At 64.2% G+C, this 57,671-nt stretch carries 51 protein-coding genes and 1 riboswitch (2 of these 52 only partly in view); of the genes, 24 read left to right on the top strand and 27 right to left on the bottom strand.

The window, feature by feature from the left end:
• From LB524_RS03485 to LB524_RS03475, 3 genes are all read right to left on the bottom strand, one after another.
• Positions 1–672, bottom strand: the 5' portion of a protein-coding gene (locus LB524_RS03485) for a glutamine synthetase family protein (protein ID WP_140661517.1). Its footprint begins 684 nt before the window's first position; only the first 672 of its 1,356 coding nucleotides appear in the window; it begins with the start codon at positions 670–672; its stop codon lies beyond the left edge, outside the window.
• A gap of 242 nt (positions 673–914) precedes the next feature.
• Positions 915–1,613, bottom strand: a complete 699-nt coding sequence (locus LB524_RS03480) for a GntR family transcriptional regulator (protein WP_140661516.1) — start codon at positions 1,611–1,613, stop codon at positions 915–917.
• Between the two features lie 185 nt (positions 1,614–1,798).
• Positions 1,799–3,859, bottom strand: coding sequence for a N,N-dimethylformamidase beta subunit family domain-containing protein (locus tag LB524_RS03475; RefSeq protein ID WP_224523707.1), 2,061 nt, complete (start codon positions 3,857–3,859; stop codon positions 1,799–1,801).
• Between the two features lie 455 nt (positions 3,860–4,314).
• On the opposite strand from LB524_RS03475, the gene ftsZ reads away from it, so the two are divergent.
• Positions 4,315–5,352, top strand: a complete 1,038-nt coding sequence (ftsZ, locus tag LB524_RS03470) for a cell division protein FtsZ (protein WP_224523703.1) — start codon at positions 4,315–4,317, stop codon at positions 5,350–5,352.
• 75 nt (positions 5,353–5,427) lie between these two features.
• Here the strand turns inward: ftsZ and LB524_RS03465 are convergent, their stop codons facing one another.
• A complete protein-coding gene (locus tag LB524_RS03465; RefSeq protein WP_140617414.1) occupies positions 5,428–6,153 on the bottom strand; it encodes an MgtC/SapB family protein in 726 nt (241 codons plus the stop codon).
• Positions 6,154–6,417: 264 nt separating this feature from the next.
• Between LB524_RS03465 and LB524_RS03460 the strand changes: the two genes are divergently transcribed.
• The 10 genes from LB524_RS03460 to LB524_RS03415 all read left to right on the top strand — a co-directional run bounded on the left by LB524_RS03460 (position 6,418) and on the right by LB524_RS03415 (position 18,231).
• Positions 6,418–7,392: a sugar-binding transcriptional regulator gene (locus LB524_RS03460; protein WP_015318970.1), complete on the top strand. Its 975-nt coding sequence runs from the start codon at positions 6,418–6,420 to the stop codon at positions 7,390–7,392.
• Positions 7,393–7,437: 45 nt separating this feature from the next.
• A complete protein-coding gene (locus LB524_RS03455) occupies positions 7,438–8,883 on the top strand; it encodes an ABC transporter substrate-binding protein (protein WP_224523699.1) in 1,446 nt (481 codons plus the stop codon).
• A gap of 157 nt (positions 8,884–9,040) precedes the next feature.
• Complete coding sequence (locus tag LB524_RS03450) at positions 9,041–9,964, top strand: carbohydrate ABC transporter permease (RefSeq protein ID WP_224523697.1); 924 nt, start codon at positions 9,041–9,043, stop codon at positions 9,962–9,964.
• Between the two features lie 9 nt (positions 9,965–9,973).
• A complete protein-coding gene (locus LB524_RS03445; protein WP_140715182.1) occupies positions 9,974–10,831 on the top strand; it encodes a carbohydrate ABC transporter permease in 858 nt (285 codons plus the stop codon).
• 2 nt (positions 10,832–10,833) lie between these two features.
• Entirely contained in the window at positions 10,834–11,952 is a 1,119-nt protein-coding gene (locus tag LB524_RS03440; protein WP_224523694.1) for an ABC transporter ATP-binding protein, read from the top strand.
• Positions 11,949–13,073: an ABC transporter ATP-binding protein gene (locus LB524_RS03435; protein ID WP_224523692.1), complete on the top strand. Its 1,125-nt coding sequence runs from the start codon at positions 11,949–11,951 to the stop codon at positions 13,071–13,073. Before LB524_RS03440 ends, LB524_RS03435 begins: the two co-directional genes overlap by 4 nt.
• Positions 13,073–14,626, top strand: coding sequence for an FGGY-family carbohydrate kinase (locus LB524_RS03430; protein ID WP_224524018.1), 1,554 nt, complete (start codon positions 13,073–13,075; stop codon positions 14,624–14,626). Before LB524_RS03435 ends, LB524_RS03430 begins: the two co-directional genes overlap by 1 nt.
• A 10-nt stretch (positions 14,627–14,636) precedes the next feature.
• Positions 14,637–15,677: a 2-hydroxyacid dehydrogenase gene (locus LB524_RS03425; protein ID WP_181177807.1), complete on the top strand. Its 1,041-nt coding sequence runs from the start codon at positions 14,637–14,639 to the stop codon at positions 15,675–15,677.
• Between the two features lie 46 nt (positions 15,678–15,723).
• Complete coding sequence (locus LB524_RS03420; RefSeq protein WP_140617409.1) at positions 15,724–17,241, top strand: glycerol-3-phosphate dehydrogenase; 1,518 nt, start codon at positions 15,724–15,726, stop codon at positions 17,239–17,241.
• Between the two features lie 48 nt (positions 17,242–17,289).
• On the top strand, positions 17,290–18,231 hold the full coding sequence (locus LB524_RS03415; RefSeq protein WP_224523689.1) for a sugar phosphate isomerase/epimerase family protein: 942 nt from the start codon (positions 17,290–17,292) through the stop codon (positions 18,229–18,231).
• 54 nt (positions 18,232–18,285) lie between these two features.
• Here the strand turns inward: LB524_RS03415 and fba are convergent, their stop codons facing one another.
• Positions 18,286–19,350, bottom strand: coding sequence for a class II fructose-bisphosphate aldolase (gene fba, locus LB524_RS03410; RefSeq protein WP_224523686.1), 1,065 nt, complete (start codon positions 19,348–19,350; stop codon positions 18,286–18,288).
• Positions 19,351–19,621: 271 nt separating this feature from the next.
• Between fba and LB524_RS03405 the strand changes: the two genes are divergently transcribed.
• The 3 genes from LB524_RS03405 to LB524_RS03395 are packed head-to-tail and all read left to right on the top strand — an operon-like array spanning position 19,622 to position 21,653.
• On the top strand, positions 19,622–20,392 hold the full coding sequence (locus LB524_RS03405) for a DeoR/GlpR family DNA-binding transcription regulator (RefSeq protein ID WP_224523683.1): 771 nt from the start codon (positions 19,622–19,624) through the stop codon (positions 20,390–20,392).
• A 36-nt stretch (positions 20,393–20,428) separates the two neighbouring features.
• Positions 20,429–21,187: a triose-phosphate isomerase gene (locus tag LB524_RS03400; protein WP_224523680.1), complete on the top strand. Its 759-nt coding sequence runs from the start codon at positions 20,429–20,431 to the stop codon at positions 21,185–21,187.
• Between the two features lie 25 nt (positions 21,188–21,212).
• Complete coding sequence (locus LB524_RS03395) at positions 21,213–21,653, top strand: RpiB/LacA/LacB family sugar-phosphate isomerase (RefSeq protein ID WP_015318957.1); 441 nt, start codon at positions 21,213–21,215, stop codon at positions 21,651–21,653.
• Here LB524_RS03395 and dhaL read toward each other — a convergent pair.
• The 4 genes from dhaL to LB524_RS03375 form a co-directional block, all read right to left on the bottom strand.
• Positions 21,650–22,285, bottom strand: a complete 636-nt coding sequence (gene dhaL, locus LB524_RS03390; protein ID WP_140617403.1) for a dihydroxyacetone kinase subunit DhaL — start codon at positions 22,283–22,285, stop codon at positions 21,650–21,652. The genes LB524_RS03395 and dhaL overlap by 4 nt on opposite strands.
• A 10-nt stretch (positions 22,286–22,295) precedes the next feature.
• Complete coding sequence (locus LB524_RS03385) at positions 22,296–23,303, bottom strand: dihydroxyacetone kinase subunit DhaK (RefSeq protein ID WP_140715172.1); 1,008 nt, start codon at positions 23,301–23,303, stop codon at positions 22,296–22,298.
• A 75-nt stretch (positions 23,304–23,378) separates the two neighbouring features.
• Positions 23,379–23,852 (bottom strand): 6,7-dimethyl-8-ribityllumazine synthase, encoded by a 474-nt coding sequence (locus LB524_RS03380; RefSeq protein ID WP_140715170.1) that lies wholly within the window; start codon positions 23,850–23,852, stop codon positions 23,379–23,381.
• A gap of 77 nt (positions 23,853–23,929) precedes the next feature.
• Positions 23,930–24,074, bottom strand: a riboswitch (FMN riboswitch).
• A gap of 101 nt (positions 24,075–24,175) precedes the next feature.
• A complete protein-coding gene (locus LB524_RS03375; RefSeq protein WP_224523677.1) occupies positions 24,176–25,351 on the bottom strand; it encodes an MFS transporter in 1,176 nt (391 codons plus the stop codon).
• A 48-nt stretch (positions 25,352–25,399) separates the two neighbouring features.
• Between LB524_RS03375 and LB524_RS03370 the strand changes: the two genes are divergently transcribed.
• Entirely contained in the window at positions 25,400–25,939 is a 540-nt protein-coding gene (locus LB524_RS03370; RefSeq protein WP_015318952.1) for an Lrp/AsnC family transcriptional regulator, read from the top strand.
• A 17-nt stretch (positions 25,940–25,956) separates the two neighbouring features.
• Here LB524_RS03370 and LB524_RS03365 read toward each other — a convergent pair whose 3' ends face one another.
• Together LB524_RS03365 and oiaX are read right to left on the bottom strand one after the other, a co-directional pair.
• Positions 25,957–27,285, bottom strand: a complete 1,329-nt coding sequence (locus LB524_RS03365) for a four-carbon acid sugar kinase family protein (protein ID WP_224523656.1) — start codon at positions 27,283–27,285, stop codon at positions 25,957–25,959.
• 2 nt (positions 27,286–27,287) lie between these two features.
• Positions 27,288–28,538 carry a 3-oxo-isoapionate-4-phosphate decarboxylase OiaX gene (gene oiaX / locus LB524_RS03360; RefSeq protein WP_224523654.1) on the bottom strand — a complete coding sequence of 417 codons (1,251 nt, stop codon included), beginning with the start codon at positions 28,536–28,538 and terminating at the stop codon, positions 27,288–27,290.
• A gap of 212 nt (positions 28,539–28,750) precedes the next feature.
• On the opposite strand from oiaX, the gene LB524_RS03355 reads away from it, so the two are divergent.
• Positions 28,751–29,464, top strand: a complete 714-nt coding sequence (locus LB524_RS03355) for a transcriptional regulator NanR (RefSeq protein WP_140617398.1) — start codon at positions 28,751–28,753, stop codon at positions 29,462–29,464.
• Here the strand turns inward: LB524_RS03355 and LB524_RS03350 are convergent.
• The 10 genes from LB524_RS03350 to LB524_RS03305 form a co-directional block, all read right to left on the bottom strand.
• Positions 29,440–31,299: a hypothetical protein gene (locus LB524_RS03350; protein WP_224523652.1), complete on the bottom strand. Its 1,860-nt coding sequence runs from the start codon at positions 31,297–31,299 to the stop codon at positions 29,440–29,442. The two genes, LB524_RS03355 and LB524_RS03350, sit on opposite strands and share 25 nt — an antisense overlap.
• Complete coding sequence (locus LB524_RS03345) at positions 31,296–32,330, bottom strand: Gfo/Idh/MocA family protein (protein WP_224523650.1); 1,035 nt, start codon at positions 32,328–32,330, stop codon at positions 31,296–31,298. Before LB524_RS03345 ends, LB524_RS03350 begins: the two co-directional genes overlap by 4 nt.
• A 2-nt stretch (positions 32,331–32,332) precedes the next feature.
• Positions 32,333–33,397: an ABC transporter permease gene (locus LB524_RS03340; RefSeq protein ID WP_140661496.1), complete on the bottom strand. Its 1,065-nt coding sequence runs from the start codon at positions 33,395–33,397 to the stop codon at positions 32,333–32,335.
• Positions 33,397–34,938, bottom strand: coding sequence for a sugar ABC transporter ATP-binding protein (locus LB524_RS03335; RefSeq protein ID WP_224523647.1), 1,542 nt, complete (start codon positions 34,936–34,938; stop codon positions 33,397–33,399). The genes LB524_RS03340 and LB524_RS03335 overlap by 1 nt, the downstream gene beginning before the upstream one ends.
• Entirely contained in the window at positions 34,935–35,597 is a 663-nt protein-coding gene (locus LB524_RS03330) for a DUF2291 family protein (protein ID WP_224523644.1), read from the bottom strand. Before LB524_RS03330 ends, LB524_RS03335 begins: the two co-directional genes overlap by 4 nt.
• 138 nt (positions 35,598–35,735) lie before the next feature.
• Positions 35,736–36,677: a D-ribose ABC transporter substrate-binding protein gene (locus LB524_RS03325; RefSeq protein ID WP_015318943.1), complete on the bottom strand. Its 942-nt coding sequence runs from the start codon at positions 36,675–36,677 to the stop codon at positions 35,736–35,738.
• A 271-nt stretch (positions 36,678–36,948) separates the two neighbouring features.
• Positions 36,949–37,776, bottom strand: a complete 828-nt coding sequence (locus LB524_RS03320) for a phosphogluconate dehydrogenase C-terminal domain-containing protein (RefSeq protein WP_015318942.1) — start codon at positions 37,774–37,776, stop codon at positions 36,949–36,951.
• A 95-nt stretch (positions 37,777–37,871) separates the two neighbouring features.
• Positions 37,872–38,879, bottom strand: a complete 1,008-nt coding sequence (locus LB524_RS03315; RefSeq protein WP_140617393.1) for an ABC transporter permease — start codon at positions 38,877–38,879, stop codon at positions 37,872–37,874.
• A complete protein-coding gene (locus LB524_RS03310) occupies positions 38,876–41,353 on the bottom strand; it encodes an ATP-binding cassette domain-containing protein (protein WP_140617392.1) in 2,478 nt (825 codons plus the stop codon). The genes LB524_RS03315 and LB524_RS03310 overlap by 4 nt, the downstream gene beginning before the upstream one ends.
• A 72-nt stretch (positions 41,354–41,425) precedes the next feature.
• Positions 41,426–42,448, bottom strand: coding sequence for an ABC transporter substrate-binding protein (locus tag LB524_RS03305; protein ID WP_140617391.1), 1,023 nt, complete (start codon positions 42,446–42,448; stop codon positions 41,426–41,428).
• A gap of 353 nt (positions 42,449–42,801) precedes the next feature.
• On the opposite strand from LB524_RS03305, the gene nanR reads away from it, so the two are divergent.
• The 4 genes from nanR to LB524_RS03285 all read left to right on the top strand — a co-directional run bounded on the left by nanR (position 42,802) and on the right by LB524_RS03285 (position 46,623).
• Positions 42,802–43,518 (top strand): transcriptional regulator NanR, encoded by a 717-nt coding sequence (nanR, locus tag LB524_RS03300; protein ID WP_263486471.1) that lies wholly within the window; start codon positions 42,802–42,804, stop codon positions 43,516–43,518.
• A gap of 71 nt (positions 43,519–43,589) precedes the next feature.
• The gene (locus tag LB524_RS03295) at positions 43,590–44,885 is read left to right on the top strand and encodes a ribulose-bisphosphate carboxylase large subunit family protein (protein WP_224523637.1); all 1,296 of its coding nucleotides are present in this window, start codon (positions 43,590–43,592) and stop codon (positions 44,883–44,885) included.
• Between the two features lie 46 nt (positions 44,886–44,931).
• Complete coding sequence (locus tag LB524_RS03290) at positions 44,932–45,777, top strand: phosphogluconate dehydrogenase C-terminal domain-containing protein (RefSeq protein WP_015318936.1); 846 nt, start codon at positions 44,932–44,934, stop codon at positions 45,775–45,777.
• Between the two features lie 18 nt (positions 45,778–45,795).
• A complete protein-coding gene (locus tag LB524_RS03285; protein ID WP_224523635.1) occupies positions 45,796–46,623 on the top strand; it encodes a sugar phosphate isomerase/epimerase family protein in 828 nt (275 codons plus the stop codon).
• An 11-nt stretch (positions 46,624–46,634) separates the two neighbouring features.
• On the opposite strand, the gene mtnA is transcribed toward LB524_RS03285, so the two are convergent.
• Both mtnA and mtnK read right to left on the bottom strand, forming a co-directional pair.
• Positions 46,635–47,729, bottom strand: coding sequence for an S-methyl-5-thioribose-1-phosphate isomerase (gene mtnA, locus LB524_RS03280; RefSeq protein WP_224523633.1), 1,095 nt, complete (start codon positions 47,727–47,729; stop codon positions 46,635–46,637).
• Positions 47,726–49,000: an S-methyl-5-thioribose kinase gene (mtnK, locus tag LB524_RS03275; RefSeq protein ID WP_140617386.1), complete on the bottom strand. Its 1,275-nt coding sequence runs from the start codon at positions 48,998–49,000 to the stop codon at positions 47,726–47,728. The genes mtnA and mtnK overlap by 4 nt, the downstream gene beginning before the upstream one ends.
• Before the next feature lie 136 nt (positions 49,001–49,136).
• On the opposite strand from mtnK, the gene LB524_RS03270 reads away from it, so the two are divergent.
• The 3 genes from LB524_RS03270 to LB524_RS03260 all read left to right on the top strand — a co-directional run bounded on the left by LB524_RS03270 (position 49,137) and on the right by LB524_RS03260 (position 52,824).
• Positions 49,137–50,648 carry a sugar ABC transporter ATP-binding protein gene (locus LB524_RS03270; RefSeq protein WP_224524016.1) on the top strand — a complete coding sequence of 504 codons (1,512 nt, stop codon included), beginning with the start codon at positions 49,137–49,139 and terminating at the stop codon, positions 50,646–50,648.
• An 82-nt stretch (positions 50,649–50,730) separates the two neighbouring features.
• Positions 50,731–51,726 carry an ABC transporter permease gene (locus LB524_RS03265; protein WP_140715142.1) on the top strand — a complete coding sequence of 332 codons (996 nt, stop codon included), beginning with the start codon at positions 50,731–50,733 and terminating at the stop codon, positions 51,724–51,726.
• A gap of 48 nt (positions 51,727–51,774) precedes the next feature.
• Positions 51,775–52,824: a substrate-binding domain-containing protein gene (locus LB524_RS03260; protein ID WP_015318930.1), complete on the top strand. Its 1,050-nt coding sequence runs from the start codon at positions 51,775–51,777 to the stop codon at positions 52,822–52,824.
• A gap of 69 nt (positions 52,825–52,893) precedes the next feature.
• Here LB524_RS03260 and LB524_RS03255 read toward each other — a convergent pair whose 3' ends face one another.
• The 4 genes from LB524_RS03255 to LB524_RS03240 form a co-directional block, all read right to left on the bottom strand.
• Positions 52,894–53,142, bottom strand: a complete 249-nt coding sequence (locus LB524_RS03255; RefSeq protein ID WP_041163513.1) for a type II toxin-antitoxin system RelE/ParE family toxin — start codon at positions 53,140–53,142, stop codon at positions 52,894–52,896.
• A 33-nt stretch (positions 53,143–53,175) separates the two neighbouring features.
• On the bottom strand, positions 53,176–53,436 hold the full coding sequence (locus tag LB524_RS03250; protein ID WP_181171256.1) for a type II toxin-antitoxin system ParD family antitoxin: 261 nt from the start codon (positions 53,434–53,436) through the stop codon (positions 53,176–53,178).
• Between the two features lie 109 nt (positions 53,437–53,545).
• Positions 53,546–55,600, bottom strand: a complete 2,055-nt coding sequence (locus LB524_RS03245; RefSeq protein ID WP_015318928.1) for a bifunctional aldolase/short-chain dehydrogenase — start codon at positions 55,598–55,600, stop codon at positions 53,546–53,548.
• Between the two features lie 86 nt (positions 55,601–55,686).
• Positions 55,687–56,652 carry a sugar-binding transcriptional regulator gene (locus LB524_RS03240; protein ID WP_015318927.1) on the bottom strand — a complete coding sequence of 322 codons (966 nt, stop codon included), beginning with the start codon at positions 56,650–56,652 and terminating at the stop codon, positions 55,687–55,689.
• Between the two features lie 203 nt (positions 56,653–56,855).
• On the opposite strand from LB524_RS03240, the gene LB524_RS03235 reads away from it, so the two are divergent.
• A protein-coding gene (locus LB524_RS03235; RefSeq protein ID WP_015318926.1) for an acyl-CoA synthetase crosses the window boundary here: on the top strand, positions 56,856–57,671 show its beginning. It continues 825 nt past the right edge of the window; the window shows 816 of its 1,641 coding nt (coding positions 1–816); it begins with the start codon at positions 56,856–56,858; its stop codon lies off the right edge, out of view.

Below are 57,671 nucleotides of genomic sequence, written 5' to 3'. Positions count from 1 at the left end.
GGCCGCCCGCAAGGCGTCGGCGACATGGTTCAGGTTGATCTCGAACTGGCCGACGCCGTTTTCGGCGATTGCCGTGTCGACGGGAATGCCTTGCGCCCGGCAGGCTTCATAGATGTCGTGGATGAAGGCTTCGAAATCGTCGATCTCGTCGATCGACAGCGCCGCGTCGGAATCGAGACGCCGCCCGGTGACCGGTGAGACCGGTCCGACCGGCCGCTGCGATTGCGGATCGACCAGGTAGAATTCGAGTTCGGTCGCCGCGACAGGCGTCAGGCCGAGCGCCTTGTAGCGACCGAGGATGCGAGCCAGTGCCCGCCGGGGGTCGCCGAGATAGGGCGCTCCGCTCTCATCGGCGAGCCAGAGCGGGACGAGCGCCGTCGGATGCGCCGTCCATTCCACCGGCAGAATGCCGCGACCCGTCCATTGGCAAAGGCCATCGGCATCGCCGGTCGAGAAGACCAGGCTGTTGCCTTCGATGTCCTCGCCCCAGACATCGAGCCCGATTAGCGAGTAGGGCATGCGCAGCTTGCCCTCCAGTGCCTTGCGGGCCTGCTCGACGGGGATGCGTTTTCCCCGCATGATGCCGTTGAGGTCGCACACCGCGGCCCTCAGGCTCTGGATGTCGCTTCGGCTTTCAAGCCAGTTCAAAACGTCCGCAATTGCATCGCTCAATTTCAAACCTCTGGTTCCCTGCGGTGTCGCGTCTGAGGCGAGCACCCTATTTTTACGACAAAGCGGCTGATGAGTTCATGAAGGCATCTCCGACATCGGTCGGAAAAGTTTCCTTCATTTTTTCAAGTCATTAGCCGGTATGTCGGGAGGCATTTCAGGAACCAATTGCGCGATCTGCGATCGCAACATAGCGACAAGGCAAGGGAAAGCCAAGCGGCATCTGGGGTCCAGGAGACACCGGCCTAGCTCCTCGCTTCCGGGAATCTGACCTGCCGCAGGATGTGGGCAGCACCCTCGTCGATGTCGCGAACGATGGCCGCCCGCGCTCGCGCACCGTCCTGCGCCTCGATCGCGGCAACGACTTCCTCGTGATAGTCGATATCCAGGATGGAGGAGAGGTCGTCCTCGAATCCCACGGCGAGGTTTCTGAGAAACGGGCCGACCTGCATCCACACCGTCTCGATCAGGAAGATCATCTGCTCGTTGCCGCAATGGCGATAGATCGAGAACTTAAAATCGTGGTTCTTCCTGAGATAGTCGCCGATATCGCCTTTGCGGGCCGTCAGGGTCAGTTCTGTGCAATGGCGTCGGATCGCCCGCAGATTGTTGCCGTTGATCAGTTTCGTCGCAAGCTCGGTCGCCGGGCCTTCGAGCAGTGTGCGCACGGCGGTCAATTGCGAGAACCGCTCGGCCGAGATCACCGGCACCTCGACGCTGCCATTCGGCATCGGGCTCAGTGCCCGCAATGCCTGCAGCCGCATGAAGGCACTGCGCACCGGCATGTCGCTGGTGCCGAGTTCCCTAGCGAGCCTGCGCGAGGTCAGCTTCTGACCGGGCAGGAATTGGCCCGACATCAGGGCTCGCACAAGCTCCAGATAGACCTTCTCGTGCAAGGGCACGGTGTCGACGGCGGTCAAACCGAAATGTGTTCTGCCGGCCATTGGCGGGGCGCACCTTCATCCGTTCTGAAAATGACCTGACGACACGCGCCGCGGACAAAGCTTAGGCCCGGCACGGCGGGAACACCCAAGCCGCCGATTGATCAGGCATGATAGACGCTTCGATCGTTGCGCGGCAAGCCAACCGCCGGAGCCGGCGCGGTGCGGCGGGCTGCCTTCCTTTCCGGCTATCGATCCGGAGCCGGCCCGCTCTTTTCCTGCGCCAGATGCGTCAGCAAATTCCTGGTGATCCGGCCGACGTCGTTCATGGCATCGCCCGCGGGCAAGGCGCCGCACCAGGCGACCGAACTCGCGCAGAAGATCAGACCGCCCGAGGGCAGATGGCGCAGCGTCATCTCCGCGCAGCGGCGCTCGTCGCGCTCTCTGTCACCTCCTTCGTACCAGCGCGTCGCGTCATGGACGAAGCTGTCCGGGAATCCGGTCGCGCGGGCAATGACCATGGTGTCGGGGGATGTGCCCAGATGCGGGTCGGTGGCATCGACCTCGTAGCCGGCGGCGCCTCCAAGCACGATGCCCTCGTCGCCGAAGGTCTCGCTGGTGACGCCGTCGAACAACCACGCGGCCGAGGGCTGACGGCTTTCCGGCGTACGCGTGAAAGGCCGCGCGCCATCGAAACCCATCAGCGAGATGGCGACGCCGGTCAGCGAGAACTCGCCGCGCCCGCTGGCGCGCAGGTAGCCTCCCGGCTGGTTGGTAATCGACAGTGACTGTTCGGCGATGGGGCCGTCCCAGGTCCGGCCCGCCTCGAGCGGCGAGCGGCGCAATTCCATCAGATCGTCCTGGAACGCCACCTTACCGGCAAAGCCATTGCCGCCGAGATAGGCGATGCTGCCGCCCGCCGCCGCGAATTGGCGCAGCGCATGCTCCATCTCGACCGACATGTATTCGGGATGGCTGCCGGTGATGACCGCCTGATACTCCTGCAGGCCGGCAAGACCCAGTTCGTGCAGGTCGCGGTCGGTGATTAGATCGAAGGCGATATCATTGTTGTGGCAGAAGCGTAGAAAATGCAGGTCGACCGGCAGATTGTGCGGGCAGCCGCAGAGCGGATACTTGTAGTCGTCACGCAGCGTCGCCTTGGGCTTCCTGGTGGAACAGATCGACACGCCGCTGAGGTCGCTGTGATAGTCGTAGAGCGACTTCAGATTGTTATCGATCGCGAAGCGATGGCCGCGATCTTCGCACATCCATTCGTAGAGATGCGCCGGCAGGAATTCGTCCGCGTAAGCGAGATAGGTGGCCGTCGGCACCAGGAACAACAACGGCGCCCGGCGCTCCGACGAAGTGATGAAGAAGACGATACGCTCCGATCCTTCATCGTGACCGACCTCGAAGGCATAGACCCCGGCGGGCGCCTCGGCGGGAACCTGCAATTGGTATGAGGCCGGCCACTGCAACGCCTCCATGTCGTCGTCGTGGCAATGCACGGCGTCGTAATGCGACGGCACCAGCCGGGGGTCGAAACTCGACCCGTCCCAGCGGCGCGAGGTCATGCAGAAGGCGGGCTGGTTGACCGTTTCCAGGAAGAGGACGCGATCGGTGCCTGTCGAGGCGAGCGGGCCTCTCGGCAGCAGGGTCGGAAACGTCCAGGCGATACGGCCAGCCGCGGTTTGCAGCGAGATCGTCGAGAATTTCGCGTTGAGCGACCTGACATCGTTTGCCGTGCTGGTGCCGAAGACCATGTCACCGGTCAGGAGCCGCCACGGCAGGTCGAATCGACGATCCAGGCGAAACGGCGACAGGAGATCGTCCGAATCGATCCGCAGCACGGTCGCGCCGTCGTTCGACGAAATCTCGACCTTGAGCCAGGTGTTTGCCGGCAAGACCACGTCGCTATCGGGCGAGTTGCCGTCGTCGCCTGATATCAGCCGCCCGTCCTGCAAGCCGAGGCGCAGGTTTCCGCTTTCGAACAGCACGCGGGCGCCATCGTTGCGGGTCAAGTATACTTCGAAGGCGACGCCTTCGATCTCGGTGGCCTTGGCAAGTTCCGCCGCCGCGACCCTGAGGAAGGATCCGTGATCGAAATCGCGACGGGACACGGCATTTCCCGTCGGCTCGACGCGCCAGCCCATCGGCTCGGCCGCTTGCGTGTCGAGCCGCACGACGTGCACGTCGCGTACCGGCCGCGACGACGAGACATGGAGGGCGACTGGTGTTCCTGCCGCTGTATGCCAAGGAACGGTATAGCCTGAGACGGCCATGGCGCCGTGGTCGACGGGGCGTTTCATCGCCGCAAAAATCCGCGTCGCGATCCCGGCTGTCGCACTCTCCCCGGCTGTCGCACTCTCATTGATGGCAAACTGGACAATTCTTTCATACCTTTGGGTCTGGAGGGCGCATATATCCCCTCGGCCTTGCTTGCTGATGAAGTCCGTAGAAATCTCGCTCAGCCATCGATGGCCTCGGCAAATGCGAGTTCTAGGCATCCGTCGCAGGCATCCGCTTGGTGCCTGATCCACGACGACATTATCGCGATCGTCCGAAACCGGACAGTCGTTCTCGAAGGTCGGCCTCTTCATCACAAAACTTGACCTTCACGCACTTGCACGTCCGGCCGCTCTCTGGCTTTTTGGGGTACCCATCCGAACGGACTGATTCGCGTCATGCCGCTCGATTGCAATGTCTTGCAGGCAGTCTGCTTGTGGGTCGTGAAGCGCACGCAATTGGCGAAGGAGAAGCAGGCATGGCCGAGTTCAAGAAGCCGGAAATCTCCGAGATGAGACCCAAGATCACCGTGATCGGCGTCGGCGGCGGCGGCGGCAACGCGATCAACAACATGATCGTGGAACAGCTTCAGGGAACCGAGTTCATTGCCGCCAACACCGATGCCCAGGCGCTGACCATGTCGAAGGCGACGCGGCTGATCCAGCTTGGCGCGCACGTCACGGAAGGCCTTGGCGCCGGCTCGTTGCCCGAGATCGGCCGTGCCGCGGCCGAAGAATCGCTCGACGAGATCATGGATCATCTGGCCGGCACCCACATGTGTTTCGTCACTGCCGGCATGGGCGGCGGCACCGGAACCGGTGCGGCCCCGATCATCGCCCAGGCGGCGCGCAAGGCCGGCATCCTGACGGTCGGCGTCGTCACCAAGCCGTTCACCTTCGAGGGCAGGCGCCGCATGCAGATGGCGGAAGAGGGCATCGAGCGGCTGCGCGAGGCCGCCGACACCGTGATCGTGATTCCCAACCAGAACCTGTTCCGGATCGCCGATGCCAAGACCACTTTTGCCGATGCCTTCGTCATCGCCGACAGGGTGCTTTATTCCGGCGTCAGCTGCATCACCGACCTCATCGTCAAGGAAGGCCTGATCAATCTCGACTTCGCCGACGTCAAATCGGTGATGCGCGGCATGGGCCGCGCCATGATGGGAACCGGCGAGGCTTCGGGCGACGGCCGGGCGATGAAGGCGGCGGAAGCCGCGATCGCCAATCCGCTGCTCGACGAAATGTCGATGAAGGGCGCCAAGGGCGTGCTGGTGTCGATTTCGGGCGGCCGGGACATGACCCTGTTCGAGGTCGACGAGGCGGCCACGCGCATCCGTGAAGAGGTCTATGAGGACGCCGACATCATCGTCGGCGCCATCTTCGACAAGAGCATGGAAGGCCGCTTCAGGGTCTCGGTGGTGGCGACGGGCCTCGATCGTTCGCTCAGCGAGGGTGATGCCGATGCCGGCATGGCACATGGCCATTCCGTGCCGTCCGCCGCACGGATCTTGCAGTAACCTTTCTCTTCGATTGACCTCCCGGGCAGGCGACCCGCGGTATCTGCCGCTTCCCCGGGGCGGAAAAATTGCTCTTCAGGACGCCTTCTCGCCGATGAACTCGAATCGCTCGATCTCGCATTCGCGCGCGACCAGCGCCAGGATTTCCGTCGAGGGTTCGGCGGCGTCGGACTGCCTCCATTCGAGATTGAACGAGTACACGAAGCGGTCGCGGCTGGGATCATGCTCGATCTTGGCAAGGCGCGCGCCGTAGCCGAGCGGCCGCACCATCTCCGGAAGGTCAGGTGGGGATTCTTTTGCCCAGGAAACCGACAGGATCGCATGGTGATCGCGCGGCAACTTGAGGTCGACCCATTTCAACACCTGAAGTGTCAGTAGCGTCAGCACGGTCGCAATTGCCGCAAGACCAAACTGGCCGCCGCCAACGGCAAGTCCGATCATCGTCATGATCCACATGGTGGCCGCGGTGGTGATTCCAGTCACGAGATCGCCGCGCCGAAGGATGGCGCCGCCGCCGATGAAGCCGACGCCGGTCAGCACGCCAAGCGGCAGACGCAGCACGTCCATGCTGGCGAAGAAGTCCATTCCCTTGCCCGTGGTATCAAGCAGTATGTTGGCCTGGATCATGGCCACAGCGGCCGCCAGGGCGACCAGGATGGTCGTGCGAAGCCCGGCGGTGTGGCCGCGCGCTTCCCTGTTCAGGCCGATGAGGAAACCAGCCAGCAGCGCAAGCAGCAACCGGGCGACAAGATCGGGCCATGTCGGATGAAGTGGCATATCGCAGCAAAGCGGCTCGAACATCGCCCTGTCAGGGCGGCGCTGGTGCTCCGCCCTCCATTTTTCTCAGGATTTCGGCGCCCTCGCTGACGACGTTGCTTGCGGCTGGCCGGTACGTCGCGACCTCGGGCTGTCGATGTAAGAACCTTTTTGCCTTCCTGAGGTTCCCGGCGAACCGTCGCGCGGCAGCCGACCAAACGCCATGCAATTTGAAGGTGGCGCTTGACTTCGTCCGATCCGTGTGAAAAATTTTGCAGCAACTGATAAAAATATCACCGGGATGGAAACGTGGTTGGTTTTGGAAACGGCCTTTTGCGGGACGATGATGCCAGCATGGCGGCGCGGGCCGCGTGGCTTCATTACGCCGGCGGCCTGACCCAGTCCGAGGTCGCCAAGCGGCTGGGGCTGACCAGCCTCAAGGCGCACCGCCTCATCACCAAGGCCAACCAGGAAGGCCTGGTGAAGGTCTATATCGACGGCGAAGTGTCGGAATGCGTCGAGCTCGAGGACGAATTGTCCCGCCGCTACGGCCTCGACTATTGCGAGGTGGTTCCGGATTTCGATTCCGAGGATCTGCCGCTCAAGGCGCTCGGCATCGCCGGCGCGCAGTTCCTCAAGCGCGAGATCGAGCGCGGCGAGCAGGCGCTGATCGGCGTCGGCCATGGCCGCACGCTCGCGGCCTGCGTGGAATATCTGCCGCGCACCACCACCGACCGCATCCGTTTCGTCTCGCTGCTTGGTGGCCTGACGCGGAAATTCTCGGCCAACCCGCATGATGTCATCCACCGTCTCGCCGAACGCACCGGTGCCGAAGCCTATGTGATGCCGGTGCCGATGTTCGCCAACACGGCGGAGGACCGCATCGTGCTGCTGGGCCAGAAGGGCATTAGTGAGGTCTTCGATCTCGCCAGATCCGCCGACCTGTTGTTTGCGGGCATCGGCACCGCCGAACGCGAGGCTTCGCTTGTCGCCACCGGCATGATCGAGAAGGGCGAGATGGAGGAGATCCGTCGCAATGGCGGTGTCGGCGAATTGCTCGGCCATTTCTTTGACGAGGCCGGCAAGGCAGTGGCGACGACCGTTTCCAACCGGGCGCTGGCACTGGCGCGCGAGGATATCGCCAGCCGCCGGATTGTCGCCGTCGCCGGCGGCAGGATTAAGGTTCGCGCAATCAAGTCGGTGCTGGAGGGGCGCTATCTCAAGGGCCTGATAACGGACGAGCGCACGGCGCGATCGCTCGTGGAAGAGACGCCGGTCGGGTAGCCGGCAACAGTCCAGTTGAAACTACCCTGTGGAGGAGAAGACGAAATGCATGAGAAAGAGAAAGACCTGATAGATGCCTTCCTGCGCGGACAAGTCGACCGCCGTGGACTGATCAAGGGCCTGGGTGCCATGGGTCTCGCCGCCGGCACCGCCGGCACGCTGCTCAACCTCGGCCAGACCCGCGCGCTCGCCGCCGACTTCGACTGGCAGGCGCATAAGGGCAAGACCATCAAGCTCCTGCTCAACAAGCATCCCTATGCCGATGCGATGATCGCCGACCTCGAGAACTTCAAGAAGCTGACCGGCATGAACGTCGTCTATGACGTCTTCCCGGAAGATGTCTATTTCGACAAGGTGACGGCGGCGCTGTCGGCGAGCTCGCCCGAATACGACGCCTTCATGACCGGCGCCTACATGACTTGGACCTATGGCCCAGCCGGCTGGATCACCGATCTCAACGAATGGATCAAGGACCCGCCCAAGACCAACCCGAACTATGCCTGGGACGATATGCTGCCGGGCGTGAAATCGTCGTGCGCCTGGAACGGCAAGCCGGGCGGCGCGCTGGGCTCCGAGGACGCCAAGCAGTGGTGCATTCCATGGGCCTTCGAGCAGAACAACATCACCTACAACAAGGGCATGTTCGACAAGGCCGGCGTCGGCGTTCCCGGCAATCTTGACGAGATGATCACGACGGCGGCCAAGCTGCAGAAGGATATTGGCGGCGGCGTCTACGGCATTGGCGTTCGCGGCTCGCGTTCCTGGGCGACGATCCATCCGGGCTTCCTGTCGGCCTACTCGAACTTCAACGAGAAGGACCTGACCGTTTCCGCCGATGGCAAGCTCGCGGCGGCGATGAACACCGCCGGCTCCAAGGCCTTCCATGCCAAATGGGTGCAGATGATCCAGGAGAGCGGCCCCAAGGACTGGTCGACCTATACCTGGTACCAGGTCGGCACCGATCTCGGCGCCGGCGCCTCGGCGATGATCTTCGACGCCGACTGCCTCGGTTACTTCATGAATGGCGGCGACAACAAGATGGCCGGCAAGCTCGCCTATGCCGCCTTCACCGCCAATCCGGCAGCCAAGGCCTCGACGCCCAACATCTGGATCTGGTCGCTGGCGATGTCCAACTTCTCCAAGGACAAGGACGCGACCTGGTACTTCCTGCAATGGGCCTCCGGCCCCGAGCACGGCCTGTTCGGCGCCACCAAGATGGACTTCGTCGATCCGGTTCGCCAATCGGTGTGGAAAGACGAGATGTTCCGCGAGAAGCTGAACAAGAGCTACCCTGGCTATGTCGAGATGTTCGACGCTTCGGCACCCGGCGCCTCGATCAAGTTCACGGCGCAGCCGCTGTTCTTCGACCTCACCACCGAATGGGCGGCGACATTGCAAAAGATGGTGGCCAAGGAAGTGCCGGTCGACGAGGGCCTCGACAAGCTCGCCGAGAGCATCAACGGCCAGCTCAAGGAAGCCGGCCTCGGTTAAGTCGCAACGAGGGCCGGCTGCTTGACGGTCCGGCCCTCGCCACATCTTTCATGTTTGCGATGCGGTGCCGAAAGGTGACCGCCATTTCGCCCCACCGGCCGCCTTGCTCCCTTGGGCGGCCGGCAGGGCGAAGCGACAGCAACAACGGAGCAGCTCGATGACTGCGGTGGTATCGCAAAGGCTCAAGCCATCTGGCTTCAGGATCAGCAAGCGGGTGCTGCCCTATGTGCTCAGCCTGCCGGCCTTGCTGGTCTGCATAGGCATCCTGATCCCGTTCCTGACCTCGGTCGTTTACTCGTTCCAACGCTATCGTCTGAGCCAGCCCTGGGCGCGCCAGTTCAACTGGGGCGACAACTACATCTCCTTCTTCACCGACCCGAAATTCTGGAACACGTTGAAAGTGTCGCTGCTCTATGCCGGCACCACGGTCGTGCTGGAACTGCTTCTCGGTCTCGCCATCGCGCTGCTGCTGCAGAAGCGGTCGACGCTCAACAACTTCATCTCGATCATGCTGTTGATGCCGCTGATGACGGCGCCCGCACTGGCAGCACTGATGTGGAAGCTGATGACCAATCCGGGCTTCGGCGTGCTGAGCTATCTCGCCGGCCTCATCGGGCTGCAGGATTTTCGCTGGGCGTCGTCACCGTCGACGGCGCTGTTCACCGTCGTGCTGGTCGACATCTGGGTCTACACGCCCTTCATCATGATCCTGCTGCTTGCCGGCCTGCGCAGCCTGCCGACGCAGCCCTTCGAGGCCGCCGCGCTCGACGGCGTGCCGAGGAGCTTCGTCTTCTTCCGCATCACCTTGCCGATGCTGACGCCCTACATCCTGACGGCGACCTTGTTTCGCCTGCTCGATTCCATCCAGCAGTTCGACATCATCTACGCCATGACACAGGGCGGGCCGGGCGACACACTGACCGTGTTCCAGGTCGAGGCCTATCTCAACTTCTTCCAGTCGACCAATGTCGGCCGCTCGGCGGCGCTGATGATCATCCTGTGGGCGATCACCTATTTCCTCTCCAACATCTTCATCAAGAACTGGCTCAGGCTGCGCGAACGCGCCCGCGGCCAGGCATAGGAGGCGGCGATGGAACATACCTCGCTTTTCGAACGCATCCTGCGCGGCGCGGCACTGACGCTGGTCGTGATCTTCTTCATGTTCCCGATCCTGTGGATCTTCATGATGTCGTTCCAGACCAACGAGACCATTCTGCGCATCCCGCCGCAGCTCATCTTCGAACCGACGCTCGCCAACTACACGGCGTTGATCACCGGCAAGCTGATGACGGCCGCCGGCACGCTCGACATCGCCTTCATGCGCAACCTCTGGAACTCGGTATTCCTGTCGGTGACCTCGGTGGCGGTTTCACTGCTGCTCGGCGTGCCGGCGGCCTACGCCTTCGCGCGCCACAAATTTCGCGGTTCGGAAGACATCGCCTTCACGCTGCTGTCGTTCAAGTTCGCGCCGGCACTTCTGGTGCTGCTGCCGCTGACCCTCTATTTCCAGAAGCTCGGCCTGGCCAACACCTATATCGGGCTGATCTGGGTCTACCAGTTGATCTGCCTGCCGCTGATCCTGTGGATCGTGCGCGGCTATTTCGAGGATATTCCGGCCGACATCGAATATGCCTACCGCATCGGCGGCCATTCCTGGTTCGCCACCTTCCGCAAGATCGCGCTGCCGCTCGCCGGCCCTGGCATCGCGGCGGCCGGCCTGCTTGCCTTCATCTTCGCCTGGAACAATTTCGTTTTCGCGCTGGTGTTGGCTTCGGCCGACAAGCAGCCGGTGACGGTCGGCGCGTTGGCCTTCATCACTTCATCGGGCATCCAGTACGGCCAGATTTCGGCGGCCATAGTCTTGTCGATCACGCCGACGCTGGCGCTCGCCCTTTACGCACAGCGCTATCTGGTCGAGGGCCTGTCGCTCGGCGCGGTGAAAGGATAGAAATGGCCAGCCTCGAACTCAGAAACGTCGTCAAGCGCTACAAGAGCCAGACCGTCCTCGACAATCTGTCGCTGACCGTCGCCGATGGCGAAACGCTGGTGCTGTTTGGTCCCTCGGGCGCCGGCAAGACTGTGCTGTTGCGGCTGGTCGCCGGCGTCATCGATCCGGACGAAGGCAAGATCCTCATCGGCGGCGAGGACATGACCGATGTCGACGCGGAATTCCGCGGCGTCGGCATGGCGTTCCAGAATTTCGCGCTGTTTCCGCATATGAGCGCTTTCGACAATATCGCGACGCCGCTGGCGGCCAAGCGCTCGTCGCAGAGCGCGATCAAGGCCGGTGTCGAGAGCGTCGCCAAATTGTTGAAGATCGGCCATGTGCTTTCCCACAAGCCGCGCGCGCTCTCCAACGGCCAGAAGCAGCGCACGGCCCTTGCCCGCGCTTTGGTCGGTTCGCCGCCGCTGCTTCTGCTCGACGATCCCTTGCGCAATGTCGACGCCAAGCTGCGTTTCGAGATGCGGCTCGAACTGCCGCGGCTGCTCGCCGATCGCGGCGCCACCGTCGTTTACGTTACCCAGGACTACAAGGAAGCCATGGCGCTCGGCGACCGCATCGCGGTGATGTCGCAAGGCGTCATCAGGCAGCTTGGCACGCCCGAGCAGATCTATCGTGAGCCGGCCAACGTCGAGATCGCGCGGCTGTTCGGCGATCCGACCATCAACCTGCTCGACGTCAAGCCCGGGCGCGATGCCCGGGGGGTCTATGTCGGCCTGTCCAACGTACAGGTCCATCTCGCCGATGCTCCGGAGGCCGCCATCGGCCGCGACTGCATCATCGGGCTGAGACCCGAGGCCCTGCATTTCGTTGGCGAAAACGAACCCGGCGCCATTCCGGTAACGGTCGAGGCGGAGACGCCGCTCAACGAAAAGATCGTCACCCTGGTGCGCACCGTGCGCGGCCGTGAAATCCTGGTCTCGCGCCCGGCCGGAACGCCGGGGCGCAGCGAAGGCAAGGCGCATATCGCCGTCGACGGCAAGAGCGCCCTGCTGTTCGATCGGGCGAGTGGCGAGCGCATCGGCGCCAGGAATGTCGTCAAACTGCGCAACGGAGAAGCGGCATGAGCCCGAGCGCGCTCACCATATCAGGCGTCGACAAATTCTATGGCCCGATCGACAGGGGCGTTCACGCCGTCAAGAACCTGACGATGGAGATCGGCAAGGGCGAAATCGTGGCGCTGCTCGGCTCGTCGGGCTGCGGCAAGACCTCGACCTTGCGAATGATCGCTGGCTTCGAGGAGGTGTCGCGTGGCGCGATCGCGGTCGCCGGCCGCAAGGTACACACCTTGCCGCCGGTCAAACGCAATGTGGCGATGGCCTTCGAGGGCTATTCGCTCTATCCGCCGCTCACCGTGCGCGAGAACATGGCCTTTGCCCTCAAGGCCGCAAGGCTGCCCAGGAGCGAGGTCGACGCCAAGGTCGCCAGCATCGCAAAGCTGCTGGAGATCGAGGACATATTGGAGCGCTATCCCAGCTCCATTTCGGGTGGCCAGCAGCAGCGCGCCAGCCTTGGCCGGGCGCTGATCCGCGAGGCCGACCTGCATCTGCTCGACGAGCCGATGGGGCAGCTCGAGCCGCAGCTTCGCGCCGTGCTGCGCGGCCGCATCAAGCACTTCATCAAGGAACGCGGCCTGACCGCGATCCTGGTCACCCACGACCAGACCGAGGCGAACGCGCTGGCCGACCGCATCGCGGTGATGGAGGGCGGCGTGCTGCAGCAGTTCGACACGCCGGACCGGATCAAGGAGCGCCCTGCGAACCTGTTCACCGGCACCTTCGTCGGCGAGCCGCCGATGAACGTCTTCGAAGCCTTTGTCGGCACGACCGCCGGCCGCATCAGTCTCAAGCTGCCCGACGGGCTGTCGCTCGACTACGACAAGGACGCCTTCAGCACTCCGGTTCGCGACCAGCTGCTCAGCCGCGAGCGGGTGGTCATCGGCATCAGGCCCTATGCGGTCAGGCGCTCGAAGGAGGGTGTTCCGGCCAGGGTCTCGGCCAACCAATGGCTCGGCGACCAGACCCACATCGCCGCCGACTTCGCCGGCGGCTCGCTGGTCCTGGTGGAGCATGACCGCACCCGGCTCGACCTCGGCGCGCCCATCAATGTCAGCATCGATCCGAAGAACCTGCACGTCTTCGACCAGGCGAGCGGCAAGGCGATCTCGCACGGCATGGAGCTCGCATGATGCGCGATCTATTAATAGGCATCGATGCCGGCACTTCCGTCATCAAGTCCATCGCTTTCGACACGAAGGGCCGCCAGATCGCGGCCGCGGCAACGCCGAACCATTACGAGACGCTGCCGGGCGGCGGCGCCGAACAGGATCTGGCCCGCACATGGGCCGATGCCGCCACCACCTTGCGCCAGCTTGCCGACAAGGTGCCCGATCTCGCCAGCCGGACCGTCGCCATCGCGGTGACCGGGCAGGGCGACGGCACCTGGCTGATCGACGGCAAGGGCGAGCCGGTGGCCAAGGGTTGGCTCTGGCTCGACGCGCGCGCCGCCGGCGTCGTCGAGGAAATCCGTGCGCGGCCCGATGACCGGCTGCGCTTCGAGAAGACCGGCAGCGGGCTCGCCGCCTGCCAGCAAGGCTCGCAGTTCGCCTTCATGAAACGCACCATGCCCGAAATGCTCGGCAAGGCGGCGACCGCGTTCCACTGCAAGGATTGGCTCTATTTCAAGCTGACCGGCGAACGCGCCACCGATCCGTCCGAAGGGACCTTCACTTTCGGCGACTTCCGCACCCGTGACTACAGTGGGGACGTGCTCGACGTCCTCGGCGTCGCCGATCTCAGGCACCTGCTGCCGCCGATCGTCGACGGCACGAGCCACAGCGCCGGACTGTCGCCGGCCGCCGCCGAAGTCACCGGCATGCTTGCCGGCACACCCGTCGTGCTCGGTTATGTCGACGTCGTCTGCACCGCGCTCGGCGCCGGCCTCCTCGACCGCGAGCGCAAGCCCGGCTGCTCGATCATCGGTTCCACCGGCATGCACATGCGGCTGGCCGAGACCCCTGATGATGTGCAGCTCAACGAAGCGGCGACCGGCTATACGATGGCGATGCCGGCGCCGGGCGTCTTCGCGCAGATGCAGTCCAACATGGCGGCGACGCTCAACATCGACTGGGTGCTTGGCCTCGCTTCCGGCATCCTCGCCTCGCAAGGCATAACCCGCAGCAATGGCGAGATGATCGCGCTGGTCGATGCCTGGATCGCGGCCTCGCAGCCGGCTTCGCTGCTCTACCAGCCCTACGTGTCGGAAGCCGGCGAGCGCGGACCGTTCGTCGATGCCAATGCCAGGGCAGGCTTCGTCGGCATTTCGTCGCGTCACGGCTACGCCGATCTGGTGCGCGCCGTCTTCGAGGGCTTGGCCTTCGCGGCGCGCGATTGCTACGCCGCCATGGGCCCGCTGCCACGCGAAATTCGCCTGACCGGCGGCGCCGCCAGAAGCCCGGCGCTGCGCAAGATCCTGGGTGCGGCCATTGGTGCCGACACGCGCACCAGCGCGCGCGAGGAGGCCGGTGCGGCCGGTGCCGCAATGATCGCGGCGGTCTGCGTCGGCCAATACGCCTCCATGGACGAGTGCGTCGGCGAATGGGTGACGCCGCTGCTCGGCGAGGCCGAGCCGCGCGACCCGGATCTCGCCGCGATCTACGACAGGATGACCCCGTCCTACATGCTGGCGCACCAGGCCCTGCGGCCGGTCTGGCGTGCCATGGCGACATCGCAGGAAAATTGAGAAGTCGAGTATGCTGAGGAAAATAGCGATCATTGGCGACAACTTCATGCTGCCGGAGGTGTTTCGCGCCAAAATCGAGAAGGTGGCCAGTGGCGACCTCGATATCAGGACATTGCAGACGGCCTGGCCCGACGAGCCGATGGAGTTCGGCAACGCCGCGCTCGGCCTCGACAAGGTCAAGGAATATTTCGGCCATCCCGACGAGGTCGTCGACTTCATCGACGATGCCGAAATCCTCGTCACCCAGCTTGCGCCCCTGTCGGAGGGCATGATGCGGCGCCTGCCGCGGCTCAAGCTGGTCGCGGTGTCGCGCGGCGGCCCGATCAACATCGACATGGAAGCGGCCAGGGTGCACGGCATCACCGTGGTCAATGTGCCCGGCCGCAACGCCACTGCCGTGGCTGAGTTTACCATCGGCGCCATCCTGGCCGAGACGCGGCTGATCCGGGTCGGCCACGAGGCCTTGCGCAAGGGGGAATGGCGCGGCGATCTCTACCGCGCCGACCGCACCGGCCGCGAGCTCGGCGAAATGACCGTCGGCGTGGTCGGCTACGGCAATATCGGCACGAAGGTGGTGCGCCTGCTGCGCGCCTTCGGCTGCCACGTCCTGGTCAGCGATCCCTATGTGCAACTGAGCGCCGAGGATCGCAACGCTGGCGTCGAACTGGTTGCGCTCGACGACCTCCTGTCGCGCTCCGATGTGGTCACGCTGCATTCGCGGGTGACGCAGGAGACACGCGGTCTGATCGGCAAGGACACCATCGCGCGGATGAAGCCGGGCGTGATCTTCGTCAATACGGCGCGTGGCCCGCTGGTCGACTACGACGCACTCTACGAGGCGCTGGTTTCAGGGCAGATCGCCAGCGCCATGCTGGAAACCTTCGCGGTCGAACCGGTGCCCTCGGACTGGCCCTTGCTGCAGCTGCCCAACGTGACGCTGACGCCGCATATCGCCGGCGCTTCGGTGCGCACCGTGACCTATGCCGCCGAGCAGGCCGCCGAGGAAGTGCGCCGCTACCTGGCCGGCCTGCCTCCGGTCAATCCGTGCTGAGAGCGATGGCCATGATGCGAAAATCAGGCAGTGGGGCGACGGCAAGATGAGCGTCGGCCCTGACATAGTCGACCTCTTCGTCATTGGCGGCGGCATCAATGGCGCCGGCATCGCGCGCGACGCCGCCGGCCGCGGGCTTTCCGTCATCCTGTGCGAAAAGGACGATCTCGCCGAAGGCACCAGCTCACGCTCGGGCAAGCTCGTCCATGGCGGTCTGCGCTACCTCGAATACTACGAGTTCCGCCTCGTGCGCGAGGCGCTGATCGAGCGCGAGGTGCTGCTGGAATCGGCGCCGCACATCATCTGGCCGATGCGCTTCGTGCTGCCGCACAGCCCGGACGACCGGCCGGCATGGCTGGTGCGGCTCGGCCTCTTCCTCTACGACCACCTCGGCGGCCGCAAGCGGCTGCCCGCCACGCGGACGCTCGACCTGCGCACCGCGCCCGAGGGCGCGCCGATCAAGGACAGTTTCAAGCGCGGCTTCGAATATTCCGACTGCTGGGTCGACGATGCCCGCCTCGTCGTCATCAATGCGCTCGACGCCGCCGAACGGGGAGCGAAGGTCCTCACCCGTACCGCCTGCACCGCGGCCCGCCGCGAGGGCGGCCTCTGGGTTGTCGAGATGCGCGACGTCAGGACCGGCATCAAGACCAGCGTACGGGCCCGCGCGCTGATCAATGCCGCCGGCCCTTGGGTCAACGACATCGTCAACCGCGTTGCCGGCCAGAACTCCAGGCGCAACGTCCGCCTCGTCAAGGGCAGCCATATCGTCGTGCCCAAATTCTGGGAGGGAAGGCAGGCTTATCTCGTCCAGAACAACGACAAGCGCGTCATCTTCATCAATCCCTACCAGAACGATCTAGCCTTGATCGGAACCACCGACATCCCCTACGAGGGCCGGCCCGAGGATGTGAGGGCGGATGAGAGCGAGATCGATTACCTCATCAAGGTGGTCAACCGCTATTTCAAGCGCGGCCTTGCGCGGGGCGACGTGGTCCATTCGTTCTCCGGTGTCCGGCCGCTCTATGACGACAACGCCGACAATCCGAGCGCGGTGACGCGCGACTATATTTTCGAACTCGACGCGCCGGACGCGCAGGCGCCGCTGCTCTCCGTCTTCGGCGGCAAGATCACCACCTTCCGCAAACTGGCCGAGCATGCGCTGGACAGGATCGCACCGTTCTTTCCCAGCATGGGCAAAGCCTGGACCGCGAGGGCGCATCTGCCCGGCGGCGACATCGCCAATGCCGACTTCGAACAGTTTCTTGGCAACCTCGCAAGCGAGTATCCATGGATGCCGGCATCGCTGCTCAAGCATTACGGCCGGCTCTACGGCACCAGGACGCGGTCCGTGGTCGGCGGCGCCCGATCGCTCGCCGCACTGGGGCGGTGCTTCGGCAAGGATTTCTTCGAGCGCGAGGCGAACTACCTCTTTGAACAGGAATGGGCGGAAGACGCGGCCGACATTCTCGAACGGCGCACCAAGCATGGCCTGCATTTGTCCGCCGAGGAGAAGTCGGCCTTCGAGCACTGGTGCGCCAGCCGGCAGGCAAGGGCAGGCTGATGACGCTCATTGCCCCTGTTCGGCGCCGGCGTTGAAGGGATCGCGACCTTGGCTTTCACGCTCTCCCTCAACACCAATCCGCTGGTCAACCGCTTCGCCGAGCCGGACGATCTGATCGATACCGTCGCCTATGAGATCGGCATTCGCGACGTTCAGCTCACGCATGAATTCGTCAACCCAGGCTGGCCGGCGGCGACGATCGTCAAGTTCGTCCGCCTGTTCCGCAACGCCTTGGATCGCACCGGCGTGCGCGTCACCTCCGGCATGACCGGCCCCTATGGCCGGCTGAACCATTTCGGCCATCCGGATGCCGATGTGCGCCGCTACTATGTCGACTGGTTTAAGACCTTCGCCGATATCTCGGCCGAGCTTGGCGCTGGCGGCATGGGCACGCAGTTCGCCATTTTCACGCATCGGGACTATGACGACCCCGCCCGTCGCGCCAGGCTGTTCGACATCGCGCTGGACTGCTGGCGCGAGGTCGCCGACCACGCCCGGGCGGCGGGCCTGACCTATCTGTTCTGGGAGCCGATGTCGGTCGGTCGCGAATTCGGTCACACGATCGAGAATTGCCGGATGCTGCAGGACGCGATTGACGCGGCCGGCATGGCCATTCCGCTGGAGATGATGGTCGACATCGATCATGGCGACGTCACTTCCTCCAATCCGGCCGACATCGATCCCTATGCCTGGGCCGAAGCTTTTCCCCTGAAGTCCCCGATCATCCACATCAAGCAATCGTCGATGAACAAGGGCGGCCATTGGCCATTCACCGCGGCCCACAACAAGGACGGCCGCATCACGCCTGAGAAGCTGCTGGAGACGGTGCGACGCGGCGGCGGCACCGACAACGAAATCTGCCTGGAACTATCCTTCCGCGAGCGCGAGCCGGTCGACCATCAGGTGGTCGCCATGATCCGCGAGTCGGTCGATTATTGGGCACCGTTCATCGACGCCGGCAGGGCGGGGATTTCGCCGAAGGACGGATAGAAATCAGACAGGAGCCGATGCGGCTCCTGTCCATAAAATGCAACCGGATCGAACTCAGGCGAATTTCGGATCGAGGCTGCCCGCCTTGTAGCGCTTGGCCATTTCCGAAACCGGCAGCGGCTTGATCTTCGGCGCATTGCCGGCGGTGCCGAACTGCTCGAAGCGCTCCTTGCAGAGCTTCCTCATCGCCGCCATCGCCGGCGTCAGATATTTGCGCGGGTCGAACTCGCTGGGATTTTCGGTCAGCACCTTGCGGATCGCGCCGGTCAGCGCCATGCGGTTGTCGGTGTCGATGTTGATCTTGCGCACGCCATGCTTGATGCCGCGCTGGATCTCTTCCACCGGGACGCCCCAGGTCGGCTTCATCTGGCCGCCATATTTGTTGATGATCTCCTGCAAGTCCTCCGGCACCGAGGACGAGCCGTGCATGACCAGATGCATGTTCGGCAAGCGGCGGTGGATCTCCTCGATCACGTTCATCGCCAGCACCGCGCCGTCGGGCTTGCGCGAGAATTTATAGGCGCCGTGGCTGGTGCCCATGGCCACCGCCAGCGCATCGACATGGGTGTCGCGCACGAACTGCTCGGCCTGCACCGGATCGGTCAGGAGCTGGTCGTGGCTGATCGCGCCTTCGACGCCGTGGCCGTCTTCCTGCTCGCCGCCGCCGCTCTCGAGCGAGCCCAGCACGCCGATCTCGCCTTCCACCGACACGCCGCCCCAATGCGCCATGTCGACGACGCGCCGTGTGATACTGGAATTATAGGCATAGTCGGCTGGCGACTTGCCGTCTTCCTTGAGCGAGCCGTCCATCATCACCGAGGTGAAGCCGTGCTGGATCGCGGTGACGCAGGTGGCTTCGTTGTTGCCATGGTCGAGATGCATGCAGACCGGGATGTCGGGATGGATTTCGACCAGCGCGTCGATCAGCTTGGCCAGCACCACGTCATTGGCGTAGGCGCGCGCGCCGCGGCTCGCCTGCAGGATGACCGGGGACTTGGTCTCCTCGGCAGCCTCCATGATGGCGAGGCCCTGTTCCATGTTGTTCATGTTGAAGGCCGGCACGCCATAGCCGTATTCGGCGGCGTGATCGAGCAATTGTCTCAGTGTGATGCGAGCCAACGATTAGTCTCCCGTATCTGGTTTCGAACTGTGGTTGCGGGCCGCCCGCGCATCGTTCAGCCCACCGATGCTTCTGGCCGGAATCCCGCGCAACCGCAACCGTGACAGACCGTCCCGGCAGCAATTCTTGTTACAGCGGCGCGATAAAAGCCGGCGAAATATCCCACGAAAATATCCCATTATCACAAAAATCATGATACCTATGCGATCATATCTGTTATATCTTCGTTCGATCAAGGAGCCAGGGTTCTGCGTTGGCGGGTCGGCGAGAATGAAGAGCGACAACAGACGCCAAGGCATTATGGACTTCCTGGTGGACGCCGGCGCGGCGAGCGTCGACGATCTTGCCTCCCGCTTTGGCGTCTCCAGGATGACCGTGCATCGCGACCTCGACGAGCTCGAGGAGAGCGGTTTGCTGCGCAAGGTGCGCGGCGGCGCCTCGATCCAGCCGAGCAGCCTTTTTGAAAGCGATTTCCGCTACCGGCAGAAGCAGGCGATCGGGGAAAAACAGCGCCTTGCGGCGGCGGCCGTGACCATGATCGAACCCGGCCAGACGGTCATCATCGACGACGGCTCGACCGCGGGCGGTATCGCGCGGTATCTCGCCGATCTCAGGCCGCTGACGGTGATCACCAACAATCTCGCCGTCATCCAGGACCTGGCCGGTGCCGCGGGCATCAACCTGATCGCGCTCGGCGGCCAGTACTCGAAGAAATTCCACGGCTTCTTCGGCCTGCTCGCCGAGGCTTCGCTGCGGTCGCTGCGTGCCGACGTCACCTTCCTGTCGTCGTCCGCCATCCATGGCGCCTCCGCCTTCCATCAGGACCAGGAAGTGGTGCAGGCCAAGCGACTGATGATGGCCGCGGCGACACGCAAATATCTGCTGGTGGATCACGGCAAGTTTGGCCGCAGCGCGCTGCATTTCCTGACCGATCTCAAGGCTTTCGACGCCGTCTTCACCGGGCGCGAGCCGGAGCCCGGGATGCGCGACACGCTGGATGCGGCTGGCGTCTCGCTGAGGGTGGTTGCCGACAAGGATTGACGATCAAACAGGGATTGAGGATCAAGGGGTGTACGCGTGGTTTACTGGGTCGGTACAAGCTGGAAGATGAACAAGACGCTCGTCGAGGCGCTTGATTTTGCAGGCGCACTGGCCGGCTTCGTGGCGGCTTTCGACGATCGCATCCAGCCTTTCGTCGTCCCGCCTTTCACGGCGGTGCGAGAGGTCGGGCAGGCGCTGTCGACGACGCGCGTCAAGGTCGGCGCGCAGAACATGCATTGGGCCGACGCCGGCGCCTGGACTGGCGAGATCTCGCCGGTGATGCTGAACGATTGTGGCCTAGACCTGGTCGAACTCGGCCACAGCGAAAGGCGCGAGCACTTCGGCGAGACCGACCGCACGGTTGGGCTGAAGACGGCGGCGGCGGTCAAGCACGCACTGATACCGCTGATCTGCGTCGGCGAGACGCTGGCCGAGCGCGAAGGCGGCAAGGCCGATGCGGTGCTGACCAGCCAGGTCGACGGTGCACTGCAATTCCTCGAGGGCGAGGCGAGGGGAGCAAAAATCCTGTTCGCCTACGAGCCGGTCTGGGCGATCGGCGACAAGGGCATTCCGGCCAGTTCCGACTATGCCGACAAGCAGCAGGCGCTGATCAAGAAGGTCGCGGGGGGTCTGCTGCCGTCCGTGCCGCCGGTGCTCTATGGCGGCAGCGTCAATCCCGGCAATGCCGCGGAACTGATCGCCCAGCCCAACATCGACGGCTTGTTCATCGGCCGCTCGGCCTGGCAGGCCGAAGGCTACATCGACATCCTGCGCCGCGCGTCGGCCGCCATCTGAATCATCGAACTGGAAAGGACAAAAAATGAAAATAGCCATTGGAGCCGACAGCGCCGGCAAGCCGCTGCTCGACGTCATATCAGCGCATCTGGCGACCAAGCCGGGGCTCACCGTCAGCGACCTCAGCCAGGCCGGCTTCTATGCCGATCTGTCGCGGAAACTTGCCCAGACGATCGTCGACGGCGAGAACGATCGCGGCATCCTGTTCTGCGGCACCGGCATCGGCGTCTCGATCTCGGCCAACAAGGTGCCGGGCATCCGCGCCGCACTCACCCACGACACCTATTCGGCCGAACGCGCGGCGAAATCCAATAACGCCCAGATCATCACCATGGGCGCCCGCGTCATCGGCCCGGAACTCGCCAAGGCCATTGTCGATACCTGGCTGGCCTCGGAGTTCGACGAGAAGGGACCGTCGGCCGGCAACGTCCAGGCGATCGACAAGCTCGACGCGGCGAAGGGCTAAGCGAGACTGTCGCGCATCGCACCGATGACGGTGACGGCCGAAGCCGCACCGGGATCGATATGGCCGAGCGAGCGCTCGCCGAGCCGCGACGAGCGGCCCTTGGCGGCGATCATGTCCTTGGTCGATTCCGCGCCGCGCTCGGCGGCGGCAAAAGCGGCCTGGAGGCTTTCGGCAAGGTTTTTTCCTGCTGCATTGCTGGCGCCGGCCGCTTCCGCCGCCGGTTGCCAGGCGTCGACCATTGTCTTTTCGCCGGTTTCGGCCTTGCCGCGATCCTTGATGCCTTGCGCCATGGCCTGCAGCAGCGCGACGACATCGGCATCCGCCAGCGTCGCCTTGCCCTTGACGGCGGCGGCGGCGCGCATGAAGGCGGTGGCATAGAGCGGGCCGCAGGACGCGCCGACGGCATTGAGAAACGATTTCGCCGCGGCGTTGAGGAGCGCGGTCGGCTCGGCCGCCGTAAGGTCGAGCGATGCCAGAGCATCGCGCGCGGCGTTGAACCCGAGCGCCATGGCAATGCCGTGGTCGGCGTCGCCGATGACGCCGTCGAGCTGGCAAAGCCGGTCCCTGTCGGCTTCCATCGCCACGGCGATCGCATCGAACATTCTTTTCAGGTCGAACGCGGCGATGGTCATGGAGCGCTCCTCAGCCGGCACGGAACATGGCGCAGTCGCAGGGGTGGTCGAGCATCGCCTGCAATTCTTCGTCGAGATGGAAAAGCGTCACCGAAGCGCCGGCCATTTCCAGCGACGTGCAGTAGTTGCCGACCCAGGTCGCGTGGACCGAAACGCCGATGGCGTCGAGCCTCTGCTTGACCCGGCGGTTCATGATGTAGAGCTCCATCAGCGGCGTCGAACCCAGCGAATTGACCAGCACCGCGACCTTGTCGCCGCGCTTCGGCGCCATCTCGGCGAAAATCTTGTCCAGCATCTCGTCGGTGATTTCGTCGGCGGTCCCGAGCTTGCCGCGGGCGATGCCGGGTTCGCCATGGATGCCCATCCCGATTTCCATCTCGTCCGTGCCGATCTCGAAATTCGGCCGCCGGGTCTGCGGCAGCGAGCAGGGCGACAGTGCCACGCCCATCGTGAAGGTGCGGTCGTTGGCCTTGCGCGCGACGCGCTCGCATTCGTCGAGGGAGAGCATCAGGTCGCAGGCGGCACCGGCCGCCTTGAAGATGAAGAAATTACCCGCGACACCACGGCGCTTCCGCCGCTGGTCACGCGGCGCCGAGGCGACGTCGTCGGTGGTCAGCACCGTGCGCACCTCGATGTCGTCCATGGCGGCCATCTCGGCCGCCATGTCGAAATTCATCACGTCGCCGGCATAGTTGCCGTACATGAACAGCACGCCGGCGCCGCCGCTGATCGCCTTGGTGCATTCGAGGATCGGATCGGGCGGCGGCGAGGCAAAGACGTTGCCGACAGCCGCCGCGTCCGCCAGCCCCTTGCCGACAAAGCCGAGAAAGGTCGGCTCGTGGCCGGAGCCGCCGCCGATCACCAGCCCGACCTTGCCGGGCCTCGGTCCATCGCGGGCGATGATCGAGCGCGGACTGCCGTCCACGCTCCCGAGATGGCGAGGATGCGCGGCCAGGATCCCTTCGAGCATTTCGTCGACGGCACGGTTGCCGTCATTGATGATCTTCTTGGTCTGCACCGGCATCCTCCCGAACTCAGTATTTTCCGGGATACTACAGCCCGTTACCGGGATTTCCACCCCGGCAGCGCCGCTTCAGGCCGCGATCTTTTCCCGCGCGGCGAGTATCTGCACACAGGCGTTTGCCGCTTCCTTCCCCTTGACCGTGAAATGCTCGAAGAAGAAGCGATGATGCTCGGTGCTGTCGTGGAAATTGTGGGGCGTGAGCACCGCCGAAAGCACGGGCACGCCGGTCGACAACTGCACGTTCATCATGCCGTCGATAACGGCGTTGGCGACGAAGTCGTGCCGGTAGATGCCGCCATTGACGACGAATGCCGTGCCGAGGATCGCGGCGTAGCGGCCGGTCCCGGCAAGCGTCTTGGCATGGAGCGGAATTTCGTAGGCGCCGGGCACGTCGAAGATGTCGACGGCAAAGCGTCCGCCGCCAATCTCGGCCAGTTCCGCCCCAAAGGCTTGCACGCACTGGTCGACGATGTCGGCATGCCAGCGCGCCCTGATGACGGCGACGCGGATTGTTTCATAGTCTTTGTGGGAATGCTGATTCATGGGTCCATCCTTCCGTTTCGAACCAGAATCAGGACGCACGATACGAAATGCGGCCCGCCGGGGCGGTCCGTCTTCCGTTTCGTTCTCTTTCATCCGGACTGTAACCGTCGGCTCCGGAATCACACCGGATCTGCTGACCTCTCCGATAGCGGAAAGCGCTCGCGGGCTTGGGCCGAAGCCGTTACCGCCGGTGGGGACTTTCACCCCGCCCTGAGAACATTAACGCGCTTTGTATGGGAGGATGGTGGGGCCGCTGTCAACGCAGCAGGTGCCCTTGGCCAATCACGTTTTGCCGACTGGAGCAATGCAACAGGCGGATCGTTCTAGCGTGTGCGCCATGCCGCCGCGCCAGCGGCAATCAGCATCAGCAAGGCCGCAACTGCCGCGCATGTGGCGAAGCCGAAGCCGGAATAGAGCGGCCCGAAGCCGGTGGTGCCGACGAACACCGCGAGGTAGGTCACCGCGCTGTTCAGCCCCATGATCGTGCCCCGTCGCGACGGATCGAGCGCCGACAGGCGCATCACCAGCACGTTCAGCCCGAAATGATTGGCAAGCCCCCAGGCGGCGACCATGGCGAGCGTCAAGCCATAGCTGCCGCTGGTCGCGGCGATCGCCACGTAGACGATGGCGACGAGAAGGTAGGCAAAGGGCATGACGCGTCGGGCGCCCAGCCGGTCGATGATGCCGTCGAAGAGCGCCGCCGTGCCAAATCCCGCGCCATAGGCGAGGGCCGCCAGCCCATTGGCGCTGACCGGCTGCCCCAGCCCGCTGTGGAGGTGGTCGCCAAGGTAGCCATAGACACCGTAGAAGGCGGTCATGAAGGCGCCGCATGCGATGAGAAGCGGCACAATGCCGGGGATGTTCAACGCCGCCAGCGGGGCGGGCGCCGGTCCGGCCTTCCGGACATCCGGGAGCGACGATGCGCTGAGGCCGCCAAGCGCCAGCGCCGCCAGCACGGCCACGGCGACAAAGACGGCGCGCCAGTGCACGAGATCGGCAAGCACCGCCGACAGCGAAACGCCGGCCACCATGCTGAGCGTCCACCCGGTCAGCACCACGCCGATCGTGCCGCTTTCCCGCCCAGGCGGGGCGATGGCCGCGGCACTGGCATAGATTGCCGGCATGGCGACGCCAGCGGCGATCCCAGCGACAAGCTGCGCGGCAACCAGCGCGCTCACCGTTGGCGCGACCGCGCTGGCGACCAAGGCCAATGCCAGCAGCAGCAAGGCCGCCTGCAGCATCCGCCGCGCGCCGAGCCGGTCGATATGGCGTGCCAGGAACAGGGCGCTCGCGGATGTGCCGAGGCCGAACGCGGCCGCCGCCATCATCACCATGGGGACGCTGGTCGAGAACGACACGGCCACTGCCGGAGCGATCGGGCCTAGCACAAGCGAATTCGAGCCGATCACGGCGATGCACCCGGTCAAGAGATAAGCGAGGGCCGGGATGGGCGGCCTGGTGTCCGCGCCCAAGGCTGTAGCTTGATCGTTGTTCGACATATCATCATAATGGCCGTATTAAATTCCGTGACAATCGGGAATACCGCTATGGATGAAGAAACAGATGGCATTCCGCGGAACAGGCCGGCGGCCCGGGATGTCGACGCGACCGACCGAAAAATATTAGGCGTTCTCGTCGAAGACGCGACCGTCAGCTATGCCGAACTCGGCGATCGCGTCGGCCTGTCGCCGCCGGCAGCGCACGAGCGCGTCAAGCGGCTTCGGCGCAGCGGCGCCATTCGCAACACGGCCGCCATCATCGATCCCAACGCGGTGCGAAAGCCGCTGCTCACCTTCGTTCACATAGACACCAGCGGCTGGGGCAAGACCCCTGAACTGATGGCGATCTCGGAATATCCCGAGGTCGAGGAGATCCACACCGTCGCCGGCGATACATGCGTACTACTCAAGGTGCGCACCGAGGACACCAAGGCGCTCGAAGGCCTCCTGTTGCGTCTCTACGAGACACCCGGCGTCACCTCGACGCGCAGCTACGTGGTTCTGGCGACCTACCTCGAACGGCCGGTGCAACCCGGCATCACGGCGCAGTGGCCGACGCCGAAGCACATGGGCAAGCCGTTGTATTGAACGGCTTGGCTCGTCGCTTAGCTTCCCAGCCGGATCGTCTCGAAATAGGCGTCGGTGCCGACCTGGCCGCCTTTCAGCGCTATTTCGAGGCCATCGATCTCACCGCCGCCATGGGCGACGCAGAGCGGAGATCCCGGCGATTGCGGTAACGGCATGCGCACGGTCAGCGCGTCGATGGCCAATTGTCCGAGCGCGTGGCTGGACGTATCGCCACCGGCGATCACCGCGCGCTTGAGTTTCTGCTCGGCGATCAGACGGCGCAGGATGGTCCCCAGTGCCCGCCCGAGCGTATTGCGGGCGCCCTCGATCCGGTCGATCTCGGCACCGCGATCGGCCTGTGGACCAAGCGCGGTGTAGAGGATGACGCTGCGGCCCTTGGCAAGGCTCGCCAGCCCGGCCGCGACCGCCTGCTCGATCGCTTCGCCGGCGCCCTCGCGGACCAGCCGCATCGCATCCATCCCAATACCGTCGAACCCGTGGGCGAGTGCGTGGCGGATTTGCTTTTCCGTGGTGGGCGAGACGCTGCCCGACACCACGGCGAGCCGATCCACCGGACCGGGCGACGCGAATGCCGCATGCCCCGACACGATGCCTTTGGCGGCCCACTCGGCAAGCAAGGCATATTCGGCGCCGGAGGATCCGACGACAAAACCATGGCCCTTTTCATGGATGCGCCAAAGCTGTTCGCCGACCCGCCGCTGAGTCTGGAGGCTATCGACGTCGAACAGGACGATGTCCTTGTCTTGCAGGACCTGGTCGACCGTTCGCGCGAGATCGTTCGCCTGCAGCGCCGCCAGGTCGACCAGACCGGAACTTAGGCTGGTCTGGCGCGAAAGGTGGATGAGCAGGTCGGCCTCGTCCATCGGCGTCACCGGATGCCTGCTCATCACCGGATGCCGGTCGATGCGGAAATACGCGCCGCGGAATGCCGCGAAGAGATTGCCGAAGGCGGTGTAGCGCTTGAGCTGCGGCGCCCCGACCACCATCGGCACGCTCGCTCGGCCGAAAATACGCCTGCCGATTTCGGTGGCGCGGCCAATGCTGCCGACCGCCGGGCTGGAATCGAAGGTAGAGCAGATCTTGTAGTGGCAGATCGCCGCCCCGAGGCCTTTCAGCCATTCGAAGGCCGGCGTCAGGTTTTCCTCCATCCATTGCGGCGTTTCGCTTCGGCTGGTGCCCGCCAATCCAACCGCGCGGCAATGCGAAAATCGCGCCAGCAAGGACGGATCGGGCTGGTTCATGAACAGCACCGTCGGAACGCCGCCGAGCTCAAGCGCCTCCATGACGTCCGTCGAACCGGTAAGGTCGTCGCCATAATAACTGAGGAGCAGGTTTTGCGCGGCCATGCTCATGCTGCCTTGCCGTCGCCGAACTTTTCGATCGATCGGGCCAGTTCGATGTGATCGCGGGCATAGTCCGCCAGCGCAATGCCCTCGACCGCCGCCTGCCAGGCTTGCAGCACGGCCCGCACGCCGGCACCGGGTCCGTCCGGATGGCTGACGATGCCGCCGCCGCAGAGGTAGAGGAGGTCGACCGTGCGGCCGGTGCGCTCATAGGTTTCGGGTGCCTGGCCGCCCCATTGGCCCGAGCAGGCCACGGGCAGCGCGCAATCGTCTGATGAAAACAGCGGCGTCGTCACTGCCTCGAAGGAGCGGATGAAGGAATCGTCCGGCTCCCAATATTTCGAGCCGATGCCGTTGATCTGGAACTGGTCGACGCCGAGCAGCCGCCAGAATTGCTGCCAGACCTTGAAGTCCATGCCGAGGCCGGGGTGGCGTGTGAGAATGTCCCAGCCATTACGATGGGCATGCAGCACCAAGCCGGAACGCTTCCGCAGAAAAGCCATGCCACCGAAGCCGATCGAGTTGATGTTGACGACCGCGCAATTGCCGCCGGCTTGGAGCACAAGATCGTGGTTGCGCATCATCTCGTCGGGATCGGCATGCGAGATGCCGAAGGCATACATCACCTTCTTGCCGGTCTTCTGCTCATGGTCGAGAATCCCTGGCATGATCGCCTTCACCCGCTCCGCCAGCGGCGAATAGGCAGGGCTCATCAGCTTCTCGTCGTCCTTGATGAAATCGACGCCGGCCTCGATCAGTTCGCCCACCATCGCGGCCGTCTCGTGCGGCCTGAGACCAAGCGCCGGCTTGACGATGGTACCGATGATCGGGCGGCCCTCGACACCGGTCAGCCCGCGGCTGCCCGCAACGCCGAACTGTGGACCCGCATGGGCACCCCGGTATTGTTCCGGCAGCTTCATGTCGATGACGCGGATGCCGGACAGGCCCCTGATCGAATAGGTGCCACCAATGGCAATGGTCATCAGTGCCGACAGGTCGGTGCCGATAGCGTCGAAGGGGAAGGCGATGTCGACATCGGCGCGCCGGAAGGGCCCGCTGCCGGATCCCGGGAGAGAGGGTTGCGTGGCATCCGGCAGGTGCCGGATCGCCAGCACGCGCGCCGCCACGCGCGCCTTCAGCTCCTCGGTCTCGCCCGGCAGCGCGACGAAGGTGCCGGTCGACTGGTCGCTGGCGATCTTGGCGGCCAGCGCCTCGATGCTGCCAGGGGTTTCGATGCGATAGGTAAGCGTGATCATGGTCGGTCGGCCGCTCGAAAAGGGTTCGAAAAAAGTTTCGTCGCGCAGGAAATCTGGTATAATGAGTACATAAGTATTGCAAGAAATATCCGCGCCTCGACAAGAGCGGTGGGCTGCGGCAAAGCTGGAGCGAACCCGCTCCAGGCGCGGGCATTCCGGTAATCCTGCCGGGAATGCTAAACAGGAACCGGGCCAGGGAGTGATTCGTCACGATGAACCGTTCGGAGCCGATCGTCCGGCGCAAACTTTCCGACGAAGTCTTTGCAAGACTGAAGCGGCTGATCACCAGCGGCGAACTGCAGCCGGGCGACGACATGCCGTCCGAACGCGAGTTGATGGAGCGCTTCGAGGTCGGCCGGCCGGCGATCCGCGAGGCCATGCAGGCGCTGAGCAATATGGGGTTGGTCGCCATCTCGCATGGCGAGCGCGCCAAGGTGCTGCAACTCACCGCCAAGTCGATCATCAAGCAGGTCGACGGTGCGGCCAAGATCATCCTGTCCTCGTCCCGGGACACGCTGGAGCACCTGAAGACCGCGCGCATCTTCTTCGAGCGCGGCATGGTCAGGGAAGCCGCGGAAAGGGCCAAATCAGAGGATGTGCAATTGCTGAAGGCGACCGTGGCCGAGCAGCGCGCCGCGCGCGGCGATTCCGAAGCCTTCATCTCCGCCGACATGAAATTCCATACCCAGATCGCGTCCATTTCAGGCAATCCGATCTATGTCGCCGTCAGCGAAGCCACGCTGGGCTGGCTGAAGGAATACCACACCGAAATGCTGATCTGGACCGGCAAGGAAAAATACACGCTGACCGAGCACGAAGAGATCATCGACCGCATCGAGCACGGGGATGCCGACGGCGCCGAGAAGGCGATGATCAAGCACCTCGAGCGCTCGCGTGCGCTCTATGTGATGAATTCCGAGAAGTAGCCGATCCTGGTAATCGCATAGGGAGACATCACGAGATCGCCCTGGCCAAGCGCGGAAGCGTCGACCCGCATGTCGTTCGGTGTCAGGTTCGCCAGCCAGACGACGGTCTCGCCCGACGCGGAGCGGCCGGCCAGCGCCAGCACCCGCGTCTCGTCGCTCGTCGTGGCGGAAACATGCGTCAGCCCGGCCAACTCACAAAGCCCTTCAATGGCCTGGAAAATCGGCCGCGGCGATCCCTCTGCGGCGGATTCGCCCGATCCCGCGACCACGCCGAACGGTCCGGCGAAACTGGACAGAGTCAGCATCTCCAGTCCCGCCGGCGCGACCCGCGCGGCATAGCCGATCGTCCATGCGGCGGCGAACTGCGCGGCGTGGCGCGGGTCGCGGTTCGCCATGGCGATGCGCTGTCCCTGAGGATTGTCCTTGGTCGCGCCGCCATAAGGGTTCTGGCGCATGGCAATCGTCGATGGTCCGATCCGGTACGGTTTTGTCCCGAAGATCGCCCGCGTGGACCGGGTGATGAAGGGCAGCGCCTCCAGCGATTGCATCACGCTGAGATCGTCGGCGGCGTGCACGATCGGATTGGTGCAGTGGGTGATGAAATCGAGCTGGCCGGCTGGAACACGCTTGCGGTTGAGTTCGGTGAAATAGCTGAACATGCCGCCGCCGAGGCGGAGGCCGGGAAAGCCCCGGCGGGCGGCCGCGTAGACGTCCTCGAGCGGTGGGCATGCCGGCCAGGCACTGCCCGGCGGCGTCGATTGCCGGTCGACCGCAGGCGACACCGCGATGGCGTCGAGCCGCAGGCCTGCCCGGCGCACCGTGTCGGCGATCTCGGAAAGTTCGGCGTCCAGATCGCCGGCACAAGCGACCACGCACTCCAGCGTCGTCGAAACAGGATAGGCGGCCGCCAGCCGGGCATGGGCGCGCAGCGCCTCGAGGCCGTGACCACGCGTCGGGTCGAAGTGGAAAAGCAGTTGCCGGGGACCGAGCCCTCGCAGCAACGGCAGGTCGGCAAGTGCCGCCTCGATCTCCTCGGGATAGACCACGATGCCGATATCGGGCAGCTTCGCGCCGGCTTGCCCGAGCTCGACGCGGACCGGTTCGGCCGGCGCCGCCGAGGCAGGCACATTGGCATCGCCGGTGATGCGCAGGCTGATCGTCTGGCGCAGCGCCTGCCCGGCCGGCAGCACATAGGGCCATGGCAGCGCCAGCGGCCGCACATAGGTTTTGTACGAGGCGTCGGACCAGTTGCGCTGGTCCTCCATCTCGAATGCGTCGCCTTCCATCCGGCATTGCGCGACAACGCCGGGCCGGACCTGATGCGTGATGGCGCGCAAATCCTTGAACGGCTGCCACGGGTCGATCAGATCGGGGAATTCCGTCTCGACCACGCTGCCGTCGGTGTGCTCGACCGTCACCGGGCTGCCGGCGAGGCCGGCGATCGGGTGCAGGATGCAGAAGCCGCAGCGGTTGGTTTCGAAATCGCTCTCGGGGAGCACGGTCACATCGAAGACCAGCCTGCCGTCGGCGGACCCTTCGATCGTCGCGTGGAAGCCGAGCCGGCTGCCGTCCGGACTGAGGCAGCTTGCCGCGTAGCCGACGGAGAAACGGTCGTCCTTCTGGTCGATGGTCAGGTCCGTCAGGTCGGGCTCATAGGTGCCCCAGTCGCGGTCGCGCACGATATAGGCGATGGCGCGCAGCACTTCGGTGCCGCCGTGGCGGATGGTGCGCAAATTGCCGTTGACCAGTTCCGCGCTCAATGCGCCCGCACGCAGCGTGACCGGCTTGGGCTCGGCCGCGCGCGTGCCGTAGAGCTGGAAAGCGTCCGCCGTCATCTGAGCAGCGCGTCGATCTGCACCGGTTCTCGGCTGGCGGCACCCGCATAGGCAGCCTCGACCAGGGCGAATGTCCTCAGATTGTCCGCGCCTGACGTCGCCGGTTCCTGGCCTGATGCAAGGCAGTCGACCCAGTGCCGCTGGATGGCGGCAACGCTTTCCTGGATGTTGTGCCACGGTCGCGAGGCCCAGGGCAGCAGCGGCGGCGAGACGTCGCTCACCTTGGTTCCGCTCTTGCCGGTGACGGTCAGCCGATAGCCTTGCGCCAGCCGGATCGTGCCGTCGCTGCCGTCGAGTTCGATGAGCGTCTCCGGGAAAGGCTCCACGGCAAGCTTGGTCGCATAACTGCAATCGACCACCGAGGTGGCGCCGCCAGCGTGGTCCATGAGGATCGTGGCGACATCCTCGCCGGCGATGGCCGGGTTGATGCGTTTGGTCCGCGCGGTCAGGCTCGACACATCGCCGAGCAGGAAGCGGGCGATATCGAGGATGTGGATGCCGAGGTCCTCGATGATGAAGCGCTTGCCCGTCGCGAGATAGGGCTGGCCGGAAAACACGTCATAGCCGGAGCGGAAGGAGATGCGTCCGAAGAAGGGCGTGCCGATCTCGCCGCTGTCGAGCACCGCGCGCACCGCCTGGATCGGCGATTGCCAGCGAAAATTCTCATGCACCATCAGCGGCACGCCGGCATCCGCGCAAGCCTTCACCATCGCCTTGGCATCGCCAAGCGTTGGCGCGAATGGTTTCTGGCAGATCACGGGAACGCCGTGCGCGGCCGCCATCTCGACCAGCGGCCGATGGCTGCCGACCGTGGTGGCAATGTCGACGAAGTCGAGCGTCTCGGCGGTGAAAAGTTCCGCCGCGTCGGTGTAGCGCCGCGTCACGCCGAACTGGTCGCCGACTATCTTGAGCCGCTCGGGATCGCGGTCGCAGATAGCGACGATCGAAGCGCCCTCTATGTCGTGCCAGGCATGCATCTGGTTGACGGCGAAGAAGCCGCAGCCGATCAGCGCTCCACTTAAGCTCGCCATGCTCAACCCGCCTTGGCCATCTGCATCAGGGTGACGCGCTGCTGCAGCCGGCGCTGCGCCTGGTCGACGACGACGGCGACGATGATGACCAGCCCCTTGATCACCATCTGCCAGAACGAACTTACGCCCATCATCACCAACCCGTCCGACAGGATGCCGATGACGAAGGCGCCGACTATGGTGCCGCCGATCGTGCCGCGCCCGCCCGACATCGAGGTGCCGCCGAGCACCGCCGCGGCGATGGCGTTCAATTCGAAGCTCTCGCCCGTCGCCGGATGCGAGGCCATCAGCTCCGAGGAGATGATCAGGCCGACGATCGCCGCGCAGAAGCCGGAGAACATGTAGACGAACATCTTGACCATGTTGACGCGCACGCCCGAGATCCGCGCCGCCCGCTCATTGCCGCCGACGGCGAAGATGTGCCGGCCGAGCGGGGTGTAGCGCGCGAGATAGGCAGCCCCCAGGGCCACCACGATCAGAATCCAGATCGACACCGGCAGGCCGAGCAGCCGGCCGGCGCCGAGGAAGCCGAAGCCGGTGGTGCCGAGTTCCGGCTTGCCGACCAGGTTGGGGAAGGTGCGGCCGTCGGAGGACAGCAGCGCGAAACCGCGCGCGACATAGAGCACGCCGAGCGTGGCGATGAAGGGTGCGACGTTGAGCCTGGTGATCAGCAGCCCGTTGACGGCGCCGATCGCTATGCCGACCAGAAGCGTGATCAGGGCGATCTCGACGACGTTGAAATAGATGGTGTAGCCGATCTGCAGGTCGATGCCGTTGAGCACGAGATAGCCGGCCACCATGCCGCACAGGCCGACGATCGAGCCGACCGAAAGATCAATGCCGCCGGTGATGATGACGAAGGTCATGCCCATGGCCAGGAAGGCGTTGAGCGCCACGTGCTTGGCCATCAGGATCAGGTTCGCCGCAGACAGGAAGTTCGGCGCGGCGATCGAGAAGAACACCAGGACCGCGATCAGCGCGATAAAGGTCCTGAGCTTCATCAGTGTCAGCAACGCGGAGCCGCCGGAGGCGGAAGGAGCGGTCGCCTTGGCCGGAATGTCAGTCATCAGCGTTGCTCCCCATGTGCGGCCGGTCCGTGGCCCAGCGCCGACGCGGCGACGATCGCCGCCTCCGTCGCTTCGGCGCGGTCGAACATGCCGGTCAATCTGCCATTGCTCATCACCGCGATGCGGTCGGACAACGCCATCACCTCGTCGAGGTCGGAGGTGGCGAACAGGATGCCCAGCCCGTCGCGCGAAAGCTTGCGCATGGTGCGGAAGACATCGGCCTTGGCGCCGACATCGATGCCACGGCTGGGCTCGTCCATCAGAAGCACTTTCGGTCCGGTGAGCAGCGCCTTGCCGATCACCACCTTCTGCTGGTTGCCGCCCGACAGCGACGAGACTTCCTGCGCCGGGTCGGCTACCTTGATTGCGAGTTCCCGCACCATCTGCATCACCGCCTGCCGCTCGGCGCCGCCGCGGATATGGAACAGGCGCACGAAACGCGACAGGCTCGCCAGCGTCAGGTTGCTGGCCACCGAGAGGATCGACACCAGCCCTTCGCGCTGGCGGTCCTCGGGGATCAGTGCAAGCCCGCGCTGGATACGGCGCGTCGTGTCGCGCTCCTTCACTTGCCTTCCGGCGATGAAGATCTGGCCGCTGGCATGGCCGTGACGGCCCATGATGCAGTCGAACAATTCGCTGCGCCCGGCGCCCATCAGCCCGTATATGCCGAGGATTTCGCCGGCGCGCAGCGACAGCGAGACATGGTCGACCGCCAGCCCGCCGGTGACGCGCGGCAGGCAGATCTCCTCGGCGCGAAAGATTTCCTCGCCTGGCTGGTGGCCGTCGGCCTTGGCGAAATCCTTGGCATCCGAGCCGATCATCTGCCGCACGATCCACTGCGTGTCGACGTTCTTCATTTCCTCCTGGCCGGTGATGCGGCCGTCGCGCAGCACGGTGACGGTGTCGCCGATGCGGATCAGTTCTTCCAGCCGGTGCGAGATGTAGACGATGGCGACGCCGCGCGCCTTGAGGTCGGCGATCACCTTGAACAGGATTTCGACTTCCGTAGCACTCAGCGCCGAGGTCGGCTCATCCATGATCAGGATCTTGGCGTCGAGCGAAACCGCCTTGGCGATCTCGACCAGCTGCTGCTGGCCGATGCGCAAGTCCTCGACCAGCATCTCGGGCCGGATCCCGGCTTCTAGCCGGTCGAGGAATTCGCCCGCCCGTTTTTCCTGTGCCTTGCGATCGATCTTGCCCAGGCGGTTGGAGATCTCGCGTGTGGCGAAGATGTTCTCGGCGACGGTCATGTTGCCGAACAGGTTCAACTCCTGGAACACCATGCCGATGCCGCGCGCGACCGCGTCTCCCGACGAGGAGAAGGAAACCTCTTCGCCTTCGAGCAGGATACGGCCGAGGGTCGGCTGCTCGACGCCGGCGATGATCTTCATCAGCGTCGACTTGCCGGCGCCGTTTTCGCCGACCAGCACGTTGACGGCCCCCTTGTGCACCTCGAAGTTCGCCTGCTTGACCGCGACCGTGCCGGCATAAACCTTCGAGACGTCCTCCAGCTTCAGGATAACCTCGTGAGCGGGGCTCATGGCTTCGGTCCGATCTCGGCCTCCGCCGGAGTCACCAGCGGCAGGTCTTGGCCGCCTTCGATCGTATAGGCGCCGATCACCTTGGCGGTGCGGCCTTCAAGCGCCTCGCGCGGCAGTTTGGACAGCACGGTCTTACCGGCATAGGCGTTGAAGGCCTTGCCGAACTGGGCGAAGTCGATCTGATTGGTGAAGTCGTTGAACTGGACGAAATCGAGGCTGTCTCTAAGTGCAGTGCCGCGTATCGCCGGCCCGATCTGGACGCGCGCATCGGCCTTGTCGTCGCCGTCCACGTCGACATCCATCGTTGCCGCGCGCGACTGCGTGTTGGCGGCGACGATCTTGCCCTCGACGCGGACCGCGAAGGTCCATGGCGAATTCGCCTGCTTTCTTGGATTGCCGTATTTGGCGCCGGCCGCCGCCGGATCGGTTTTCGCCAAGGCATGGACCTCGGCGAACGGCCCAGCCTTCTGCCTGAGGTAGGGGATGACCTTCGGGGTCCAGATGTCCTCGACCATCTTGTCCGGGTTAAAGGCAGACGCGCTGTTTTCACTCTGCGCCACCGGCGTCGGCAGGATTTTGCAACCGCCGAGGCCAAGGCCCGCGAGCGCGACAAGCGTCAGCCAACTAAAAGGGGTTAGCCAGGTCAATGTCTTCGGCATGGCGGTCAAAAGCACCCGGAACGTGAAATTAGAGCAATTCCAGGAAAACTGTGAAACGGTTTCCCGTCCGGAATTGCATCAAAATAAAGCACTGAGGGGCGAACGCGTGTCCGCCCCTCGCAATTATATCGTGCCGGCTCAGTTCTTCAGCGCGAAGGTTTCCAGCTTGGCGGCATTGTCGCCATTGATGAGCACGCAGTCCATCAGCTGCTTTTCCTTCTCGGGCGACTTCTTGTTCTTGATGAAGTCGTTGGCCTGTTCGACCGCCATCTGCGCCTGGGCGTAGGCCGGCTGCAGCACCGTCGCCTTGATGCCGCCCGAGGTGATGGAATCGCGCACGTCGTTCGAACCGTCGAAGCCGACGACGATGACATCCTTGCGGTTCGCCGCCGCGAGCGCCGCATAGGCGCCCATCGCCATCGTGTCGTTGCCGGAGATGACGCCCTTGATGTCGGGGTTGGCCTGCAGGATCGATTCCATCTTGGAATAGGCCTCGGTCTGGCTCCAGTTGGCCGATTGCTGCGCGACCATTTTCAGGTCCGGATAATCGTCGATGACGTCATGGTAGCCCTTGGAGCGGATGCCGGCATTGGTGTCGGATTCCTTGCCGACCAGCTCGACGAAATTACCCTTTTCGCCCATCAGCTTGACGAACTCCTGCGCGCCGAGCTGGGCGCCCTGGTAGTTGTTGGAGACGATCTGCGCCACGGCAACGCCTGTGGCGTTGATCTCGCGATCGATCAGGAAGGAGGGAATGCCGGCGTCCTTGGCCTTCTGCACGGCGGCGACGGTCGCGTCGGCGCCGGCATTGTCGAGGATGATCGCCTTGGCGCCGCGGCCGATCGCGGTATCGATCAGCTCGGACTGCTTGTTGGCGTCGTCGTCATGCACCAGCACCAGCGCCTCGTAGCCGAGTTCCTTGGCCTTGGCCTCGGCGCCGACGGCTTCCGCCTTGAAGAACGGATTGTCGTGCGATGGGGTGATGATGGCGATGAGGTCCGCCGCGTAGGCGGGCATCGCCGTGCCGAGCGCCAGCACGCCGGCGAAGGCGGCAAGCGTCATTCTGCGTGTCAGTTTCATGAAGTCCTCCCGTTTGAAAAGCCTGTGTCTCGATCGTTCGAGCCACTTGTCTGTGTTTGAATTCGTCAGCGTGTGAAGGTTGCGGAACGCCCGGGCTCAAGCCCACCAGCTCCGCCAAGGCAAGTTCCTATTCCCCCATCCTCCACCCGTCTCAGCATCGAACTCCCGGCGAAGCGTGATCCGAGCGAACATTAGCTTAGCTAACTGGTATGATGAGTCAACCACAAATTCAGGTGATCTGTACCTAAGGCAGATCTGTACCTAGAGACGCTCAAGTGATCCGCTGGATGCTGGCCGCGATCTCTTCGGGCTCGAAGACGCGCTTCCAGTCGTCGCGCATCAGCACCGGCTTGCCAAACTCGATCGCCTTGTTGCAGGCATCCGAGAACACCCCCTTGGTTTCGCCGAAGATGACGGCGCCGAGCACGTTCATGTGGCCAAGCAGGAAGTCGAGTGCCGCCTGCTGGTCGACGCCGCGCGCCACCACCTCGTCGACCGCTTCCTTCATGACGACCAGCAGCGAGGCGCACACCGTTTCCGAAAGTCCCGGCTCGAGCAGCGCCATCTGTTCGACGGAAACGCGGTGCGAGCGCATTACCGGCGCCCAGATGATCTTGGCGATAGCCTCCCCCTTGGCGTAGTCGGCCTCCGGTCCCTGCATCAGTGCGCTGACCATGTGCTGCTTGGCCTTGACGCCGCCGAAATAATCCTTCTTGGCCGCCATGTCGGTCTCGTCGTTGAAGATCGGCGGATGACAGGGATGGGTGACGAAGTAGGTCAGGTCGGGACGATTAGGCAGATGGCCGGCAAACGGTGCGGCGGCATCGAGCACGATGACCATCGTGCCCGGCGCAAGCTTGCTCTCGATGCCGGCCGCGACCTTGCCGATATGGGTGTCCGGCACGGCCAGGATCACCACGTCGGCGCCTTCCAGCGCCTCGTCGGCGCTGACCGTGTCGAAGCCCAGTCCGGTCTTCAGCCGCTCGCGCCCGGCCTCGCTGACCTCGACATGGCGGATTGTATAGGGCGAACCGCGGAAATTGGTCGAAAGGCGGTAGCCCATTTTGCCACCGGCACCGAACAGCGCAATCGTCGTCATCTAGCCCTTGCTCCTTGGTCGCGGACGCCGGCATTGCCGATCGTCACCTTATCTACTGGTATGATCACTCTACCACAGCTTGGCAAGAGAAATCATCACTCGGATTTCAGCGTGCCGTCGTCGCCTGCGCGGTCGACGGCGGCTCGCCTCGACAGCACCTGGCGGCCGGCCAGCGCCAGAACGAAGATGACGACGATGCCTTGCACGATGTCCTGCGCACCTGGCGGCAGGCCGACGATCTGCATGGTGGTGACGATGAGGATCAAAAGGATGCTGGCGAACAGCGTGCCGACGGCGCTGGCCGAGCCGCCGAAGATCAGCGTCCCGCCCAGAACCACCGCAGCGATCGACTGCAGGAGATAGGGCTGGCCCATTTCGAGGAAGGCGCCGCCTATATAAGCGCCGAGCAGCAGCCCGTTGAGCGAAGCCAGCACCGCCGAGATGATGAACGCCGACGCGATGATCCGGTTGTTGCGGATCGCCGCCAGTCGCGCGGCGGTGCGATTCTGGCCGACCGCCGACAGCAACTGTCCGAACACCGTGTAGCGCAGCACGAACGCGGTCGCGGCCACGCCGACAATGGCGATGACGGCCATGATCGGCACGCCGGAGACGCGGCCCGTCGCCAGCGTCTTCAAGAGCGGGCTGACGGCGAAACCCGATATGGCGCGGTTCGACAGCAGCGTTGCCGTCGCCAGCACATAACCCGTCGCCAGCGTGGCGATGATGGCTGGTATGTTCAGCCCGACGACGAGCAGCGAGTTCAAGCCGCCGACCGCAAGGCCGAGCAGGATCGCCGCACCCACGCCGATGGCGAGGTTGGCATCCTGGCCCTTGATGGTGAGCAGCGCCACGAAGGCGCTGAGCGTGATCACCGACGCCACCGAAAGGTCGATATTGCCGCGCCCGGTGGTGACGACGAACATCTGGCCTATGCCGACAACGGTCAGGAACGACGCCGATAGAATGATGCCCGACAGGCTGGAGAGGCTGAACCGGTTGGTGACGATGGACAGCACCAGCCAAAGCACGAGCACGCCGATCGCCGACCAGACCCAGCGGTTCTTCTGCGCCCACAGGCTGAAGGCGGCGAGGCCGTTCATTGTTCGCTCCTGCGGTCGGCGGTCAGGCTGCGCAGCGTCAGCAGGGCGATGAGGATCAGCCCTTGCGTTGCCGCGTTGAAGTCGCTGCTCACGTTCAGCGTGCCGAGCAAGGCGCCGATCAAGGCCAGCGTGACCGCCCCGGCGACGGCGCCGACCGGCGAGATGACGCCGCCCAGCAGCGAGCAGCCGCCCATCACCACGGCGGCGACGCTGAGCAGCGTGAACGAATTGCCGGAATTGATATCGCTTGCCGTGTTGATCGCGGTCAGCGACAGGCCGGCGGCAGCCGCGAACAGTCCGGCGACGAGGTAGCGCACCAGCGCATAGCGCGTCGGCGACCAGCCGGAGCGGATCATGGCGGTCGGATTGTTGCCGAAGCCGCGCAGCACCACGCCGAGCGGCAGCCGGTCGATCACCAGCACCACCAGCGCGACCGCGGCGATTAAGATGATGGAGGTGGGCAGGAAACCCAGTGACCAGCTGAACATCGCCGACAGCCATTCGGGGCTGGCGCCGCCCGGCGTCGGCTGCAGCGCGTAGCCCAGTCCCATCCAGATGAAAGAGGCGCCAAGCGTGACGACGATGGCTGGGATCTTGCGTGCCTGGATCAGGCCGCCAAGCCCGGCATAGGCGGCGACCGCCGCCACCAGCGCCAGCGCGCCGAGCCATGGCTGATCGTAGAGCAGCGTGGCGGAAAGCACGCTGACCAGGCCGGCAAAGGCGCCGACGCCGAGATCGATCTCGCTGCCGCCGACGATGAACATCTGCGCCGCCGTCACTAGCACCAGCGACAGCGCCGGCATCAGGAGCAGGTCGAGCCCGAAGATCGAAGCGACCGCCGGGTTGGCCGAGATCATCACCGCCAGCACGGCGGCGAGGCCGATGAAGGGAGCCGCGTTCACCAGCCGGCGGGCAAGCCCGGCGCCGGCAGAGCCGCTGCGACCGGCGCCGATGGCTTTGTCCGCCTGCTGGGCAAAGGACGCTCCAACGATGGCTGATTCCGTGATCGCCTCGCCGGCCAATTCCTTGACGATGCGGCCGCCGGAAAACACCAGCACGCGGTCGCAGGCCAAGAGTTCGGCATCTTCGGTGGTGTGCCACACCAGCGTGCGCCCGCTGCGCGCGATCTCGTTGCAGAGCCTGTAGAAGTCCTGCTTGGTGGCGATATCGACGCCGCGCGTCGGATCGTCGAGCAGCAGGATCGGCGTGTCGGCGACGAGCGCCCGGGCAACCAGCGCCTTCTGCTGGTTGCCGCCGCTGAGTTCGAGGATGTTGGAGCCGAAGCGCTTGTCGTCGAGCCGCAGCCGGCCGGCCGCTTCGGCCGCCGCCTCGCGGTTGGCACGCTGCGAAACCAGCCCCAGTGCCGGACGGCGGGCAAGGCTGCCAATGCTGATGTTTCCAAGCACGCTCCACAGCGGGAACACGCCTTCCTTCTGGCGGTCGCCGGCAATGAAACCGGCATCGCCGCTCCGGGTCACCGCGGCCCCTCTGGCGGAATCCGGCTCGAAAATGGCGTGCAGCAACTCCTTCTGTCCGCTGCCCTCGAGCCCTGCCAGTCCGATGATCTCGCCGCGGCCGATCTCGATGTCGCGGCCGAGCCCGGCAGTCAGGAAGCCGGACAGTTTGACCAGCGCCTCGCCGCTGCTGGCGGCAGTCGCGCTGTGCTGGTGGATCGAATTGGCGTCGCCGCCCATGAGCTGCACAAGTTGGCCAATCGAAGTGCCGGCGACATCGCCGCGCCAGGCGGTGCGCCCGTTGCGCAGCACCATCACCTGCGTGGCGATGTCGATGATTTCCTGCAGCTTGTGGCTGATGAAGATGAAGGCAAGGCCGGATTTGGCTCGTTCGCGGATGAAGGCCCGCAACTGCCTCGAGCGGTCGAGGTCGAGCGAGGAGGTCGGCTCGTCGAGCACGATCAGCTTGACACCCGGCGTGGCGGCGGCGCGCGCGATCTCGACCATCTGCCGCTCGGCGATGGAGAGATGGCCGACTTCGGCGTTCACATCGATGCCGTTGGCGGGAAAGACGGCGTCCAGCGCCGCCCGGGCGCGGGCTCGATAGAGCGCGCGCCAGCCCGGCCGGTTGCCTGCGTCGCCTGGCGTCTCCAGGAAGAAGTTCTCGGCCACGGAAAGGTTGGCGCACAGCGACAGTTCCTGATGCACCATGCGGATGCCGCGCCTTTGCGCCTCCGCCGTGTCGTAGTCGGCGAAGCCCACATCCTGGCCGGTGAACGAAATCGAGCCGAGGGTCGGTGACGTCGCCCCGCACAGGATGCGCATCAGTGTCGATTTGCCGGCGCCGTTGCCACCGACCAGGCCGATGATTTCGCCGGCCGAGACGGCGAGGTCGATTTGCGCATTCGCCAGCGTCGGCCCGAAGCTCTTGGTGATCCGCGACAGCGAGACGACGTTTGGCCTGGTGTCGGGCACCGTAGCGGCTGCACCCTCCGGATCGGTTACGGCGAGATGGGACATTCGTCCTCCGTTTCTTACGGGCAGGGACCGGGCGCGGCCGTTTGGCGCGCCCGGTCCCTGGCAATGGCAGCCTTACTTGCTGAGCAGGTTCTGCTTGACCCAGTCGAGCGAATAGGTAGGGCTGATGATCTGGCCGCCCGGCAGCTTCGCATACTCCTTGAGATTGCTGGCATCGACCGTCGCCACCGGCATGATCATCAGCTTCGGTGCCTTGCCGCCCTTGAGCAACGAAAGGCCGAGCCAGAACGCGGCGCCGCCAATGCCCGGCGTGGTGTTCATCGAGACGGTCTGGTAGCCGTTCTTGGCATTCTCTTCGGCCCACCATTTGACGAAGTCGGTGCCGCCGCCGCCTTCGATGATCGGCATCTTGCCGGCATAATCGCCGCCATACTGGACGAAGGCCTGGGCGATGCCGACATCGTCGCTGCCGCCCTGGCCGAGCACGGCGTCGACATGTGGCAGCGAGGGCAGGACGTTGGCGATCGCCGCCTGCGCGACCGAGGCGGTCGCCTGGCCGTAGACGGTGGCAACAACCTTGATGTCGGGATATTTCGCCAGCACCGACTGCTGCGCGTTGAACATGTCGTTGTCGGGCGCAGAGCCCTTCACGCCGCGCACCTGGATGACGTTGCCCTTGCCGCCGATCATCTTGAAGACGGCTTCGGCCTGGGCCGCCTTGTAGCCCTTGAAGTCGAAGTTGAGCTGGTAGTTGCAGGGCGCCGAAGCAACCGAATCGAAGGAAACGACGATGATGCCGGCCTTGCAGGCCTTTTCGATGATGCCGTTGACCGCGGTCTCCGAGGCGGCGTCGACGGCGAGCACATCGACCTTCTTGAGGATCAGCTCGGCGATCTGGCTGTTCTGCTGCGCCACCGAGCCGTCACCGTTCATGATGATGTAATCGGCGATCTGGCCACCTGCCTTGGCTTCCTTGGCCGAGGCCTCGAACGCCTCCACCATCTGGTGGCGCCAGGTGTTGCCGTAATAGGCGTTGGCGAGCGCGATCACCGGTTTGTCCGACGATGCGATCGCCGGCAAAACAGAAGCACTGGCCAGCGCGGCGCCGGCAAGCGCCGCCACAATTGAAAACTTCATGATCTCTCCTCCCAAAAATCGGCCGACCTGATCGGCTCGTCTGTCACTCCGTAAAGGTGTCTCTTCCGAAGGACACCATACCAGCTACATGTTATACCAGCATACCAAATAGGCAAGTCACTCGGAACCTCATTTGACTGCGTCCACGGGAGCAACGCGCCCGCCGGGTTCTCCGTCTCATCCCTGGCCAGTCGGGCCGTGCCGACACTATGTTTGCCGTCACGCGCCGCATTGAGACTGGCCACACTGGACGCTAGGTCATCATATATGTAATGTCAATTATTAGCGGGGACCTTGCCTGTTGGTGCGACTCGGGATCGATTGCCCCCGGGAAACGATCAGGAGAGATGCGGATGGAACCGGTCCAGAAGAAGAAGTTGTATGTCGAGGTGCTCGATCGGCTGATGGCGTCGATCTCGACATCCGAATTTCCGCCCGGTTCCCAATTGCCGTCGGAAAAGGAACTGATGACGATGATCGGCGTCGGGCGGCCGTCGATCCGGGAAGCGATGCTGACGCTGCAGCAGATGGGGCTCATCCGGATATCGCACGGCGAACGGGCGCGCGTCATCAACCCGACGCCGGAGGTGATCGTCGATCAGGTCTCCGCGGCAATGGTCATGATGCTGGCGACGAATTCGCGCGGCCTCGAAGAACTCAAAGAAGTCAGGCTCTTGCTGGAAACGGGCCTGGTTCGGATCGCCACGCGACGCGCCACGGCCAAGAGCCTGGAACGGCTTGCCGGGACCTTGCGCCACCTACGCGAGGCGAAGGGCGACCAGGCTCGGTTCGTAACCGCCGACATGGAATTCCACGCCGTCATAGCGGAAATGAGCGGCAATTCGATGATCGCGGCCGTGGCCAAGGGCATGCTCGAATGGCTGTCGCGCTTCAAGCGCGATCTCGTGGCCGTGAAAGGCGCCGAGCGTCTGACGGTCGAGGAACACGAACGCATCTACAAGGCGATCGCCAGCGGCGACGCCGAAGGCGCCAGCGCCGCCATGGCGGACCATATAGGCCGCGCCAACGAACTCTATTCGAAACTGGCGGGCAACGACGGCGGGGACTGACAGTCGCAAATTTTTTGACCGGGAAAACTCATGTGATGACATGATGTCTTTTTGATGCTATCGCTCCCGTTATGAAGTTCATTCCAGCCGGGAAGCCTGCATTGACCGGTCGTCTTAACGCCACCTACCTGATCGAAACCCGCTATCCCATGGAGGTCGCCGCGGCCGCGATGGCGGGTGAGCAATCGAGCGGGACATTCCGTCCGATCCCTGGGGAGACGCCGGAACTGCTGCTCAGATTTGGCGCGCGCGTCGAATTCATCGAGGATCTTGGCGAGGTCGATGGCGAGGCGTTGCCGTTTTCGCGCGCGCCCGGAGATGCGGCGGCCGTCAGGCCGCGCCGGGCCAAGGTGGGTCTTTCCTGGAACATCGAGAACATGGGCACCGTGCTGGCTTCGGTCTGGTCGACGGTGCTCGGCAATCTGTTCGAGCTGCATCATTTCTCGGCCATGCGTCTGCTCGACGTCAGCTTTCCCGATGTCTTCGCTGATGCCTATCCGGGGCCGGCTTTCGCTGTCGAAGGCACGCGTCGTCTGACCGGTGTCACGGGACGGCCGCTGATCGGCACCATCGTCAAACCGAGCATCGGCCTTACGCCGCGGGAGACCGCGACCCTGGCCGATACGCTGATCTCAGCCGGCCTCGACTTCATCAAGGACGACGAACTGATGGGAGATCCCCCGCATTCGCCGTTCGAACAGCGGTTCGAGGCGGTCATGGCTGTCATCGACCGGCACGCCGACAGGACCGGGCGCAAGGTCATGTACGCGGCCAACATTTCCGGCGACATCGACGCCATGCGCCGCCAGCTTGACCTGATCGAGCGCCGTGGCGGCACCTGCGCCATGCTTGTCCTCAATTCCGTCGGCCTGTCGGGTGTCGTCAAGATGCGCCGGCATTCCGCCGTCGCGCTGCACGGCCATCGGGCGGGCTGGGGTCTCTTCAGCCGTTCTCCTGATGTCGGCATGAGCTATCTCGCCTACCAGAAATTCTGGCGCCTGGCCGGCATCGACCACATGCACGTCAACGGGCTGTCCAACAAGTTCTGCGAGCCCGACGATTCGGTGATGGCATCCGCCCACGCCTGCCTCACTCCGATGTTCGGCCGGGCCGATCGGCCCGATACGGTGATGCCGGTGTTTTCGTCCGGACAGACCGCGGTGCAGGCGGGCGAGACCTATGGAAGGCTCGGCACGAACGATTTCATCTATTGCTGCGGCGGCGGGATCATGGCGCATCCCGGCGGTCCGGCCGCCGGCGTTCAAAGTCTGCACGATGCTTTCGAAGCCGCCGCGGCAGGCATTCCCGCGCGCGACTACGCCGCCACGCATCCGGAGCTCGAGGCCGCGCTGCAAGCGTTCGGCTGAATCTGCGCCATCGGCGCGCCATCAAGAGGAAATGGGAGAGAAGCAAATGACGACATCCGTGGCGGTGCTTGGAGCCGGAGGGAAGATGGGCTTCCGCGTGACACGCAAGCTGATCGAAGCAGGTTACGATGTCCGCGCCGTGGAGATCGGCGAGGCCGGCCGCAAGCGGTTGGGAGAAGCCGATATCGCCGCCGTCGCCATGGAGGAAGGCATTCCCGGCGCCAAGGTCGTGGTGATGGCTCTGCCGGACAACATCATCGGCCAGGTGACGCGGCAAATCTCGCCGATGCTTGCCAAGGGCACCATGATCCTCGTTCTGGATGCGGCCGCACCCTATGCCGGCGACCTGCCCGGCGATCGACCGGATCTCACCTATTTCGTCGGTCATCCCTGCCACCCGCCGCTGTTCGGTGACGAGACGGAGTGGGCCGCGCGTCGCGACTATCATGGCGGCATCGCCAGGCAGTCGATCGTCTGCGCCCTGATGCAGGGACCTGAAGAGGACTACGCGCTTGGCGAGGAGGTCTGCAAGGCGATGTGGTCGCCGATCATCGACAGCCACCGGGTGACGGTCGAACAGCTGGCGATCCTGGAGCCCGGCCTGTCCGAAATGGTCGCCATGCCCTTCGTCGACACGATGGTCGAGGCCGTCGAGGAGTGCGAGCGCAAATATGGCATTCCAAGGCAAGCCGCGCTCGACTTCCTGATCGGTCATCTGAATGTCGAGATCGCCATGTGGTTCGGTTTCTCGCCGAAAGTACCGTCCGACGCCGCACTGCGCCTGATGCGCTTCGCCAAGGGCGTCGTGGTCCGTGACGACTGGCGCGAGGCACTGTCGCCGGCCAAGGTGAAGGAAGCCTCGGAATTGATCGTCTACGGCAAGGGAGCCTGAGCCCTGCCTTCGCGGATCATGTCGGTATCGACCGCTCTCTTCGACGGCTATTCCATGGAATTGGCCGTCGAGGAGATTGCCGCTGTGGGTGCCGCCCACGTCGAGCCGGCCTTTATCAGCGGCTATGTCGATTTCGACGAGGGTCTGTTTGCCGAGGCGCAGGCACTGAAGCTGTGCCGGACGGCGCAAAATGCCGGGCTTGGCATCAACGCCGTGTCGGCTCATCTCGACCTGTCGGGGCCCGATGCGATCGAAGCATTGTCCCGGCGGATCGGCTTTGCCGCCGGTCTTGGCGCGTCGTTCCTGATCACCAATACCGGTCCGGCGAGAAACAGCGCGGCGATCCGCGCGACGATCGACGCTCTCCTGCCGAGGCTGGAGGAGGCCGGCATCGTTCTGGCGCTCGAAAACCCCGGACATGGCAGTGGCGATTTGCTCGGCAGCGCGCGATCGGGGGCAAGCTTCGTCCGCGACATCGGATCGCCGTACGTCTGCCTGAACCACGATGCCGGCAACATCTTCACTTACAGCGGCGAGACGATGCAGCCGGCGCAAGATATCGCTGATGCCATCGATATTGTCGGTCATGCGCATCTGAAGGATGTCGTCAGCACCGGCGAGGGATGGGCGTTCTGCGCCATCGGCGACGGCTCTGTCGACTATGCATCCTACTGGGCCGTGCTGCCCGCCACGCTGCCAGTCAGCATCGAACTGCCGTTGCGGCTGCAGCGCCCGCGACGCCGTGATCCCCAGCGGCGCAATACACCCGTCGACATCACGACCATTCGCGGCGCCTTGCGGCGCTCGCTGGAATTCGTGAACGCGCTGGACAATGCCGAGTTCTGAGCGCGGCCCGCCTATCCCCGCTCGGGGAACATCGCCTTCAGCCCCTCGCGCGACGCCTTGGCGATGCCGCGCTCGGTGATCAGCCCGGTGACCAGCCGCGCCGGCGTCACGTCGAAGGCGGGGTTTGCCGCAGGCGTTGCTTCGGGCGAGACGCGAACTTGGGCGATCTCGCCGCTCGCTGTCTTGCCCCACACCAGCGAAACCTCGTCGCCGGAGCGCTCCTCGATCGGGATTTTGGCAAGTCCGTCGCCCACCGTCCAGTCGATGGTCGGCGAAGGCAGCGCAACGTAGAACGGCACGTCGTTGTCCGCGGCGGCGAGCGCCTTCAGATAGGTGCCGATCTTGTTGCAGACGTCACCGTCGGCGGTGGTGCGGTCGGTGCCGACGATGACCATGTCGATTGCGCCGCGCTGCATCAGATGGCCGCCGGCATTGTCGACGATCAGCGTATGCGGCACGCCGTGGCCAGCCATCTCCCAGGCGGTGAGCTGGGCGCCCTGGTTGCGTGGGCGTGTTTCATCGACATAGACATGGACCGGAATGCCGGCTTCGACAGCGAGGTAGATCGGTGAAGTGGCTGTCCCGTAGTCGACCGTCGCCAGCCAGCCGGCATTGCAGTGGGTGAGGATATTGACCGCCTCGCCCGGCTGCTTGCGCGCCGCAATATCCTTGATGATGGCGAGACCGTTCTCGCCGATGGCGCGGTTGAGCCCGACATCCTCGTCGGCGATCTCATTGGCACGCCGGTAGGCGGCCGCGGCGCGTTCACCAAGCGGCAACGGCCGCAGAAAGCGCCGCATCTCGTCGAGCGCCCAGCGCAGGTTGATCGCCGTCGGCCTGGTATCGTGCAGTATCTCCCACACAGTGTCGAGCGCTTCGTCGGATGCATCATCCGTCATCTGCATGGCGACGCCATAGGCCGCGGTGACCCCGATCAACGGTGCGCCACGCACCCACATGTCGCGGATCGCGGTGGCGATGCCGGCGACCGTGACGAGCTTCTCGATACGGAACTCATGCGGCAGCCAGCGCTGGTCGATGATCTCCACCGAGCGGCCGTCGTCGCTCAGCCAGATGGTCCGAAAGTGGCGGTCACCGACGTTCAAATGCTGTTCTCCTGTTCGATCAGCGCGGCCAGATTGTTGACCTCGTCGATGCTGTGGATCTGGCGCCGGTTGACGGCGATGTGGCGGCCGAATTTCAGTGCCTTCGCCTCACAACTGGCGCGCAGATCTTCATCGGCAATGGTCTCGAAGTCTGCATTGTGGGCGAGGCCAAGGATGCGCCTGTGAACCTCGATGCCGGCAAAGCCGAGCAGATCGTCCCAGATCTGATGCAGGACATTATCGAGTGCCTGCTCGGCGCCCAGCCGGTCGCCCTGATCCTCGAACAGGCTTTTTTGATAGAGCATGCCGGTGCGCTCGGTGCGCCATAACAGCGAGAACTCGGCGCGGAACACGGCCCAGGTCTCGGCCGTGACGCCGAGCAGATAGGCACGCATGGCGTCGCGCCTGCCGTTCTGCTCATGCCCGCGCTGCGAGAAGAAGGACATCCAGAAATTGGCGAGCAGCATGCCGACGTCGAAGGCCATCGGGCCGTAGAAGGCGAACTCCGGATCGATCATCCGCGTTTCCTGATCGGTGACCATGATCGAGCCGGAATGCAGGTCGCCATGCAAAAGCGTCTCGGCATTGGCGGCGAACATATGCTTCAGCCGCTGCGCCTCCACCTTGAGGTCGCGGTCGGCCCGCAGTTCCGCCACCAGCCTATCGAGCTGCGGACTGGTGTGGCGGTTCATCTTGGCGTCGAAATAGGGGTCGGAAAACACCAGGTTCTCGGTGATGTCGCAAAGCTCGACATTGTCGGCGAACAGCGCCAAATCCGCCTTGCGCTCCTTGGTCACCATCGACAGGTCGGAACCGCGAAACAGCGTGCGGGCCATGAACAGGCCGATATCCCTGGCAATGTTCGGCAATCGGCGCCCGTCGATCAGGGCGCGCCTGAGAATGATGTGGGGCGGTGCCAGATATTCCATGATGATCAGCGCCTGGACCTCGTCGAAGTAGTAGATCGCCGGCACCGAGCCCGGCGCGCGCGCCTCTTGCCGGGTCAGCGCGTGGTATTCGAAGAAGGAGCGTTTTAGCGGCAGCGGCCAGCTGTCGCCGACCAGGCGGACATAGGGCAGGGCCTGCTTGACGATGGCGCCGCCACTGGCGCCTTCGACGATGAACACCAGGTTCAGATTGCCGTCGCCAACCTCGCGAACTTTCCAGGCGCTCGCATCCTTGCCGATCTTCGCGCACAGCGCTTCGTTCGTGCCGAGACGGGTTGCGAGCGTCTCCACCGACAATGCTTCGAACGGCAAGTTCCCAGTCATCCTTGTCCCTCCCGCCTATGTGCTCCGATCATAAGGAGCCCAAGCGGCGGGGCCAAGCTAGGAAGCTGTCTGGCAATTGTCAATCGTGTTGACAATTGCCTACATTGACCATAGCGTCATGACCAGGGAGGAACGCATGGTCGGCAATGCCGTGTTCCGCGTAGAGGGACTGAGGAAATCCTTTGGCCGCAACGAGGTGCTTGGCGGCATCGCGGTGGACCTCCATGCCGGCGAAGTGACCGTGCTGATGGGCGCCAACGGCGCCGGCAAATCCACCCTCGTCAAGATCATCAGCGGCGTCTACGAGCGTGGCGGCGGCTCGATGACCCTCGCCGGTGCGGAGTTCGCGCCGAACACGCCGGCGGAGGCGATCCGCGCCGGCGTCGTCACCGTGCACCAGAACATCAATGACGGCGTGGTCGCCGACCTCGATGTCGCCACCAATCTCACGCTGGACCGGCTAAGCGGCCGCGGCGTGCCGACCCTGTTCAATCCCGCTCGCGTGCGCCGTGAGGCCAAGGCGGTCGCCGACCGCATGGGGCTGGCCATCGATTTGAAGGCGCGCGTCAGCGATCTTTCGCTGGCCGACCGCCAGATGGTGGCGATTGCCCGGGCGCTGGCGCACCAGCCGAAAGTGCTGATCCTCGATGAGCCGACCTCGTCGCTCTCCAGTGCCGAGGCCGACAGGCTGTTCGCGCTGGTCGACCGTCTGCGCGAGCAGGGCGTGGCGATCCTCTATATCTCGCATCGCATGTCGGACATCAGGCGGCTCGCCGACCGCATCGTCTCGATGCGCGACGGTGTCGTATCGGGCGCCTTCGATGCCAAGCCGCTCGATTATGAAGGTGCGGTCAACGCCATGCTCGGCCGCAAGATCCATCTCGACCGGATCGTGGCCAGGAGTTCCGCCAGGGCGGTCCTGAGCGTCGAAGGCCTGCGCATCGCGCAGGGCGCCAAGCCGATGTCGCTGACACTCGGCGATGGCGAGGTCGTCGCCATCACCGGCCTCGTCGGCGTCGGCAAGACCGCGCTTGCCGAGACGCTGTTCGGTGTGCGCCGGCCGCTCGACGGCACCATGACGATGAACGGCAAACCTTACGCGCCGCGCTCGGCGGGCGACGCGATCGCCGCCGGCGTGTTCCTCGTCGCCAAGGATCGTGCGACCAGCGGCATCGTCGACGGCTTCAACATCGAGCGCAATGTCAGCCTGCCGTTTCTGAAGCGCATGTCCAGTCTGGGCGTGCTCAGGCGCCGCCTCGAACGCGCCACCGCGCGCAGGCAGATCGAGCAACTGGGCATCGTCTGCCGCTCCGAGAAGGACGAGATGTCGGCGCTGTCGGGCGGCAACCAGCAGAAGGTGATGGTCGCCCGCTGGATGGCGCAGAATGCCGCGCTGTTCATCCTCGACGAGCCGTTCCAGGGCGTCGATATTTCCGCCCGGCGCGACATCGCCGCCAAGCTGAGGGCAAGCGCCAATGGCCGCGCCACGCTTCTGTTCGTCACCGAACTCGATGAAGCGCTGGAGACGGCCGATCGCATCCTGGTGATGTCGGAGCACACGATCGTCGGCGAACACCGCAATGCCGATGTCGACCTCGACCGCCTGCTGGCCGAGGTTGCCGGTGGACCGCTGCACAGCGCTGCCTGAGCGTGGCGGCCGAAGGAATTGGAAATGGAGAGACCATGGTTTCGAGTTGGGTAAAAACGGCAGCGGCGCCGGGATGCGCCGAATGACGCTGCGCGACTATGCCATCCGCTATGGATTCATCGTGCTGCTGTTCGGATTGGTCGCCTATTTCGCGATCGCCGCCGACGGGTTCGTTTCGCCGCAAAGTGCCGTCTTCATCTTCCAGTCTGTCGCCATCACCGGTGTGCTGGCGCTCGGTGTTACCGCCACGCTTGTCGTCGGCGGCTTCGACCTGTCGATCGGTTCGGTCGCAACCTCTGCCATGATGGCTGCGGCCTATGTGATGGTGGTGCTGGAGCAAAACGCGTTCGTGGCGGTCATCGTCTGCCTGTTGATTGGCGCCATTGTCGGCCTGATCAATGGCTGGCTGATCGTCTACATGCGTGTACCCGATCTGCTGGCGACGCTCGGGATGATGTTCCTGCTGGTCGGCCTGCAGCGCATCCCCACGGAAGGCCGCTCGATCGCCACCGGCATGACCATGCCCGATGGCTCGGTCGCCAGCGGCAAGTTCTCCGATGCCTTCCTGGCGCTCGGCCGCCACCGCTTCGACTTCTTCATCCCAAACCTCATCCCGGTCTCGGTCGTCGTGCTTCTGGCGCTGGCCGTGCTGATCTGGTTCTTCCTCGAATACACCCGCTTCGGCCGCATGATGTATGCGGTCGGCAGCAATGAGCGCGCCGCCGAACTCGCTGGCGCGCCTGTCAAGGCATACAAGATCTGGGCCTACGTTATTTCAGGCGTTTTTGCCTCGATCGGCGGCATTTTGCTCGCGGCCCGGCTTGGACGCGGCGACATCGCCTCGGGTAATAATCTGCTGCTCGATGCGGTTGCCGCGGCGCTGATCGGCTACGCGGTGCTCGGCGCCGCCAAGCCGAACGCCTTTGGCACCGCCATCGGCGCGCTGTTCGTCGGCATCTTGCTGCAAGGCCTGACAATGATGAACGCGCCTTACTACACGCAGGATTTCGTCAAGGGCGTGGTTCTGGTCGTCGCCCTTGTCTTCACCTTTGCCCTTTCGGGCAGGGGCAGGAACTAGCATTCGGCCGGATAGGATTTGGGTTCAACAAAAGTGGAGGAAAACAAGGTGAACATCACTAGAAGACTTCTGGGGAAAGTGGCGCTCGGGCTCGCCGGCGCAACCATGCTGATGCAGGGGGCATTTGCCGCCGACAAGCCGGCGCCGTTCGACAAACCCGGCGTCAAGATCGCACTGGTTCGCTATCTCTCGACCGGCGACTTCTTCCAGGCGTATCTGTCGGGCGTCGAGGCGCAGTCGAAGGCGCTCGGTATCGACCTGCGCGTGCTCGACAGCCGCCAGGACGCCGCCCTTCAATCCGACATGGTCGACCAGGCCATCGCGCTCGGCGTGCAGGGCATCATCATCCAGCACGGCCTGACGGAATCGATGAAGGACGCCGCCCAGCGCGCCGTCGACGCCGGCATCAAGGTGGTGGCATTCGACGTCAATGTCGAAAACCCCAAGATCCCGCAAATCGAACAGTCGGACAAAGACCTGGCACGGCTGGCGCTCGAACAGGCAGTCAAGGACAATGGCGAAAGCTGGAACGCCGGCTATGTCTATGTCGCCGGCATCGCTCCGCTCGACCGCCGCAACGAGACCTGGGTCGACGTCAAGAAAAAATATGCCGGCATAAAGGAAGCCGCCATGTTCGGCACGCTCGACAATCCCATCGCCAACTCCGTCGCCAACCAGGCGCGCTCGGTGCTGTCGGCGCACCCCGACATCAACGTGATGTTCGCGCCCTATGACGAGTTCGCCAAGGGCGTGAAGATCGCCGTCGACGAAGCCGGCCTGAACAAGAAGATCAAGATCTATTCGGCCGACATTTCGACATCCGACATCGCGGCGATGCGCGAGCCCGACAGTGCCTGGGCGGCTACGGCGGCGACCAACCCGGCAGTCGTCGGCCAGGTCTCGGTGCGCGCCCTGGCGCAACTGCTCGCCGGCGAAGATCCCGGCCACAACGTCATCGTGCCGCCGACGCTGATCACCCAGAAGGAGCTGATCGACAAGGACATCAAGAACATGGAAGACTTGTCGGCCAAGCTGCCGCAGTTCGCCCATGCCGATGTCGCCATGCCGACATGGATGCCGAACCCGAACGCGAAGTAGCGCGGCACCAATAGGAAAGCGAAAGGGCGGCTATGAACCGCCCTTTCGTATCGATGTTCAGCCTTCCGGTTACAACCAGTGTTCCGGATCGCGCATTCCATGAACGATCGCTACGACCAGTACACCGTCCGGCTGTGGTTCATAGATGACGATATAGCGGCCTTCGATGAGCACGCGGGCCGTCGCGCTCAATTCCGGCCGGGCCGAACCCATCTTGGGATGCCCTGCCGCCAGTTCCATCTTGTCGAAAATGCGCATCAGCAGCTTATCGGCTGCCTTTTCATTTTCGATTGCGATGGTGTGCCAGATGTCGCGCAAATCCTGCGAGGCGCGCGCGGAGTAAGCCTGTATTTAGCCACCGGCGCGGCGTTCTGCATTCAGGCCCCGAATGAACTCGACGGGTTCGACTTCGACTGGGTTGCCGCTGGCCATGCCGTCGGCGTAGGCCCGTTTCAACTGATCCAGTTCCAGGGCACGCAATTGCTCGCGCTGCTCCCAAAGGCGCAAGGCTTCGCGGACGATTTCACTGTTCGAGGCGTATCCTCCGCCCTCGACGGCGCTCTGCAGGCGGGCGACCTGCTGCGGCGTAAGCGATATGGTCAGGGTGCGCATAGGTTCAGCTTTCATACCGACTATATATAGCGCACCTCACAAGGACTAACAATGTTTACTAGTCTTCGTCTCGATTCTGCCTGGCGCTAAAAGGATAGCAGAGATTGCCTTATCGCAGCGCCGCCGCGATATTGCCGCCGTCGACCGTCGTCACATCGGCGGTCGTCCGGTCGGCCAGGGCATGGTGCAGGAAGGCCTGCGCCACGTCCTGCGCGGTCACTTCCTGGCCGAGCAGATTGCCGGACATGTATTCCTTCTCCGACACGCCGCGCGCGCCCGAGCGGCTGGCGATCATGGCGTCGGTCAAAAGGCCGGAGCGGATCCGGTCGGCGTTGACGGCGTTGGAGCGGATGCCATGGGCGCCGTAGTCGAGCGCGTATTGCCTTGACAGGAACAGCGTCGCCGCTTTCGGCACGCCATAGGCGCCGAACTTCGGACCCGGGTTGACCGCCTGCTTGGAGGTGTTGAACAACAGCGCCCCTCCGGTGCCCTGTTCCAGCATGATCCGCACGGCGTTCTGCGCTGCCGACTGGTGGGCGAAGAAATTGAGCTCGAAGCTCTTGCGCAGCAGCGTATCGTCGAGCTCGCCGATGCGGCCTTCCCAGGCAGCGCCCGCATTGGACACCAATATGTCGACGCCGCCGAAGACGGCGACCGCCTTGTCGAAGGCGGCACGCATCTGGTCCGGGTCGGTGATGTCGGCGCCGACGCCAATCGAATTGTTGCCGGCTTTCCTGGCGGCATCGGCGGCCTTTTCGGCGTCGAGATCGACGACGACGGCATGAGCGCCATTGTCGGCGAACAGTTTTGCGGTCGCCGCACCAATCGCACCGGCGCCGCCGGTGATCAGCACCACCTGGCCGGTCAGCGGCTTCGGCTTGTTGGAGGCGAGCTTGGCCTGTTCCAGCGACCAGTATTCGAGCGGGAACAGGTCGGCCTTGGATAGCGGGTGGAAACGCCCGACGGCCTCGGCGCCGCGCACGGCCTCGATCCACATCTCGCCAACGTCCGAGGCGATCCTGGCATCCTTCAGCGTGCGGCCATGGCCGAACATGCCGAGCCCCGGCACCAGCGTCAGCCGGGGCATCGGATCGAGCATGGTGCGCTTGACGTCGTCGAGCGCGTCATTGGTCTCGAAATAGGCGCGGTAATCCTTGGCGAAAGCGTCGACATGGTTCTGGATTACGGCCTTGTAGTCGCCGATCTTGTCGGCATCGGGCGCCGGCACGGCCAGCGGCCCGGTCTTGATGCGGATCGACAGATCCGGCGTCGACACGCCGCGTCCTGCATAGTCGGCGATCTCTGCAGAATTGATGAAATCGACAATCGCGTCCGAGGTGCGGAAGTCAGAGATCATGCGGTCGAAGCGGCCTTCGCCGCGTGGCGCCGCTACAGCGCCGCGCAGCATGGGGGCGATCGCCGCCGGTGACGCTAGCCTTGCCGGCAGCGCTATCTTCGCAGTCTTCGGTTTGGCATGCTCGGCCACATAATCCTCGGCGACGTTCACATAGTGGATCATCCGGTCATAGGCCTGCCTGGCATCGTCGCCGAAAGTGAAGATGCCGTGCTTGTCGAGGATCAGGCCTTCCACCGTCGGGTCGGCGTCGAAGACATCGGCCGCCGCCTTGGCGAGATCGAAGCCCGGCATGATGTAGGGCACATAGCCCATTTTTGCTCCGAACACCTTTGCCACCAGCGGCTTGCTGTCTTCCTGGTCGACGATGGCCAGGATGGCGGTCGAGTGGGTGTGGTCGACGAACTTGTGCGGCAGGAAGGCATGCAGCAGGGTCTCGACCGAAGGGTTGGGCGAGGCGGGGTCGATCAGGTTGGCCCGCTGCAATGCGACCATGTTCTCGTCGGAAAGCCTGTCCAGCTTGCGCGCCTTGAGCAGGGCGCCCATCTTGACCGCCGGCAGGCCCTGCGGCTCGATGACCGCCATGTCCCAGCCGCTGCCCTTGACGCACAGCACGTCCCATTCGTCGCCGACGAGATCGGTTGCCTTGATCTTGCAGGAGGTGTTGCCGCCGCCATGCAGGACCAGTTGCGGCACGCCGCCCAGAAGCCGCGTCGTGTAGACACGCAACGCCAGATCGCGGCCGACGCCCTTCTTCGCATAGTCGGCAACGAGTTGTTCGGCCGTGTCGTCGTTCCACAGATTCTTCATGTTCGCTTCGTCCAGTTGCTGTCTTTGATGGTGAACAGGAATGCCGCGACGCCTTGATGACAAATGCGTCGGCAAAGGATTGGTTTTCAGGACGCCTTTTCTGCTGACGTTCCGGCATGATCGAGCAGCCGCTGCGCCATATGCGCGCCGACCACCAGATGCGTGCAGAGGCCGCCGGCGATCGCGGCGAGCAGCGGCTCGAACTTGCTGTCTTCCTGCACGACCATCAGCCGCTTACCGATGACGCGCAGTGAAGCAAGCCCCGCCGAGATGACCCGCCGGTTGTAGCTGCAGTCGAGCAACTCGCCACGGGCATCGATGATCTGCCCGGCAATGACACCCGCGGCACCTTCCCTGCGCAGCGCCGCCATCTCGGCTGCCGTCAGCGCGCCGCACTTCACCAGATGGCTGTCGGCATCGACCGCGCCGATGGAGTAGAGCGCAAGATCGCAGTCGCTGATCCCGGCAAGCTGGTCGCGGATCACAGGTTCGGCGCGCAGGCCATGCGCCAGTTCCTCGGTCGACAGCACCAGGGGCGCGTAGAAGTTGAGGCCCTTGGCATTGAGCCGGCGCGCGATTTCCATAGTGCATTGATCGGGCCGGTAGGAATAGGGTGCGCCGAGATTGCCGCAGAGCTGCACCACGGTGACGTCCTGCAGGTCGGCATAGGACATGATGTCGGCGATGGTGTAGATGGTGCGGCCCCAGGCGACGCCGATGCGGTCGCCTTTCCCGACGAGTTCCAGGAAAACGCTTGCCGCCAGCACCGCGATATCGGTCGAGGGGTCGGCGAGATAGGCGTTCTCAGGCGCGATCCAGACGGCGTCGAGCTTCAGGGCGTCTTCCAGCCTACGCGCCATGACGTCGTCCGTGAAGAGCTGCGTCGAGGTCGAGATGTTGACGATGCCTGTCTCGCGCGCCTTGCGCAGATACATAGCGACGGAGGCGCGCGAAATGTTGAGTTGATTGGCCACTTCGTCCTGGCGAAGCCCATGGGCATAGTAAAGCCAGGCCGCCTTGTGGATGAGCTGTTCTGCCGGTCGGATCGCCATGCCGCCTCCTTGGCTGACATTAGTCACGGCTCTCGACAAAAGTCAAATTTGGAATAGACGGGAAGAGATCTCCTGCCGGCGCGGCACAATCGAAATCCCCATTCTAGCAAGTCGGTGCAGGATAGCATTCTCAGCCCTTCAGGGGGATAGCGTGACGACGAGCGTAAGGTTAGAAAGCTCGAAAAGACTTTGGGGAGAATGGGATGGCCAATCCCTACGAACAGGATCTCGACAGGAACGCGGCCAATCACCAGCCGCTGACGCCGCTCACCTATCTGGAGCGCGCTGCAAGAACCTATCCCGACCATGTCGCCGTCATCCATGGCAGCCAGCGCATCAGCTACCGCGATTTCTGGCGCCGTTCGTTGAAGCTCGCCTCGGCCCTGCACAAGCATGGCATCGGCAAGGGCGACACGGTGACGGTCATGCTGTCGAACACGCCGCCGATGCTGGAAGCGCATTTCGGCGTGCCGATGACCAAGGCGGTGCTGCACTCGCTCAACACGCGTCTCGACGCCGCCGTCATTGCCTTCCAACTCGACCATGCCGAGACCAAGGTGCTGATCGTCGATCGCGAGTTTTCCGGCGTGGTGCGGGAAGCGCTCGGTCTGGCCGTGGTCAAACCGCTGGTCATCGACTACGACGATCCCGAATACGCCACCGACGCGCCCTATCCGAAAGGCGAGAGGGTCGGCACGGTGGACTATGAGGCCTTTGTCGCCAATGGCGACGAGGCGTTCGCCTGGTCGATGCCGGACGACGAATGGGACGCCATCTCGCTCAATTATACTTCGGGCACGACAGGCAATCCCAAGGGCGTCGTCTACCATCACCGAGGTGCTGCGCTGATGGCCTACACCAACACCATCCATGCCGGCATGGCCAAGCACGCGGTCTATCTCTGGACCTTGCCGATGTTCCACTGCAATGGCTGGTGTTTTCCCTGGACGCTCGCCGTCCAGGCCGGCACGCATGTCTGCCTGCGCTGGGTGCGACCGAAGCCCATCTATGACGCTATC

Source organism: Mesorhizobium sp. ESP6-5 (assembly GCF_020164695.1).
Taxonomy (GTDB): domain Bacteria; phylum Pseudomonadota; class Alphaproteobacteria; order Rhizobiales; family Rhizobiaceae; genus Mesorhizobium; species Mesorhizobium australicum.
This window is presented reverse-complemented; position numbering and strand designations above follow the sequence as displayed.

Bases quoted from the DNA above. Each gene is read 5' to 3' on its own strand.
- LB524_RS03430 (WP_224524018.1), top strand. From the start codon at position 13,073: ATGCGCGATCTATTAATAGGCATCGATGCCGGCACTTCCGTCATCAAG.
- mtnK (WP_140617386.1), bottom strand. From the start codon at position 49,000: ATGACTGGGAACTTGCCGTTCGAAGCATTGTCGGTGGAGACGCTCGCA.
- LB524_RS03265 (WP_140715142.1), top strand. From the start codon at position 50,731: ATGACGCTGCGCGACTATGCCATCCGCTATGGATTCATCGTGCTGCTG.
- LB524_RS03480 (WP_140661516.1), bottom strand. From the start codon at position 1,613: ATGGCCGGCAGAACACATTTCGGTTTGACCGCCGTCGACACCGTGCCC.
- LB524_RS03450 (WP_224523697.1), top strand. From the start codon at position 9,041: ATGACTGCGGTGGTATCGCAAAGGCTCAAGCCATCTGGCTTCAGGATC.
- LB524_RS03370 (WP_015318952.1), top strand. From the start codon at position 25,400: ATGGATGAAGAAACAGATGGCATTCCGCGGAACAGGCCGGCGGCCCGG.
- nanR (WP_263486471.1), top strand. From the start codon at position 42,802: ATGGAACCGGTCCAGAAGAAGAAGTTGTATGTCGAGGTGCTCGATCGG.
- LB524_RS03455 (WP_224523699.1), top strand. From the start codon at position 7,438: ATGCATGAGAAAGAGAAAGACCTGATAGATGCCTTCCTGCGCGGACAA.
- LB524_RS03355 (WP_140617398.1), top strand. From the start codon at position 28,751: ATGAACCGTTCGGAGCCGATCGTCCGGCGCAAACTTTCCGACGAAGTC.
- LB524_RS03340 (WP_140661496.1), bottom strand. From the start codon at position 33,397: ATGACTGACATTCCGGCCAAGGCGACCGCTCCTTCCGCCTCCGGCGGC.
- dhaL (WP_140617403.1), bottom strand. From the start codon at position 22,285: ATGACCATCGCCGCGTTCGACCTGAAAAGAATGTTCGATGCGATCGCC.
- LB524_RS03420 (WP_140617409.1), top strand. From the start codon at position 15,724: ATGAGCGTCGGCCCTGACATAGTCGACCTCTTCGTCATTGGCGGCGGC.
- LB524_RS03405 (WP_224523683.1), top strand. From the start codon at position 19,622: ATGAAGAGCGACAACAGACGCCAAGGCATTATGGACTTCCTGGTGGAC.
- LB524_RS03295 (WP_224523637.1), top strand. From the start codon at position 43,590: ATGAAGTTCATTCCAGCCGGGAAGCCTGCATTGACCGGTCGTCTTAAC.
- LB524_RS03320 (WP_015318942.1), bottom strand. From the start codon at position 37,776: ATGACGACGATTGCGCTGTTCGGTGCCGGTGGCAAAATGGGCTACCGC.
- LB524_RS03325 (WP_015318943.1), bottom strand. From the start codon at position 36,677: ATGAAACTGACACGCAGAATGACGCTTGCCGCCTTCGCCGGCGTGCTG.
- LB524_RS03380 (WP_140715170.1), bottom strand. From the start codon at position 23,852: ATGAATCAGCATTCCCACAAAGACTATGAAACAATCCGCGTCGCCGTC.
- LB524_RS03445 (WP_140715182.1), top strand. From the start codon at position 9,974: ATGGAACATACCTCGCTTTTCGAACGCATCCTGCGCGGCGCGGCACTG.
- LB524_RS03305 (WP_140617391.1), bottom strand. From the start codon at position 42,448: ATGAAGTTTTCAATTGTGGCGGCGCTTGCCGGCGCCGCGCTGGCCAGT.
- LB524_RS03425 (WP_181177807.1), top strand. From the start codon at position 14,637: ATGCTGAGGAAAATAGCGATCATTGGCGACAACTTCATGCTGCCGGAG.
- LB524_RS03250 (WP_181171256.1), bottom strand. From the start codon at position 53,436: ATGCGCACCCTGACCATATCGCTTACGCCGCAGCAGGTCGCCCGCCTG.
- LB524_RS03270 (WP_224524016.1), top strand. From the start codon at position 49,137: ATGGTCGGCAATGCCGTGTTCCGCGTAGAGGGACTGAGGAAATCCTTT.
- LB524_RS03435 (WP_224523692.1), top strand. From the start codon at position 11,949: ATGAGCCCGAGCGCGCTCACCATATCAGGCGTCGACAAATTCTATGGC.
- LB524_RS03365 (WP_224523656.1), bottom strand. From the start codon at position 27,285: ATGGCCGCGCAAAACCTGCTCCTCAGTTATTATGGCGACGACCTTACC.
- LB524_RS03465 (WP_140617414.1), bottom strand. From the start codon at position 6,153: ATGTTCGAGCCGCTTTGCTGCGATATGCCACTTCATCCGACATGGCCC.
- LB524_RS03290 (WP_015318936.1), top strand. From the start codon at position 44,932: ATGACGACATCCGTGGCGGTGCTTGGAGCCGGAGGGAAGATGGGCTTC.
- LB524_RS03240 (WP_015318927.1), bottom strand. From the start codon at position 56,652: ATGGCGATCCGACCGGCAGAACAGCTCATCCACAAGGCGGCCTGGCTT.
- LB524_RS03350 (WP_224523652.1), bottom strand. From the start codon at position 31,299: ATGACGGCGGACGCTTTCCAGCTCTACGGCACGCGCGCGGCCGAGCCC.
- LB524_RS03440 (WP_224523694.1), top strand. From the start codon at position 10,834: ATGGCCAGCCTCGAACTCAGAAACGTCGTCAAGCGCTACAAGAGCCAG.
- LB524_RS03395 (WP_015318957.1), top strand. From the start codon at position 21,213: ATGAAAATAGCCATTGGAGCCGACAGCGCCGGCAAGCCGCTGCTCGAC.
- LB524_RS03285 (WP_224523635.1), top strand. From the start codon at position 45,796: ATGTCGGTATCGACCGCTCTCTTCGACGGCTATTCCATGGAATTGGCC.
- oiaX (WP_224523654.1), bottom strand. From the start codon at position 28,538: ATGATCACGCTTACCTATCGCATCGAAACCCCTGGCAGCATCGAGGCG.
- LB524_RS03335 (WP_224523647.1), bottom strand. From the start codon at position 34,938: ATGAGCCCCGCTCACGAGGTTATCCTGAAGCTGGAGGACGTCTCGAAG.
- LB524_RS03330 (WP_224523644.1), bottom strand. From the start codon at position 35,597: ATGCCGAAGACATTGACCTGGCTAACCCCTTTTAGTTGGCTGACGCTT.
- LB524_RS03375 (WP_224523677.1), bottom strand. From the start codon at position 25,351: ATGTCGAACAACGATCAAGCTACAGCCTTGGGCGCGGACACCAGGCCG.
- LB524_RS03345 (WP_224523650.1), bottom strand. From the start codon at position 32,330: ATGGCGAGCTTAAGTGGAGCGCTGATCGGCTGCGGCTTCTTCGCCGTC.
- LB524_RS03475 (WP_224523707.1), bottom strand. From the start codon at position 3,859: ATGAAACGCCCCGTCGACCACGGCGCCATGGCCGTCTCAGGCTATACC.
- LB524_RS03245 (WP_015318928.1), bottom strand. From the start codon at position 55,600: ATGAAGAATCTGTGGAACGACGACACGGCCGAACAACTCGTTGCCGAC.
- LB524_RS03315 (WP_140617393.1), bottom strand. From the start codon at position 38,879: ATGAACGGCCTCGCCGCCTTCAGCCTGTGGGCGCAGAAGAACCGCTGG.
- ftsZ (WP_224523703.1), top strand. From the start codon at position 4,315: ATGGCCGAGTTCAAGAAGCCGGAAATCTCCGAGATGAGACCCAAGATC.
- LB524_RS03310 (WP_140617392.1), bottom strand. From the start codon at position 41,353: ATGTCCCATCTCGCCGTAACCGATCCGGAGGGTGCAGCCGCTACGGTG.